Origin of the sequence: Bacteroides sp. AM54-2NS (assembly GCF_003602935.1) — a bacterium.
GTDB classification, from domain to species: domain Bacteria; phylum Bacteroidota; class Bacteroidia; order Bacteroidales; family Bacteroidaceae; genus Bacteroides; species Bacteroides xylanisolvens.
Genome location: NZ_QTMZ01000043.1, coordinates 1 through 50,258 on the forward strand (window position 1 = coordinate 1; position 50,258 = coordinate 50,258).

A 50,258-nucleotide genomic window follows, 5' to 3' on the forward strand; every position below is an offset into this window, starting at 1 on the left:
CCTCCTGATAGTTTACTTTTTCTTTTGCCATAATCATTCTTGTTAAAGGTTACGGCGCAAAGATATGGCGGCTAACAACTTATGTCAAGGCGGAAAATAGAATGGTTACCAATATGTCTGAAAATCTTTGTTCTCTGTTTCTTACTACTTGTTTTAATGGTTGTACATTGCAAAACTAAGAAACATTTTTTAGAATTGAAAGAATCTTATCAGAAAATATGACCGGACTGCTTTAATATTTACTAATGAATACTCATTTCAATACACCTGTGATGATATTTATTCATATAGTTGATGCATTTTTTGAATAGTTGCTCCAATTTGAATTCTGAACCATTGAGGCTTCAAGACTTCTACAAAATCTCCATGTGATAAGATGGCTTGGCAGAAATCATAAGTAGGGCGCAATCTATAATTAAAAATGGAATAGTTGCTGTGTGTTTCACTTTCTTTTTGAGAATGGTGCAACGGGAGAGAACGGAAGTATTTGCATTGATTTCCATATACTTTTATGCTGATTTTTTCTACGTCATATTCTTCATCAACAATAACCCCGAAGCTATTATCGAAGTAGACTTTAGGGTTAAAAGTTTGAGGATACTCGAACGGTAAGTCTGTTTGTTCCATTTCGAGTATCCGATCAAGAGAGTAGATCAATACTTTGTCATAATACGGACTTCTTGCTGCCACATACCAACGTTGTTTGAAGGTCTTTATACAATAAGGTTCAATTTGAAATGTACATGATTTATCCTGCCAATGGCCTTGGTATGTTATTTCCAACGTTATATGATTATCAATAGCTTCAATGATTGGTATCAGATACTGTTCTCCTGAAGGATATTCTTCCAGTAGTATTTTATCTCTTAATTTATGGTTTTCGTTAAGGACTGTATTGACTGCAAATATATTTAACAGCCATTTTCTGAGTCCTTCTTTTTTAAGTTCTTCGGTGTTTTCTATATAATAATTGCATCCGTTGTGTCTATCGCATTCTATGTTAATGTCGAATAGTTCTTCAATGGCTTTCCGGTGATTGTGAAAAGTTCTATTTGGGATTTTCTCTCCGTTACTCATTTCACACCGCAGCCATTTACGGTTAATTTCATCTAATGTTATTGTTCCAGCCCGATAGATTGTATCTACTAACCAGAGATATTTATTAAAAAGATCTTTTGCCATAAAGAAATTAGTCTATCCGTTTTATATTAACGTTGCAAAGATCAGAATACTATGTGCCAAAACAAGGCACAATCTATATTTATTTCTTTTTCCACTCCTGATAGGAAATCAGCAGCCCCACTACTTCCGAGTAGTTCTGCCGTCCGCTTTCTATCTTATTCCCTTTCAGATAAAGATCGTATATCCAATCCTGCACAGCACCGACCACAGGGCTATACTTGGCAGCCCAATACGCCTGGTTATTCTTAGCCAATTCGATAATTTCCGGTCGGATGCGTTTAAACAGTCGGGTGTATTCTTCTTCCGGTAGTAATCTTTGCGCATTTCCCAATACATGTCCCAATATAGAAAAATATCCGGAAAAACGGATTCCCATCGCTTCTGAACGGGTGCAAACCTGATAAGCATAGAAATTAGCTTCCGCTTCGCTGGTGATACCTAATAAATGGGCTAGTTCGTGAGCATAAGTGGCCGGATAATTAACGGGAAGCAAATCTCCGTTGAGTGTAAACTCGCAGAAGAAAGGCCCCATGCTACCCGTTACCCCTACCATCGAAATGAAGGGAGTGAATAACATTGTTTTTACTCTCGGATGCTCGTGTGGAGGGCGATGTACGCCCAGACTATCACTTAACTGATGATAGATTCGCACAGTTTCCTCTCGTATCAAATCTTGATTGATACTATTGACAGGAGTATACGAGCGGTTCAGTTGAGTAATATAATCATCTACGAATTCTTGGAAAATCTCGGGAGTATAGGCGGTATACGGGATTTCTGTTCGTTGATAGAAATTTTTCTGCGAGTAGTTCAGGCCCCATGCCAGATAGAACCATACATAAATCCATAATAAGTATTCCCCGTCGCGCAATAAGATTTTCTTCCAAGGCAACTGCTTGCGGAGACGGGCATAAAAGGGATAAACAATCACGCCTGTGATGCTAAGGAAAATAAATAAATCCCCTATGGCAAAAGGAAATAAACCGGAAAAAAACGACAGGACGTAGGAGATAAGGGGATAGATTGTTTGAGAATAGATCGTTGCCAGAGCAGGAATCCATTGCGTTAGCCACACCAGGATTAATAATGCTCCTAAGGCTAAATATCTTACATTTGGCTTATTTTTCATCATTTGTATAAAATCAGTCAACAAAAATATGCATTTAATAAACGTTGCGCGAAAAAATACCTCTATATTTGCAAAAAATCTGTTAACAGTGACTTTGTGTACCTGCGTAATCAGAGAAAGTTATTCAACATAAACCGGATAAGATGGCTACATCAGAAGAAATAGAAAAGTATTGCAGGAATTGCGTGTCACGTGATTTTGTGAACGGAAAAGGACTCGTTTGTAAACGTACCGGAGAACTTCCCGCTTTTGAAGAAGAATGTGACAGTTTTGAGCAAGATAAGGAACTGGAAAGATTAGCGCCTCCCAAGCCGGAAGACTTTCCGGTATCCATGACAGAAGAGGAAATGCTTGCCGAAGAGAACCTGCCCAAAGGAGTATTGTGTGCAGTTGTCGCATGCATCGTTGGTGCGGTGGCATGGGGGCTGATCTCCGTTTCTACAGGTCGTCAGATTGGGTTTATGCCCATTGCTATCGGATTCATGGTAGGTTTTGCGATGCGGCAGGGCAAGGGAATACGTCCCATTTTTGGAATTATCGGTGCGGCATTATCTCTGGTTAGTTGCATCTTAGGTGATTTCTTGTCTATTATCGGATATATCTCCCAAGATTATGAAATGGGTTATTTTCAAGTCCTGGCAGGTGTAGACTATGGAGAGATATTCTCTATTCTGTTGAAAAATGTAATGTCGATGACTGCCCTGTTCTACGGATTCGCTCTTTATGAGGGATATAAATTCTCTTTCCGTGCACAGAAACACCCCGAGGGTGGTAAGATTTGAATTTAAATTATTAATTTTGCACCCGTTATTTTTAGAATATACATTATCATATACATAAAACAATATGGAATTAGCAAGTAAGTACAATCCCGCTGACGTGGAGGGAAAGTGGTACCAGTATTGGCTGGACCACAAATTATTCAGTTCAAAACCCGATGGCCGTGAACCTTACACCATCGTCATCCCGCCCCCGAACGTCACCGGTGTGTTACACATGGGACACATGCTTAATAATACCATCCAGGATATTTTAGTTCGTCGTGCCCGTATGGAAGGCAAGAATGCTTGCTGGGTGCCGGGAACTGACCACGCTTCTATTGCTACCGAAGCTAAAGTTGTAAACAAACTCGCTTCTCAAGGTATCAAGAAAACCGATCTATCTCGTGACGAATTCTTGAAACATGCCTGGGAATGGACAGACGAGCACGGTGGTATTATCCTGAAACAACTCCGTAAACTCGGCGCATCCTGCGATTGGGATCGTACTGCTTTCACTATGGATGAGAAACGTAGCGAAAGTGTAATCAAGGTATTTGTCGATCTGTTCGATAAAGGATTGATCTACCGGGGCGTCCGCATGGTAAACTGGGACCCGAAAGCCTTGACTGCCCTTTCTGACGAGGAAGTAATCTACAAGGAAGAACACGGAAAACTGTATTACCTTCGCTATAAAGTAGAAGGTGATCCGGAAGGTCGCTACGCGGTTGTTGCAACAACCCGTCCTGAAACAATTATGGGTGATACGGCTATGTGTATCAATCCGAACGACCCGAAGAACGAATGGCTGAAAGGAAAGAAAGTGATCGTTCCGCTGGTAAACCGTGTCATTCCTGTGATTGAGGATGATTATGTAGACATCGAATTCGGTACGGGTTGTCTGAAAGTAACCCCGGCCCATGATGTAAACGACTATATGCTGGGTGAAAAATACAACTTGCCTAGTATCGATATTTTCAATGACAACGGTACATTGAGCGAAGCTGCCGGTATGTATATCGGTATGGACCGTTCGATGTTCGTAAACAAATAGAGAAAGACCTCGAAGCTGCCGGATTGCTCGAAAAAATAGAAGCCTATACTAATAAGGTAGGATATTCGGAACGTACCAACGTTGTGATCGAACCGAAATTGTCTATGCAATGGTTCCTCAAGATGCAACATTTTGCAGATATGGCATTGCCTCCGGTAATGAACGACGATCTGAAATTCTACCCTGCCAAATACAAGAATACCTACCGTCACTGGATGGAAAACATCAAAGACTGGTGTATCAGCCGTCAGTTGTGGTGGGGACATCGTATTCCTGCATACTTCCTGCCGGAAGGTGGTTATGTAGTAGCCGCTACTCCCGAGGAAGCTCTGGCAAAAGCAAAAGAAAAGACGGGTAATGCCGCCCTGACAATGGAAGACCTTCGTCAGGATGAAGATTGCCTGGACACTTGGTTCTCTTCCTGGTTGTGGCCTATCTCTTTGTTCGACGGAATCAACAACCCGGGCAACGAAGAAATCAAATACTACTATCCGACAAGCGACCTTGTGACAGGACCGGACATTATCTTCTTCTGGGTAGCCCGTATGATTATGGCAGGCTACGAATACGAGGGACAGATGCCGTTTAAGAACGTATACTTCACAGGAATTGTTCGTGATAAACAGGGACGTAAGATGTCTAAATCGCTCGGTAACTCTCCCGATCCATTGGAACTGATTGAAAAATATGGTGCCGACGGTGTACGTATGGGTATGATGCTTTCAGCTCCTGCCGGAAACGACATTCTTTTCGACGACGCCCTTTGTGAACAGGGACGTAACTTCTGCAACAAGATATGGAATGCTTTCCGTCTGATTAAAGGATGGACTAATGGCAAAGGTTCCATTCCGGTTCCACCCGAGGCTCATCTGGCTGTTCAATGGTTCGACCAGAGACTGGATGCAGCTGCGGTTGAAGTTGCCGATTTGTTCTCTAAATATCGTTTGAGCGAAGCATTGATGTTGGTTTACAAACTGTTCTGGGATGAGTTCTCTTCCTGGTTGCTGGAAATTGTGAAACCTGCTTATGGACAGCCCATTAATGGCTTTATTTATAGTATGGTGCTTAGTTCTTTCGAACGTCTGCTTGAGTTGCTGCATCCTTTCATGCCGTTTATCACAGAAGAACTGTGGCAACAACTGCGTGAGCGCGAACCGGGTGCAAGTTTGATGGTTACTCTCATGAAGGAGCCTCTTGAGGTAAACGAGAAATTCCTGCAAGAATTTGAATTGGCTAAGGAAATTATCAGCAATGTTCGCAGTATTCGTTTGCAGAAGAATATTGCTTTGAAGGAACAACTCGAATTGCAGGTTGTGGATAGTCATCCGGTAGAAAAAATGAATCCGGTGATTATCAAGATGTGTAACCTTTCTGCTATTAATGTAGTATTCAAAAAAGCAGAAGGTGCTGCTTCTTTCATGGTTGGAACGACAGAATTTGCCGTACCATTGATTGACATGATTGATATAGATGCGGAAATCACTCGTCTATTGGCCGAACTTAAACATAAGGAAAGCTTCCTGCAAGGCATCGTGAAGAAATTGAGCAACGAGAAATTCGTGAACAATGCTCCGGCAGCCGTCATAGAACTTGAACGCAAGAAACAGGCGGATGCGGAAAGTATCATTCGTTCTTTGAAAGAAAGCCTTACTATCTTGTTGAAGAAATAACTCTTTGATACCTGGTTTTATATAATATAAGGCATCTCAATTAATTTTGAGATGCCTTTTTTTTGCGAAATAGAAATAAATACTACCTTTGCCGTAGCTATTATAGAACATCACAAATGAAACAAGTACTCCGAACCATCTCATTCTTAGGCTTATTCCTTTTTATAGAAGGATTCTTATTATCTGTGTCAGCCCGAACTGAAACAACAAATAAAGAAGTACTGGTTTTAAACTCTATTAATTTTAATCTGCCTTGGGCTAAAAACTTTTATTGGTGCATACACGATGCTCTTCAGAAGCAGGGGATATCTGCCAAAGCGGAATCTCTTTCCGTACCAGCTTTGGTGAATAAGATGGAAGCAGATGCCGTAGTCACCCATTTGCGTGAGAAATACCCGGTAGCTCCCGCTGCCATTGTCCTGATTGGAGATCCGGGATGGATTGTCTGCCGTGAACTGTTTGATGACGTATGGAAAGACGTTCCGGTAATAGTGACAAATGCCCGCGACCGCCTGCCTGCTTCTCTCGACGTTTTGCTGTCTCATGCTCCACTAACAGAAACCAATAGTGTCCCCGGTGAAGAATGGAGAAGAGGCTATAATCTGACACTTTTAAAGCAGCATTATTATGTGAAGGAAACAGTGGAACTGATTTATAAACTAATACCGGATATGCAACGTCTGGCATTTATTTCAGACGACAGATATATTAGTGAAGAAACCCGTAGAGATGTAAAGGAAGCCGTCGAAGAGAATTTTCCGGATTTACGTTTGGATCTGCTTTCTACCACTCAATTATCGACAGAAATGTTGCTGGATACCCTGCATAGTTATAAACCTAATACAGGGATTATTTACTATTCCTGGTTTGAGTCTCATAATGAAAATGATAACAACTACCTTTTCGACCACATACAGGAAATTATAACCAATTTTACTCCCTCACCTCTGTTTTTGCTATCTCCCGAAAATTTATCGAACAATACTTTCGCAGGAGGATATTATGTATCGACGGAGTCTTTTTGCGATTCTTTGCTGGAAATCCTGAATCGCATATTGAATGGAGAACAAGCCCGCAATATCCCGGGTGGAGTGGGAGGGGAAGGAAATTCCTATCTTTGTTATCCTGTATTAAAGTCTTATAATATTCCGTCAAGTCGTTATCCCGACGATGCAGTATATATTGATAAACCTCAAACTTTTTTTCAGCAACACTATGTTAAGATTATTGCTAGTTCTGTTTTTCTATTACTTTTGATAGCTGCTATTGTCTATTATATTCGTATTCTTCGGAAAGCGTATAGCCGTTTGAGTGAAGCGGTGGAGAAAGCGGAGCAGGCTAATCAATTGAAATCTGCCTTTTTGGCGAACATGAGCCATGAAATACGTACTCCTTTGAACGCAATCGTGGGCTTTTCAAATATGCTTCCCCATACAGAAGATCCTGTCGAAATGCGCGAGTACGCAGATATCATCGAAACAAATACCGACTTATTGCTCCAATTAATTAATGATATTCTGGATTTGTCGAAGATTGAAGCCGGAACATTTGATTTCTATCCTTCCTCGATCGATGTTAATCAGACAATGGAGGAAATCGAACAAAGTATGCGGTTACGTTTGAAAAACAGTGATGTTACCCTTGCATTTACCGAACGCTTGCCGGGTTGTCTTTTTTATATTGATAAGAATCGACTGATACAATTGCTTGCCAACTTTGTCAATAACGCTATCAAATTTACTCAAACAGGCACTATCTGTATGGGGTATCGTATGACAGACACCGATACTATTTATTTTTATGTATCAGATACCGGCTGTGGTATGTCAAACGAACAGTGTGAACATGTTTTCGAACGATTCGTAAAATATAACCCATTCATTCAAGGTACCGGCTTAGGACTTTCCATCTGTCGTACGATTGTTGAGCGTCTCGGGGGGAAATAGGAGTAGATTCAGAAGAAGGGAAAGGATCTACTTTCTGGTTTACGCTTCCTTATAGAAAGAGATGAAGTTAGTTAATAGATAAGTTACTGTCTCCTTATTGCAAACTTCCTTTTCCTTGCTGCCAAAGTTGTTTTTGTCTAAGAGAAATCTATAAACGGAAGCTTTGTTTTTATAAATGAAACTTGCATTTATAAAAATGAAGGTTGCATTTATATAATTGGAACTTTCGTTTATAGTTTGTTCCAGGTCAAAGGGAACTTTAGTCTTAGAGGAACGTAAGTTTATCTTTAATACAACGCAAGTTATCTATTAATACTTTAGCTGACAGGTAATAGCCAAATGAAATAATATTGGTGGTTACTTATATGTTTCGTCTCTCTAGGGAAATAAGAGAGGTAGTAGTAACGGGAGGTAATCTTTCAAATCCACGCGCAGTTGCTTTAACGCTTGTTGAATACGGTAATCTATTGTTTTGGGCGATACCCCCAGTGTTTCTGCAATCTCCTTGTAACTCATATCCCGGAATCGGTGCATCACAAAAGCTTCCCGATAACTTTCGGGCAATGCCGCGACAGCATCTTCAATCCGTTTTGCAAGTTCTTCAATCTGATAATAGTCCGTATCTTGCAGCATTTCCTGCATTTCTTCATAAAAGCGGGTATCCGCCCGTTGGGTGGCATCGATATGTGCAAGCTTGTTCAAAGCCCTGCGATACACCATCTTAAAAAGATAAGAATTAAGAGAAGACTCGATAACCAGTGTTTCCCGATTTTCCCAAATCCATAAAAGAGAATCCTCTACAATCTCTTCTGCATCTTCCAACTCGACAAACCGGTGACCATACGCGCACAGCATCGGATAATATCTCCGAAACAGTGTATCGAACGCTTTTTGATCTCCGCGTTGAACGGCTGATAATAGAAAATCATTGTCTGATTGATAAGTTCCTTTCATGTATTAGCTCCATAATTTAACTGCAAATATAGCTTTTTTAGATAGAAACAGAGATTTTTTGAAAAAAAATGGTTTTTAGTTTAGGAGTCTTCCTATTTTCCCTTGTCTTATAGTAAAAGGCAATAAAAATAGATATGGATAAAACAGATAGAAATACGATAGAAGAACTGCTTCCCCGTTATTGTGGAGGGGTGGCAACGGAAGAAGAACGTCTGCAAGTTGAGATGTGGATGAGTGAATCGGACGAAAATCGACGGATGGCAAAACAGATACATGCTCTTTATCTTGCCACGGATACAGTTAATGTTATGAAGAAAGTCGATACGGAGAAAGCATTGTTGAAGGTGAAAAGTAGAATGTCGGGTAACAGACACAAGGGAACGATGTGGTGGCAATGGGCACAACGTGCGGCAGCAATTTTGTTCATTCCACTTCTCGTTACATTGATGCTCCAGTATTGGGGAGGAAACGAACAGGAATTGGCACAAATCATGGAAGTGAAAACAAATCCTGGGATGATGACCTCATTGACCCTGCCCGATGGTACGCTTGTTTACCTGAATTCGGAATCAACACTAAGTTATCCTTCACGTTTCGATAATGATACAAGAAATGTGACTTTACAGGGAGAAGCTTATTTTGAAGTGGCTAAGAATCCGGAAAAGAAATTTATAGTCTCCACTTCCCATCAATCACAAATAGAAGTACTGGGAACTCATTTTAATGTAGAGGCTTACGAGAAAGAAGATCGGATTTCAGCGACATTGGTAGAAGGAAAGATCGGTTTTATTTATAAATCAAATGATGTCTCGAAAAAAGTGATGATGGATCCGGGACAGAAATTGGTCTATGATTCAAAAGATAATAAGGTTCAGCTTTATGCCACTTCCGGAGAATCGGAGATTGCCTGGAAAGAAGGTAAGATTATATTCAGAAATACTCCTTTGGAAGAAGGCCTGCGAATGTTGGAAAAACGGTATAATGTGGAATTCATTATTAAAAACGATCGTTTGAAAGGAGATTCATTTACGGGAACATTTACCAACCAACGCCTGGAACGTATCCTTGAATACTTCCAGCTTTCTTCTCAAATCCGCTGGCGGTATCTTGATTCGGCGGATATGAAGGATGAAAAGAGCAAAATAGAAATATACTGATTGATTAACCTTAAAACAAAAAATGCAATGAAAGACAGAGCCCCTTAATTAAAAAACATACGGGATGATATTGGCGTATCTTCCCGTATGGAAATCGGTAAATCTTTTTGATGCTTGTTTGGCGACAAGCTTAGATAAACTTTTTATTAACTTTAAGTCATCACAAATTTATGCAAAATTATTTTAGCATCCAATTTTTATGGGTGGTAAAGTCGCTTTGGCGAGTTTCTAACAAAATCCCATTATCTATGAGACTTTTGATTTTATTCTTGGTATGCTCTATCGGGCTATGTTATGCGTCCGATAGTTATGCACAAAAAACTTTAATCAGTATTGATGTACACAATCAGCGGGTGGAGGATATTTTAAAAGAGATTGAAGAGCAGTCTGATTTTGATTTCTTTTTCAATAACAAACATGTGGATTTGAATCGCCGCGTATCTATATCAGTTGATAGAAGTAATATATTTAGTGTGCTTAAGGAAGTTTTTGCTGGCACTAATGTGCGATATTCAGTGCTAGACAAGAAGATTATACTGTCTGTTGAGGTACAGTCACCGCAACAGGAAAAGAAAATGATTGTATCTGGTATCATATCGGATGTACAGGGAGAGCCGGTAATAGGTGCCAGTATTCAGGAAAAAGGAGTGGTCGGGAAAGGTACAGTTTCCGATTTGGATGGAAAATTTAAGTTGACGGTTGCCTCCGATGCCATATTGGTGATTTCATATATTGGCTTTCAGTCTCTTGAAGTAAAGGTGGGAAACCGTACAAACTTGTCAGTGGTATTGAAAGAAGATCATCAGTTGCTGGATGAGGTAGTCGTTATCGGTTATGGAACGATGGAGAAACGTGCAGTGACCAGTTCCATCACTTCCATATCATCCAAAGATTTAGTGACTGGAATGGGAGGCTCCACTATTGCGACAGCTTTAAAGGGTAAAATCTCCGGTATGAATGTTTCCGAGACTTCCAGTCCGAATGCTTCTGCCAGTTTCCAGCTGCGTGGAGTAGCGTCCATCAATGCTTCCTCTTCTCCTTTGATTGTGATAGACGGAATTCCCGGAGGTGATTTACGTTCTATCAGTCAGGAAGATATTCAGTCTATTGATGTATTGAAAGATGCCTCTGCAGGTGCTATTTACGGAACAAGAGCAGCCGGTGGTGTCATCTTAGTGACTACCAAGAAAGCAAAAGAAGGTCCCATAACCTTATCATATACGGGCGAACTCTCTACCGAGCAAGTTTCCAGGAGACCGCAGGTCCTTGATCGTGATGCTTTCGTTAGGTTCGGAGTAGGAACAGATTTAGGGGCATCCACCGACTGGTACGGTGAACTTTTGAATGAAGGAGCACTCTCCCAACGCCATGTTGTCAACCTCTCGGGCGGCGGCCATACAGCTAAAATATATGCTACTATTATGGCACAGGATCAAAAAGGTATCGCAATTGGTGACAACCGTAAAGACTATTCGGGGCGCATCAATGCAAATTTTAACCTTCTCGATGATTTGCTGGAAATAGGCTTGCACACAGAATACCGGGAAGCACACCGGGATCAGCGGAGCAGTAGTTCCTATTTCGACATGGCATTGAAGATGAATCCGACGGAACATGTATATGACAGCACTAGTGAAACAGGATATAATGTATTGGTTGGTGGTAGTGAATATTACAATCCTTTAGCAGAAGTAATGTTGAAACAGGCAGATAATGTTGATAAATGGCTGAAGGCGGATGCAACGGTAAAGCTCAATTTGCCTGCCGGATTCTCGGCACAAGCCACTCTTGGCTGGGAAGATCGCCAGTATCAGCAGACACATTATACGTCCGCATTACACAGAACCTCTTTAAATGGAAGTTATAAAGGAAGAGGATTTCATGCATATAGCAAAACAGTCAATGTCTCTTTTGAACCTACCATCAATTTTATGCGTGTTTTTGCAGACGACCATACGGTTAGTGCGGTAGCCGGATATAGTTATTGGGAAAATAACTCTGAAAACTTTAATATGACTAACTACGATTTTCCTGTGGATGGAGTAGGGGCTTGGGATATGGGGACAGGTAGCTGGCTTTCCGACGGAAAGGCGGCAATGTCTTCCCACAAATATCCCCGTGAACGTCTTATCTCATTCTTTGGTCGGGCGAATTATAGCTATAAAGACCGCTATATGCTTACAGGAAGTGTTCGCCACGAGGGCTCGTCAAAATTCGGAAAGAATCATCGTTGGGGAACATTTTGGGCAGTATCAGGCGGATGGCGTATATCCAATGAGGCATTTCTGCGTGACGTCAGTTTTCTCGATGACCTTAAAGTACGCGTTGGTTACGGTGTAACGGGAAATAACAATTTCTCTGCAGGAGCATCCACTGCCATGTATTCTTCCAATTCAATGTGGCCGTATAACGGTACATGGATCACCTCTTATGGACCGGCCCGTAACGTCAATTATGACTTGCACTGGGAAAAGAAAGCAGAGCTTAACATCGGCTTGGATTATGCATTTCTGAATAACCGTCTTTTTGGTAAGTTTGATATCTATAAGAGAAGAGTTTCCGGAATGTTATATAATATCAACGTTCCCAATCCTCCCGCTGTTTATGAAACAACCACCATGAATTACGGTAATCTTGAGAATACCGGATGGGAGTTCGAGATAGGAGGAGTACCTGTCAAAACCAGAAACTTTAATTGGACAACTACTATGCGCCTATCACACTCCTCCTCCAAAATTACCTCTTTGTGGGGCAATAATACCTATCAGGATCGTGTAGGATTTCCGTCACCGGGTACAAACGGATCAGCCGGTAGAATTGAGGCCGGAACAAAAATCGGCAGCTATTACATCTGGAAATATGCTGGTATCACGGACAATGGCAGGTGGCTTCTGTATGATAAGAATGACAATGTAATCCTTAGCGATAAAAAAACGTATGACGACAAACGATATATCGGCAATGCCATTCCTGTATTGATGGTATCATGGGATCATACCTTCACTTACAAAAATCTCTCTTTAGGCATCAACCTGCGTAGCTGGATCGATTTCGATGTGTTCAATACCATAAATATGTACTATGGACTTTCTGAAGTGGCAGGCCAGAATGTTCTTCGCAACGCATACATTGATAACCGGCACATCAAAGAAGTAAAGCAACTTTGCGATTACTGGCTTGAGGATGGTACATTCTTGAAGATTGATGCCATTAGCCTGGGGTATTCTCTTAACATGAAAAAATGGCAAAAGTATATAGATAAGATTGATCTTTACCTGACCGTCCGTAACGTTGCCTGTTTCACAAAATATTCAGGATTGAATCCGGAAGTGAATGTGAACGGTTTGGATCCCGGTTATGAATGGTTTAATAATATTTACCCTGAAACTCGTAGATATACCTTTGGTATGAAAATCCAATTCTAATAGTAAAGTACCTATAAACTAATATAATGATATGAGACGAAATATTCTAATTATAATCTCTTTCCTCACCCTTCTGGTGGCCTCCGGTTGTACTAATCTGGATGAGAAGTGGTATTCCGAAGTAACTCCGGATACTTATTTCACATCTAAGGAAACTGTCTACTCTTTTCTGGTACGCTCTTTCACGCACTGGCGTTGGTTTCACGGATTCGACCGTGCCATTCTTCAGGAATGTACAACAGACGAGATGTGTGTCACACAAAAAGGAATACATTACAATGATGTCCGATACGCCCAGCTGCAACACCATGACTGGACACCACTTCACCCCAACAACGAAGAAACATGGCGTGGAGTAGGTATGGGAGTAGCCATGGCTTTAGCCTGTAAAGAAGACTTAGCTGGTGTAGACTATGTTTCATTAGGTATGACGGAAGAACTGAAGGCAGATCATCAGATGCAGCTCCAGACATTAGTGGCCTATTTCTATTTGAGAGGACTTGATTTCTATGGCGGTATGCTATTTACCGACGCTCTACCACAGAGGAATCTCCACGTTCCACAGCACGGGAAACCTTTAATTATGTGGAAGAACTCCTGCTTGCCGCCATCCCCAAACTAGAGAAAAAAACAGCAGATATGCTGGAAGAAGGTTACTTACGCCAGGGAACCGCGGCTGCTCTACTTGCTCAATTATATTTTAATGCAGAAGTCTATACAGGGGAAAGTCGCTTTGCTGAATGTGCGCAGATTTGTCAGGATTTACTAGACGGTAAATACGGCTATTACGAGTTGGAAGAAGACTGGTTCGGTCCTTTCACCTTCGAAAATAACAAGTCGAAAGAAGTGATGTGGTCCGTTCAGTCGCAATATGCAAAAGGAACTCTGTTTCAGTGGCAGTTCGAACGTTATAATCATTATAATGCGAAGAACTATTTCGATCTTAGCGGCTATTCCTCTACGAACGGTATGCATCTCCAACCATCTCTGAAACCCAATGGTGATCCTTATACGGACAAACTCGGACGTCCTTTTGCCAAGTTTCATGCGAAAGACCTTCGTAAGAAATTGTATGTATATAAAGGAAATGGCAAATACGAAGGAATGTTTCTTTACGGAAAATTACAACGTATATCAAGAAGTGGAACAGAGGTGAAATGTACGGGACTGTATGAATACCCGGGTGAGGTTCTTGAATTTGTTGACCAGGTAGCACAATTTAAGAAAGTGAAAGACGGAGAATATTCTTCCGTAAATGAACTTCCTTCCAATATAAGTACCGGAGAAGAGAATTCGGGAATACGTTTGTGCAAACTGCCGGTGCCGGACAATACAGACAAGACACTTGCTTTTAATCCTGACTATCCGGTTCTTCGTTTTGCAGAAATCTATTATATGCTTGCCGAATGTAAATACAGAAGCGGATATAAGAAAGAAGCAGCCAATCTTTTCAACGAAGTGCGTAAACGTAACTTTGAGAATGAAGTAGACCCTGATCCGGTGACTGAAACGAATATTGACAAGTATCGGATTCTCGATGAGTGGATGGTCGAATTTCTTGGCGAGCAGCGTCGTCGTACCGATCTTCGTCGTTGGGGCTTATATACAACAGGCACCTGGTGGGATCACAAAGCTACTAATGACGATCATTATGAACTCTTTCCTATTCCGGAAAAGTCAATTTCCGTCAGCAACGTCTTGAGACAGAATCCGGGATATGGAGGCGGCAATGAAATGACGAAAGAGGAAGCCGGTATATACAGTGTTAAACAAATTGATTAATAGAACATTAAAGAATAAAACAATGAATAGTAAGATATTATTTCTAGGAGCCGTTATGATGCTGCCTACATTCGCTAGTTGCCAACAGGAAAAGCCTTTTCCGGATGATGCTGTAGATAAAGTGTATGAATACCTTCCGGAGTGGCAGGCTGGTTATTTGGACATTCATCAGATTAGCACGGGAAGAGGGAATGCAGCCTATCTTATTTTCCCGGACGGGACTACCATGTTGCTGGATGCAGGAGATTTGGGAGTACACACCGGTACCCAGGAGATTATGAAAGCAGTTCCTAATGACTCTAACGGCCTGCTGAATGGATTGCCCAATATATAAAACATTTCTCATTGCCGTTGAAAAATAACGGTGCTATTGATTATGCCTTGCTTACTCACTTCGATACAGACCATATCGGACAGAATGGAAAACTGGCAATCGAAAAAGTAGGGCTGGACTACAAACTTACCGGAATAACTCATGTGGGTAATCTTCTGGATATTTCCACATTGATAGATCGTGGCTACCCTACATACGATTATCCGACAGCGGCTAAAGTTACGGGTGCCCATATCTCAAACTATAAATTATATGTTGCCGCTCGTGACCGGGAAGGTAAAAAGAATGAAGGGTTTGTGACAGGAAGTAACACACAAATCAAACTATTAAAAGCTCCGGGTTCCTATCCTACGTTCGAAGTACGTAATATTGTGGGTAACGGTAAAATTTGGACAGGCAGCGGAACGACTTCCAAAGAGCTTGTGCCATCTACCGCTTCTTCGAGCGAACAGTTGAACGAGAACCGTTGCAGTTGCGGAATACGTATCACATACGGTAATTTCGATTACTTCTCGGGCGGAGATATCCTTGGAGTGGAAAAAGCGCCGGAATGGTTTGACATAGAAACACCTGTTGCTACATTGCTGGGCGAAACAGATGTGGTAGTGGCCAATCATCATGCATACTCTGACGCTATGTGTGATACCTACATTTCCCAAGTGAAAGCGCAAGCCTACGTGATTCCCGTGTGGGATTACTATCATCCTCAACCGGCTCCGCTAAGCCGGATGCTGTCTCAAAGCCTTTATGCCGGTGAACGGTCGGTTTTTGCTGCCGGTATGGTAGACAGTAACAGGAGCAGGCTGGGTGAAGACGGTTTGAAGATAAAACCCGCCGGACATGTTGTTACACGTGTTTATCCGGGAGGAGAGAAGTTTCAGATCTTTGTGTTGAATGATCGAAATGAAGCTTATGAGATACTATATAAAACAGGTGAAATTAAATCTAATAATTGATGAATATGAAAATTAAAGATTCAATAGCCTGGGCAGCTTTTGGGGCTGTGATGGCAATTATCATGTTTCCGTCATGCTCTGACGAAAATGAAGCCGGCATATTGGAAATAACAAATAATGAGATTATTCTTCAGGCTGAAGGTGCTCCGGTTCAGGTTGAAGTGAAATCCAATACCGAGTGGCGCATAGACTTTGCAGAATCAACCTGGTTTTCTACAGATATACGTGGAGCCCAGTCATCAAGAACTTATTTCACGGTGACTTATGATGAAAATATCAGTGATTCCGAACGTTTCTGTGATATTCGTGTGTTTACAAAAGATGGGAAGACTTCGGATGTAATCAAGATAAAACAACTATCCCGTTATCCATTTATAGTTCCTGCCAGTGATAATATGGAACTCTTTACCAAAGGAGGCGAATATAATATGGATATTTCGACCAATGTGCCTGAAACGGATATTGTGATTACGCCGACGGTGGAATGGGTGAAAGAGTATCGGATAAGTGACGGAAAACTTTATTTCAATACGGAAACAAATTCTCAATCACCCCGCACAGGAAGTATCGTATTGAGTTATGACGATCAATACCAACGTAAAGCCACGACTACAATCAACCTGTCGCAAGCATATTCTGAATATGCGAATGCAGAACTTGTCAGCTATCCAACCGTTTATGGTTATCCTGTCGGTGGAATTACTAACAATGTATATATTGAAGGAACGATCGTTGCCACTGGTACATCGAAAAACTTCCCGAACAATCGTTATGTCATTCAGAATGAGACTGGGGAGACAGTGGTATTTGAATCAGAGTCTCTGATTACATTTGCGCAATTTGCCAAAGTCTCATTGTGTTTGAAAGATGGAACGATAAAGGAAGAATCAGAGGCAGCTTTACCTACAGACTGATTAGCGGTATCACTGCCGCCCATGTAATCAGTTCGGAACTTTCCACCTTCACGATTCCTGAAAAAACAATCGCAGAACTAACGGATAATATGGTATTCAGCCTTGTGACTTTAAAAGATGTCGAGATTGCCTCTCCGGTAGGCGCATTTACTAATTTCAAGACTACCGATCCGGGAGCTGCCGACCGTAAGGCGAATAAAAATTATTGGGTGGAGAAATTCCCGGCATACTACAGATACTATCCAACCTGCATCAGAGATAAAAACGGCTCTAATACATATATGCTTACTTCGCTCGATGCTCCTTATGCGCATGAGACACTTCCTAAAGGTTCAGGAACCATCACCGGAATCGTAGCGAAAGTCAAGCTTACCAATTTTGACATCTCCGAAAGCCGGTTGTGTATTCTTCCGCTTCATAGAGAGGACATCAATATCGGTGATATGAACGAGATCACTTCGGTGCTCGTGGAGTGGGATTGTAATGTGCCCGATTGGAAAGAAATAGGTGCTTCTACATTTACGGAGTATCATCCTACAGGTGGAGAAGCATCGCAGTCAAATGCTATTCTTAATAAAGACGGTAATAAGCATTTCCAGCAAACCTATGCAGATTACATATTAGGTTTCCAGGATGATTTCCGGGGAGATATGAATCTTAATACCACAAATGGATATTATGGTCGTATGCAAGGTGGAGCCTTCAATAGTAGGCCATGGTCTACAAGTTCATATTTCTATGTAGATAAAATATCGACAGTGGGGATTTCTACCTCACTTTCTCTTCAGGTTGAAATGAATTCAAGTTGGGGAGGTGGGCCTGTGGCCGTGGTTGAATATGCTTATTCGATGAGTGGTGAATGGGTAAAAGTAGATAATTCTGAATTCACAATCTTGGGACAGTTTGACAGAACGGCTGCAGGAGGGCAGACAGAGAAAAATATTCCGGGTTATAAGGTCTATGATTTTAAACTGCCGGATGCCTTATTGAACCGCGATAATATCTGTATCAGATTGCGACCAGTTCGACTCCCGTCCGGCGTATCAAGCTTCATGCCGCTTCGACTTGCTAATATCTCGATCAAATATAATAAATAATCAATAGGGAAGTATCTATAAAAATAATCGGAAGCAACAGGAAATACCCTGCTTGCTTCCGATTCTCTTTATATAATGATTTCGGATATTTATATTAATCCTGAACGAACTCTATCCTAAAAATGCTGTATATTATTTTTCCAACAACTCTTTTAAGAACTCGTCCAATTCCTTATCCAACCCTTTCAGCAATTCATCGTTCACCAGGATCGTATCATCGTCCACCAATAACAATTCCGCTATGGTTTCTTTCTCTTCGTCCACCAGAACGAAAGAGTAAGGCTTCAGGATAGTCACCTTGTCGAAGTCTCCGGCATCTTTCATTCTGCAAAGAATGTTGCGTAGAGAAGGTTCCACACTTTCAAGGAAATCATCCCCTTCATACGTAGCCCATTCTTCGACCATGATGTTCGCCAGTTCTTCATCATCATCATTGTAAATATTAAGTTGTCCCGATGTCTGGTCCGGTTGGAGATGGATGTCGGTTACAACTGTTTGTTCACAGTTACATGTATATTTAGCGACTGCCTTTTGGATAGCCGATTCGATAATGGATAGTGATTGTTGGCTTAGTTTCATGGGTTCCTTCTTTTTATAAGTTCAAAGGTATAAAAAAAATAAGATTTGATACACAATTTCCTTAAAAATCATCATTAAATCGGCTCATTTGTAATTTTAACTTAGGTAATTGAGCGTTTCTCTCCTTCAATTCGGCTAAATACAAGGACGTAAGATAATAATTCGGCACATCGTCAATGCTGGCCTGAACACTATCTGTGATATTCTTTTTATCAATTTTCTTGGCTAGTTGCTGTGCTTTTTCCGCCCATTCTTCCGCTTTAGCCAGACTATCTTTCATTTCATAATAAACAGCTATGTTGAGAGCTGCCCGCATCTTCTTCTTTTGGTTCTTGGTACCTTCGAAAGCCTGGTTCCAAAGTTCGTATGCATCGTCCCATGAATTTTCGCGTACATAGATGGCAGCATCACGCATGGGAACCGAACCTCCGGTATACAGATACCGTGTTCCTTTTTTCCACATAGGGACGAGATATTTCACCGGAACTGTCCCTGCAAATACCGCCGCTTCCTCCAGCATTTGTTTGTCGCGAATCATACGAGTGGCAGCTTCTACGGCAGTACCTCCAAACTCTTCCCAAAAGATGCTATCATTAGGATGGAGCGTAGTCATCGGGCGGCTACGTTCGGGAAGATACACTTTCACCGTGGGATATACTTTTACGTCTACTGCTCCTTGAAAACAGTTGAACTCATTCAGAAAACGGACAGATTTAGTTGCTTTGAGTTGCAGATTTTCCAGTGCAATGATAAAATCCACTCCCAAACTAGAGGCTAACTGACGGACTTCCTCCTGGCTCAATGTACTTTCGCGGGCTAGTTTATCATTTGCCCGCAAAGCAGAGTCACAGATGACTACTTCTTCAAAATAATTCTGATGTGCGATTTCTTCAGCCAGTGATTCGGTGGCAATCTTGGGATCTCCATTGGCGTATGCGTTGCACGATTTACCAGTGGTGTACCTTCTTTGATCTTTTCAGTCGTTGTTATTAGTTTGTTATCCGGGATATTGCTGGTGTTATTCACGATAGCTACTTTCCGGAGTTGCGGAGGAAAGCTCAAGTCGGCAGGTTGCAGATAATCAATGGAAATCTGTTCCAAACTCTGACAGCTGCCCAGTGTCAGCAGGAAGATAGTGACGAAAGCCAGTGAATAAGATTTTGCCATAGTTTTGTTCTATTTAGTAATTTGAACAAAAGTACAATTTTGGAGGAATAAAAGAAAGTCTCAAACAGTTTTTAACCGTTTGAGACTTTCTTTTGTGTATTGAAACTTGAGATTATACCTTAATGTTAAAAATTAAATAAGGCTTTTGAGCGAAGCTGATTCAAAAATGAGCGCAAAGAAATAGAAACTCCTACTTACCCAACTTTTAACTCTCAACTCTCAACTCTCCCTTCTCAACTTCTTAAAGGTTTTTACCGTGACAGTTCTTATACTTCTTGCCGCTTCCGCATGGGCAAGGATCGTTACGTCCTACAGTCTTTTCTGCACGGATGGGTTCACGTTTCTGCTGTTCACGAGTATCCTGGCTGGCAGCAGCCTGTTGGTTCGGATCACTCAAGTCCTGCTTGTTTTCGCGATACTTGCTCATATCCTGACGTTGTTCAGGAGCAGCCTGACGCACTTCCACACGACGGGCAGCCTGTTCGTCCGGAGCTTCCTGTACAGGAATTTGTCCACGCATCAAGATAGATATAGTCTGGTTGTTGATCTTGTTCACCATGGCGTCGAACAAAGTCACAGATTCCAGTTTATAAATCAACAGCGGGTCTTTCTGTTCGTAGCTTGCGTTCTGTACGGAATGTTTCAGTTCGTCCAGTTCGCGGAGGTTTTCTTTCCATGCTTCGTCGATAACGTGGAGCAGGATTGATTTCTCGAACGATTTCACCACTTCTTTAGATTCCGATTCGTAAGCCGCTTTCAGGTTACAAGAGATATTATACATTCGTTTACCGTCTGTAATAGGAATCAGGATGTTTTCGTACATGTGTCCCTGATTTTCATATACCTGTTTGATAACCGGATTAGCGATCTGTGCCAGACGTTCAGTTTTGCGTTTGAAGTTATCCATCGCAATGTTGAAAGTCTTTTCGGCCAACTTTTCTTTCTTCTCGTTACGGAATTCTTCTTCAGTGAACGGAGTTTCCATCGCCAATGTCTGAAGCAGTTCCATTTGGCAGCCTTCATAATCATTGTTTTCGATAGCATTGGCACAACGGTCCCAAATCATGTTCACGATGTCCATACCGATACGTTCACCCATCAAAGCGTGGCGGCGTTTGGTGTAAACCACTGTACGCTGCTTGTTCATCACGTCGTCATATTCCAACAGACGTTTACGAATACCGAAGTTGTTTTCTTCCACCTTCTTCTGGGCACGTTCGATAGAGTTGGAAATCATCTTGTGCTCGATCATTTCGCCTTCCTGGAAACCAAGTTTGTCCATTACGCTGGCGATACGGTCGGAGGAGAACAGACGCATCAAATCATCTTCCAGTGACACAAAGAATATAGAAGAACCCGGGTCACCCTGACGTCCTGCACGACCACGCAACTGGCGGTCTACACGACGGGATTCGTGACGTTCCGTACCGATGATGGCCAAACCGCCCGCAGCTTTCACTTCCGGACTTAACTTGATGTCGGTACCACGACCAGCCATATTGGTAGCAATGGTTACTGTTCCGCTCAAACCGGCAGTAGCAACGATGTCCGCTTCTTTCTGGTGCAGTTTGGCGTTCAATACCTTGTGCTCAATCTTACGCATGGTAAGCATTTTGCTCAACATTTCGGAGATTTCTACCGAGGTAGTACCCACCAATACCGGACGTCCTGCCTGAACCAATTTTTCGATTTCCTCGATAACAGCTTTATACTTTTCGCGTTTCGTCTTGTAAACGCGGTCGTTCATATCCTTTCTTGCAATCGGACGGTTGGTCGGGATCACGACTACGTCCAATTTGTAGATATCCCAAAGTTCGCCTGCTTCCGTTTCAGCAGTACCGGTCATACCGGACAGTTTGTGATACATACGGAAGTAGTTCTGCAAAGTAATCGTTGCAAAGGTCTGCGTAGCAGCTTCCACTTTCACACGTTCCTTGGCTTCGATAGCCTGGTGCAATCCGTCAGAGTAGCGGCGACCTTCCATGATACGGCCTGTCTGTTCGTCTACAATCTTCACCTGTCCGTCGATCACTACATATTCATCATCTTTCTCGAACATGGTGTAAGCCTTCAACAACTGGTTGATGGTGTGTACACGTTCCGATTTGATGGCATAGTTTGTCAGAAGTTCATCTTTCTTTTCAAGCAGTTGCTCGTTAGTCAGATGTTGGTTTTCCAGTTCCGAAAGTTGTCCGGCGATGTCCGGAAGAACGAACAATGTCGGGTCTTCAGAGTTACCGGTAATCAGGTCTACACCCTTGTCTGTCAGGTCTACACTATTCAGTTTCTCGTCGATTACGAAATACAGCGGATCAGTAACTTCATGCATACGCTTGTTGTTCTGTTCCATGTAGATTTCTTCCGTCTTGAGCATACCTGCCTTGATACCCTGTTCACTAAGGAACTTAATCAAAGCCTTGTTTTTCGGCAATGCCTTGTGGCTGCGGTATAAAGCGAGGAATCCTTCTTCCACCTCTTTCTTATCGTTGGATGCGATCAGTTTCTTAGCTTCGGAGAGATATTTGGTAGCCAATACTTTCTGTGCTTCTACCAGACGTTCTACTAACGGACGGAGTTGCTCGAACAATTGGTCGTCGCCTTTCGGTACAGGACCGGAGATAATCAACGGAGTACGGGCGTCGTCAATCAATACCGAGTCGACCTCATCGACGATGGCATAGTTGTGCTGACGTTGTACAAGGTCTTTCGGGCTGATAGCCATGTTGTCACGCAGGTAGTCGAAACCAAATTCGTTGTTCGTACCGAACGTGATGTCTGCCAGGTATGCCTGACGGCGTGCGTCGGAGTTCGGTTGATGGCGGTCGATACAATCCACGCTCAATCCGTGGAACATATAAAGAGGTCCCATCCATTCGGAGTCACGTTTGGCGAGGTAATCATTCACGGTAACCACGTGCACACCGTTTCCGGTTAGTGCGTTGAGGAATACCGGGAGGGTAGCCACCAATGTTTTACCTTCACCGGTTGCCATTTCCGCAATCTTACCTTTGTGCAGAACGACACCACCAAAAAGCTGTACGTCGTAGTGAACCATGTTCCATACCGTATCGTTTCCACCGGCTATCCAGTGATTCTGATAGATGGCCTTGTCGCCTTCGATGCGTACAAAGTCTTTCGTTGCAGCCAGTTGGCGGTCAAAATCCGTAGCGGTAACAACAATTTCTTCATTTTCTGTGAAACGTTTGGCAGTGGCTTTCACGATAGAAAAAGCAACGGGCAGTACTTCGTCCAGTGCTTTTTCATATTTCTCCAGAATTTCTTTTTCTGTCTTATCGATTTGTGCGAAGACTTCTTCGCGGTCTTCCAGTTCCAGTGTCTCGATGCTTGCCTTCAACTCTTCCACTTTCGCACGTTCGGCGGTAGCGATTCATGGATATATTTTTTGAGTTCTTCCGTTTTGGCACGGAGGGCGTCGTTGTCCAGTTTCTCAACCTCCGGGTAGGCAGCTTTGATCTTTTCCACCCAGGGCTTGATTTCTTTCATGTCTCGTGTGGATTTGTTTCCGAAAATCGAGCTTAAAAATTCATTAAATCCCATGTTATATTATTTAGTTTATTATTTATCTTTTTCTGCACCACAGATTTCACGGATTTACACAGATTTTTTCATATAGAACACGGATCTTTCTTTTTAATCTGTGTGAATCTGTGGGATTTGTGGCGAATAATCTCCGCAAAGTTACATTAAAATGCTGATTTATTTATGTTTTGCTCCCTGTTTTTGTGAGTAAATTTTTACCGTAGGTCGGTAATAGGAGCAGAAGTACAGGCATTGGGAGCCCGGATGCGCATGAAATGTGCCAGTGTGGGCGCAATATGTTCAATGGTTACAGGTGTCTGGATAATGGCCGGTTTTACGGAATGTCCCATGAAAATCAGCGGTGAAGGGATATAAGAATGACGTACCACTTTGTTTTCGCCGCCGTTCTCGTTGACGATGGTCCATCCGGGAAGGACGTCGATTACGAGGTCGCCCGAACGTTTGCGGTGGTAGCCGTTGCGTATTTTATGAATTTCCGGCGTCCATGAACCCAGCAACAGCCGGTTGGCTGAATAGGCTTCGTTCACTCCGCTGAACTGCATCAGGAATTCTGCTGACTTTTGTTGGATCTCTGCCAGATTCAGTTCCTTCTTTTCCAGCAATTTATGATTCAGATAAATCTGCTGGTTGTGGTGAGCTTCCACATACTTTCCTTCGCCATACGTAGCCATCAGGTACATATTCAATAGGGCGGCACAACGGTTGAGATAAAACTCTCCGCCGGGAATCTTGTACAATCCCGAGTCAGCCGATTCGCTGTCCGTATATCCGGTGGAAGTGACGAAAATAAGCACGTTTTGTAGTCCTACTTTCTTGTCGAGCGCTTCGAGCAGGTTTTCGATGCTGCGGTCGAGACGCACGTAGGTGTCTTGTATTTCCATGGCACATTCCTGTACGGATTTATGTGCGTAGTTTCCTGCATAATAAGTGAGTGCCAATAAGTCAGTAATGTCATCCATGCCGATGGAGCTTTTGTTCAATGCTTCTTCGGCAAGTGCGTTCACTTCGTCATTCACAAAAGGGCTGGCGATGAAGCGTCTGTACTTATTGTTACGGTCGTCATCAAATTTATATTTGAAGAGTATATCCCGCCAATCTGGCAGAAAAGTGTACATGCCACGGGGGAATACCGGTTCCCATGTCATACCCGCAATACGGAAATCAATCGCCTGCCGGTCATTGTATTGGCTTGCCCACCACGGAAATTCTCCATAATAGGTCGTTCCGCTCCATTTTCCGGTGTTGGGATTGAGCCAGAAAGCACCGTTTCCGGCATGTCCGGCTGCGAAAAGCGCGGCATCGCAATCGGGGGCGATGGCATATACGAGTCCTTTGCCTTGAGTAGCTATTTTAAGCTCGTCGGCAATGGTGGAAGTCAGTAATTTGGTGGGTGCGGCCGTTTGGTCGGTGTAATATCCCATGAATTCGGTATCGTCCGTACTGTTGACGGGGCGAAGGGTAGAGGCGTCCATCCATCGTTGGGAGATGATTCCGTTCATGGAAGGCGTCGTGCCGCTGTAAATAGCTGCGATGGCAGAAGCACGGTCTACGCCGCAGAAAGTATATTCGGCGTTATGGAACACTCTTCCCTCTTTCCAAAGACGTTTGAAGCCTTTCTCGCCGTAGAGTGACGAAAACGCTTCCAGATAGTCCGTACGCAGTTGGTCGATAGTCAGCCCTACCACTAATTTAGGGGCGGAAGGCAGTGACTGGGCTTGTAGCCCGGTGAAAGTCAGTACGGTGATGAGGGAAGTTAGTAGTCCTTTCATTATTTCTTTTTAGATGTCACAATCAGATTGCTTGCTGAACGTATCAGCAAAACGAGTGCCAAAGGTACAACAGCAAAGTCAAATCTTTGCGGAATTACAGGAAAAAGCACTATAAAAAGTGTTAAAACGACCAGATTCAAGGTCAAGTACCAGCATTTCTTCCCTTTTCGGACACAATATACGATGTAGGGAAGGAAAAGAAGTTGCCCCGGATGGAAAACCAATAACAGGAAATTGGAGCTGACTGCCGGGTGTTGGGAGAAGAGGGCGAGGAAGGCGAGGACGCATCCCACGATACCTGCCATGCCAAAAAGAACAAGGTCGATCCCCCATAATCCGGTTCTCCGGCGGATGCCATAGATCGTGGCGGCGGCTGTCAGTATAAATAAAAGCAACGAGCATTGGAGAGGAGTGGGCATCCAGCCGCTTTCATCCGGTTCGGGAGTGACGTCGATTATCAGTTCGTTGGTTTTGACAAGCGGACGGGAATAGGTATCTGTGGAAATCTGTGCGCCGTCGAAAGCATCCATCAGATAGAAGGGGGCAAACATCATTTGCCGTTGTGTGATGGGCTGGTCGGCTTCGCTTCCGATGCAGAGGTCGATGCCGAAACGCGCCCACGGATGTCCTTTGCAATATTGATGTACGATGTCGCGGAAAGTGCGCGAACCATCCTGCGGTTCCGTCGGATAAACCACCTTTCCTGCAATGCTTTCTTCTATCTTGTCCCGGGGACGGGTGGCGCAATTGTCGTAAAAGAAATTATAGCGGTACACCCGGTTTTCCGGGCGATAATTTTCTTGTAATAACTGGATTAGTTCTGTTTTCTCTTCATCAGTCAGGTTCAGTGTCTGCTGCCACACGCTGCGTCCGTAGAATGCGTATTCAGCCGCAAAATGCTCATAATCCGTTACTCCCAGTTGGTAATCGGTTTCTCCGAGCGAGAAGCGGAAGATGAAGTTAGGAGTGTTGAAACTGAATAATCCGTAATTGAACACAGCGTCAATCCCTTGTGACGGATTTTCATAGCGGATGGCAGTGTGTCCGAACAGGGAATATATTTCTTCTCCGGGAGCGCAAGTCAACAAGCTCAAGCGGATGGAGTCGTTGCTGTTGGCAGGTGCTTGTCCGGCGGACGGAAGCAGCAGGAAGAAGGAGAGGATTGTATATAAGAAAAACCGTTTCATTAGCAGGCTCGTTTTATTTTGGTGGCAAATATAGGAAGAATTGTTGGATTCGGGAAAACGGTGGTTCTGTTTTATCGGAATAGAGTCTCTATTTCATACAAACAGAGGCTCTATATGGCTTAAACAGAGGCTCTGTTTCCCTCAAATAGAGCCTCTATTTGGGGACTAAAAAATCGAACAGCCAAACGAACACCCCCTGAAGGTGGCTCAACTGCTTGTCTGTCATGCGTTTGCAACGCTCGGAAAAAAGTAGGCGAACCACCAACCGAACATATATAAATACTAAAATATAATAATCTATATAATATAGTTCGCTCAACACACTTTTTCTGTGTTTTGTGAATGAAAAAATGAAGATGATTCAGGAAATTTGCCTTTAGATGAGATAAAACGGAGCCTCTGTTTGGATGAAATAATGTTTCTGTTGGAACGGAAAATTGATTACAAAATAGCGCAACGCTTTGTGGAACGCTGTTTTTCTCTTGTAATCTATTGCTTATTAGCTGTTTATGATGTAATGAAAAAGGACTGCCGAACGCAAAGTGGAACACATAATAAACAATAAAAGATAATTGATCTATTTAAAAATAGATAGTTCGATATTTTTGTTTTTGGGGGATTTCTAAAATGAAAAAAGAAGATAATTCCTCTTCTATGCTTCAACTTTTCTTTTTTTACTTTACCTTTGCGCCCGCTAAAGAACCAAAAGATTTGAATTTAATAATCGACATAGGAAATACAAAGGCAAAGATTGCTTTCTTCGACGGCGGAGAAATGGTGGATGTAGTAGCTGAATCCAATCAGTCTCTAGGTTGCTTGAAAGCTCTTTGTTCTCAATATCCGGTTGAACAGGGAATCGTGGCTACTGTCATTGATCTAAACGAAAAGGTTTTAGCTGATTTGGCCGCTTTGCCGTTTCCTTTGCTCTGGCTCAATCATCAGACTCCGCTTCCGGTTGTCAACCTGTACGAAACTCCCGAAACATTGGGATATGATCGTATGGCTGCCGTAGTGGGTGCTAATGAGCAGTTTCCTCATCGGGATATATTGGTGATTGATGCGGGAACTTGCATTACTTACGAGTTTATCGACTCAAAAGGCCAGTATCATGGCGGTAATATTTCTCCCGGTATGCAGATGCGTTTCAAGGCACTGCATCAGTTTACGGGACGTTTGCCTCTGGTAGACACCAACGGGCGCAAACTCCCGATGGGACGGGACACCGAAACGGCTATACGCGCCGGAGTGATGAAAGGGATGGAATACGAAATTTCAGGTTATATTGAGTCTATGAAGCATAAATATCCTGAACTTTTGGTTTTTTTAACGGGCGGAGATGATTTTTCTTTTGATAGCAGCGTAAAAAGTATCATCTTTGCAGATAGATTTTTAGTGTTGAAAGGATTAAATAGAATTTTAAACTATAATAATGGTAGGATTTAAACACACACTTTGTGCGCTTTTGCTCACGATGGTTACCGGAATGGCAATCGCTCAAAATAATACAAACTCTCCTTATACACGATATGGCTATGGCGACTTGTCCGATCAGAGTTTCGGGAATAGCAAGGCGATGGGGGGAATTGCTTTTGGACTTCGGGATGGAGCACAGATCAATCCGCTGAATCCTGCTTCGTATACAGCCATTGACTCGTTGACGTTTATTTTTGAAGGAGGCGTTAGTCTGCAAAATATGAATATTAGTGGCGGTGGTGTGAAACTGAACGCTAAAAACTCTAGCTTCGACTATCTGGCTATGCAATTTCGTTTGCATCCGAGGGTAGCGATGAGTATCGGTCTGTTGCCGTTCTCCAATGTGGGATATTCTGTATCGGAAAGCAATGAGGCTACAGAAACTTCACCGTATAGCACGAAAAGCCTTACTGGTGAGGGAGGTTTACATCAACTGTATGTTGGTGCGGGTGTAAAAGTCTTGAAAAACCTGTCTGTTGGTGTGAATGCTTCTTATTTTTGGGGAGACATAACCCGCTCGTTGACGCAGCTTTATCCGAATACCGCTTCTGCTTATTCTTACATTAGGCAGAATGCTGTGTCAGTGTCGGATTATAAACTGGATTTTGGATTGCAATATACGCAAGAATTTAACAAAAAACATTCAGCCACTATCGGAGCAGTATATCTCCGAAGCATAAACTGAATAATGATTATACAGTAACGACGCAAGCTAGCTCAACTGTCAGTCAGGATTGGGATGCTACGCTTGAATTGCCTAATACTTTTGGCGTCGGCTTTACATATAACTATGACAAACGTTTGACTGTCGGTCTGGATTATAGTTTGCAGCAGTGGTCAAAAGCTAAGTTTGGCGTAAATACATCAGATGATGCTGTACGTGAAGATTTTGATGAAACATACACGTATTGCGACCGTCATAAAATATCAGTGGGTGCGGAATATATTCCCAATTTGATTGGACGTTCCTATTTATCCCACATCAAATATCGTTTGGGAGCTTATTATACGACTCCGTATTATAAGATTGGCGGTAAAGACGCAGCCCGCGAATATGGCGTAACTGCCGGTTTCGGTCTACCTGTGCCTCGTTCCCGTTCCATCCTTAGCATCAGCGGACAGTTTGTTCGTGTAAGTGGACAGGAATCGACCTTTGTAAACGAAAATATCTTCCGCGTTAGCATCGGATTGACGTTCAACGAACGTTGGTTCTTCAAGCGCAGAGTAGAGTAATTGAGATGAATGTAAGAAGAGAAAGAATAGACGACTATAATAATAACAACTAAAATTTAGATACAATGAAAATTAAAACGCTTGTGGCTATGTTGTTCCTTTCGGCAGGGGCAACCACTGTGGTAGCACAGGATGCGACTAACTGTAACTCGAACAGTAGTATCTCGCATGAAGCTGTGCGTGCAGGTAACTTTAAAGATGCGTATACTCCTTGGAAAGCTGTGTTGGAAAACTGCCCGACGCTTCGTTTCTATACATTTACTGACGGATATAAAATTCTGAAAGGCTTGATGGGACAAATCAAGGATAGGAATAATCCGGAATATCAGAAATATTTTGATGAACTGATGAATACGCATGATTTGCGTATCAAATACACAGATGAGTTCTTGGCTAAAGGTACAAAAGTGTCTTCTGCTGATGAAGCTCTGGGTATCAAAGCAGTAGATTACATCGCTTTCGCTCCGAAAATTGATGTTAATCAGGCTTATCAATGGTTGAGCCAGTCGGTAAATGCAGTAAAAGCTGAATCTGCTGCCGCTACTATCTTCTATTTCCTGCAAATGTCTTTGGATAAACTGAAAACAGATCCTAACCATAAGGAACAATTCATTCAGGATTATCTGGCTGCTTCTGAATATGCTGATGCTGCTATTGCTGCTGAAACGAACGAAGCAAAGAAGAAAAACTTGCAAGGTATCAAAGATAATCTGGTTGCTTTGTTTGTAAACAGCGGAACAGCTGATTGCGAATCACTGCAAAACATCTATGGACCGAAAGTAGAAGCTAACCAAACAGACCTGGCTTACTTGAAGAAAGTAATCGACATCATGAAAATGATGAGATGTACGGAAAGCGAAGCTTATCAACAGGCTGCTTTCTATGTGTACAAGATAGAACCTAGTGCAGATGCCGCTACCGGATGTGCTTACCAAGCATTTAAGAAAGGTGACATCGACGGTGCTGTCAAATTCTTCGACGAAGCCATTGGATTGGAAACTGACAACGTGAAGAAAGCTGAAAAAGCATACGCTGCCGCAGCGGTATTGGCTTCTGCTAAAAAACTGTCTCAAGCAAGAGCATATTGTCAGAAAGCTATCGGGTTCAACGAAAACTATGGTGCTCCATATATCCTGATTGCCAATCTGTATGCAATGAGTCCTAACTGGAGCGACGAGTCAGCTTTGAACAAGTGTACTTACTTTGCAGTAATCGACAAACTTCAACGTGCAAAACAAGTAGATCCGAGCGTAGCTGAAGAAGCTAACAGCTTGATCGGTAGATATTCTGGTCATACTCCACAAGCTAAAGACCTGTTTATGTTAGGTTACAAGCAAGGCGACCGCATCACTATCGGCGGTTGGATAGGAGAGACTACAACGATTAGATAACCGTATGTTGCGAAAACGAAGAAACCGTTTGTTGCATAAAAGCATGAGCATAACAATCACCTTCGGGGTGGTTGTTATGCTTCTTTTATTATCTTCCTGTGGCGGAAAACAGAAAGCTATGGGAGAGGCTATCACAGAACGTGATTCTCTTCCGGTGATGACCACATTGGGAGTTACTACCCTTATTTCCGATTCCGGAGTGACACGTTATAGGGTGAACACGGAAGAGTGGATGATGTACGACCGTAAAAAGCCTTCGTATTGGGCGTTTGAAAAAGGTGTGTATATGGAGCAGTTCGACTCTATCTTTAATGTAGAAGCCAGTATTAAGGCAGATACTGCCTATTATTATGACAAAGAAAGACTTTGGAAGCTGATAGGGAATGTGGATATACAGAACCGCAAAGGAGAGCGTTTTAATACCGAACTGCTCTACTGGAATGAGGCCACTCAAAAAGTGTATTCCGACAAGTTTATACGTATTCAGCAACCGGACAGAATTATCACAGGACACGGCTTCGACTCGAACCAGCAAATGACTATATATACCATTCGTAATATTGAAGGTATTTTCTATGTGGACGAGGAAGCGAGTAGCGGTCCGCCCCAACCGGAAACAAAAGCACTGCCGGATTCAGTGAATAAAGATGCTGCGAAATAGGCGAAGTCATATCATTGTACCGTACCTCGTAAATCGTCTGATCGTAAATCAAAACTTATGAATATTTATATCTCTCTAATTATCACCATGGTCTTTTCCGCTTTCTTTTCAGGAGTGGAGATTGCCTTTGTGTCGGTAGACAAACTGCGTTTTGAGATGGAACGCAAGGGGGGAATTACGTCCCGCATCCTTTCTATCTTCTTCAAGAACCCGAATGAATTTATCTCTACCATGCTGGTGGGGAATAATATCGCACTGGTTATCTATGGTATTCTGATGGCACAGATTATCGGCGACAATCTGCTGGCGGGATTCATTGACAATCATTTCCTGATGGTGTTGGCGCAGACCGTTATTTCTACCCTGATTATTCTGGTGACCGGAGAGTTTTTGCCGAAAACAATCTTCAAAATCAATCCCAATCTGGTTTTGAATGTTTTTGCCATTCCGCTTATTGTTTGTTATGTGGTTCTCTATCCCATCTCCAAATTAGCCTCCGGCTTGTCTTGTATCTTCCTTCGCCTCTTTGGAATGAAGGTTAATAAGGATGCGTCCGACAGAGCTTTTGGAAAAGTCGACCTCGATTACTTCGTACAAAGCAGCATTGATAATGCCGAAAATGAAGAAGAGTTGGACACGGAAGTGAAAATCTTCCAGAACGCCCTCGACTTCTCGAACATAAAAATCCGCGACTGCATCGTTCCCCGTACCGAAGTGGTGGCTGTTGATTTGACTACTTCGCTGGACGAGCTGAAAAGCCGCTTCATAGAATCCGGAATCTCCAAGATAATCGTGTATGACGGGAATATCGACAACGTAGTCGGTTATATCCATTCGTCGGAAATGTTCCGTGCCCCGAAAAACTGGCATGAGAATGTGAAACAAGTGCCGATTGTGCCCGAAACCATGTCCGCTCATAAACTGATGAAACTCTTCATGCAGCAAAAGAAAACGATTGCCGTAGTGGTGGATGAATTTGGCGGTACGTCCGGCATCGTGTCTCTGGAAGACCTCGTTGAAGAAATCTTTGGAGATATAGAAGACGAACACGATAACACTTCCTATATCAGCAAGCAAATCGACGAACGCGAGTATGTGTTGTCCGCCCGCCTGGAGATAGAAAAAGTCAATGAGACGTACGGACTCGACTTGCCCGAGTCGGATGATTATCTGACAGTAGGAGGGTTGATCCTGAACCAATATCAGAGCTTCCCGAAGTTGCATGAAGTGTCCGGGTAGGACGTTATCAATTCAAGATAATTAAGGTCACAGCGACAAAAATAGAACTCGTGCGATTAAAAGTCTTGGAATAATGACGATAATCAAGAAATTTTTAGCCAATAAATAGATGCATATTAGCATTTTTTGTATCTTCGTGCGCTAAAACGACAAAAGAAAGAAATAATAATAAACATAAATCGTATTAATCAAAATGGCAACGTTACAAAACATTAGGTCGAAAGGACCTCTATTGGTGATTGTTATCGGCTTGGCGCTGTTTGCTTTCATTGCGGGTGACGCATGGAAAGTGATGCAGCCGCATCAGGCACATGACGTAGGTGAGGTGAACGGAGACGCTCTTTCCGCTCAAGAGTATCAGAATTTGGTAGAAGAATATACCGAAGTGGTGAAACTCATGCGTGGGGTGACCGCCTTGAATGACGAACAAACCAATCAGGTGCGCGATGAAGTATGGCGTTCCTACGTAAACAATAAACTGATCGAAAAAGAAGCAAAAGCACTGGGACTGACTGTTTCTGCTGCTGAAATCCAGGACATCCTGAAAGCAGGCGTTCATCCTTTGTTGAGACAAACTCCTTTCCAGAATCCGCAAACAGGAAACTTCGACAAGGATATGTTGAACAAGTTCCTCGTGGAATATGCCAAGATGAGCGAATCACAAATGCCGGCACAGTATGCTGAACAATACAATAACATGTATAAATACTGGTCTTTCATTCAGAAAACTCTGATCGAGAGCCGTCTGGCAGAAAAGTATCAGGCATTGGTGTCTAAAGCTCTTCTTTCCAATCCGGTGGAAGCACAGGACGCTTTCGACGCAAGAGTGAACCAGTACAACGTGTTGATGGCTGGTATTCCTTACTCTTCTGTAGTGGACTCTACAATCGTAGTGAAAGAATCGGAACTGAAAGACTTGTATAACAAGAAGAAAGAACAATTCAAGCAATATCAGGAAACTCGTGACATCAAGTACATTGATGTACAAGTGACTGCAAGTGCTGAAGACAGAGCTGCTATCCAGAAAGAAGTGGACGAAGCTACTGAACAGTTGGCTACTACTACGGAAGATTATACTTCTTTCATCCGTTCGACTGGCTCGGAAGCTCCTTATGTAGACTTGTTCTATAACAAAACAGCTTTTCCGTCAGATGTAGTTGCCCGTTTGGACTCTGCTTCGGTAGGTACTATTTATGGTCCTTACTATAACGGTGCCGACAATACAATCAACTCTTTCAAAATTGTAGCTAAAGCTGCTGCTGCCGACTCTGTCGAATTCCGTCAGATTCAGGTATACGCAGAAGATGCTGTGAAGACAAAGACATTGGCTGATAGTATCTACAACGCGATCAAAGGTGGTGCTAACTTTGCTGATCTGGCAAAGAAATATGGTCAGACTGGTGATGCAAACTGGCTAACTTCTGCACAGTACGAAGGTGCACAGATAGACGGTGATAACCTGAAATTCATCTCTGCTATCAACAATGCAGGTGTGAACGAACTGGTGAACTTGCCGATGGGACAAGCAAACGTAATTCTTCAGGTAACGAACAAGAAATCTGTAAAAGACAAATATAAAGTAGCTGTTATCAAACGTGAAGTAGAGTTCAGCAAAGAAACTTATAACCGTGCTTATAATGATTTCAGCCAGTTTATCGCAGCTAATCCTAGTGTAGAAAAGATGGTAGCTAACGCTGAAGAAGCCGGCTACAGACTGCTCGACAGAATGGATTTGAGCAGCTCTGAACACAATATCGGTGGTGTAAGAGGTACAAAAGAAGCGTTGAGATGGACATTTGATAAAGCAAAACCGGGTGATGTTTCCGGCTTGTACGAATGTGGCGAAAGCGATCACATGATGGTAGTAGGTCTGGTAGGCATTAAGCCGGAGGGATATCGTCCGTTGAAAGCAGTACAGGATCAGTTGAGAGCTGAAATCGTAAAAGATAAGAAAGCTGAAAAGATTATGGCTGACATGAAAGCTGCCAATGCAACTTCATTCAACCAGTACAAAGAGATGACTAATGCAGTCAGCGACTCTTTGAAGATGGTTACTTTTGCAGCTCCTGCATACGTATCAGCATTGCGCAGCAGCGAACCGCTGGTAGGTGCTTATGCTTCTGCAGCTGAAGTAAATCAGTTGAGCGCTCCTATCAAAGGTAATGCCGGAGTATTTGTATTGCAGGTATACGGCAAGGACAAACTGAACGAAACATTCGACGCAAAAGCAGAAGAAGCTACGCTGACTAACATGCACGCACGTTTTGCCAGCCGTCTGATGAATGATTTGTATCTGAAAGCAAACGTAAAAGATACACGCTTCTTGTTCTTCTAAACAAGTAGCAAGTAATAGATATTAGGCACGGATTACACGGATTTACGCGGTTTAAACTTATGAGGGAACCGCGAAACCCGTGTAATCCGTGCCTTTTTTGTGCTCGTTTTTTTTGTTTATGGTCTTTGTTATCTGATTAAATTTCCATATCTTGCCAATCTTTATCAATTGGCTTTGCGAAATACTTCATTAACTAATACGAATCTATATTATGACTAAACAACTAGCCCAGTATTCAGTTCCCGCTGAAAATTCACGTGTTATCCGTGTTTTCCTTTCGTCAACGTTCAGAGACATGGAGATGGAACGTTCTGCATTAGTCAAACTCTTTAAGGGTTTGCAAGTGAAGGCTGCCAGCCGTGGTGCCACCATTTCATTGGTTGATTTGCGTTGGGGAATCACAGAAGAAGATGCGAAAAGCGGCAAGGTTGTTGAAATATGCCTGAAAGAGATCGTTAACTCCCGGCCTTTCTTCATTGGTATGGTAGGCGACCGCTATGGATGGTGTCCCAGTTATGAAGATTTATCTCAAACTCTCAATGACAGCTTGGAATATCGTTGGATAGAAGATGACTTGAATCACCATTTGAGTGTGACGGAAATTGAAATGCAGTTTGGTGTACTGCGCAATCCCAATCCGTTACATGCCTATTTTTATATAAAACAGTCGGCAGATGATGAACTGTCTTGCCCTGAAGAGGAGGCTCTTAAACTGAAACGTCTGAAAGAGAGTATTTTGCAGCAGGATCGTTATCCTGTGCAGGAGTATGATTCGCCCGAGCAATTGTGTGACTTTGTAGGGCGTGCTTTCACAAGATTGATTGAACGGGAGTTTCCTGAAATACTGACTGTTGAAGATAATCAGGAGTTGCAAGAACAACTGGCACGCAATGAACTCTTATTCAATTATCACTCAATATCTGAAGCAGATCAGGCATTTGCTGACTTTTTGGCGGCGGATGAGCAACGGTGTCTGGTAGTGACGGGCGATTGTGGTCTTGGCAAGAGTGCTTTATTGGCTCATTGGAGCGATTTAGTGAATAATGATATGCCGATAATTCCCATCTATCATCGCTTGGATAGTACTACATTGTCTTCTTATCCGGCAACGTTGGTGAGAATGTTAGCCTCAAAGTGCCAGAATGCATTCAAACATCAATCTTTAGGTGAAGAAAAGTTGTTTGCGGCTGAAGTTTCTAAAGAGCCGGACTCGTCTCAAAGTTCCGCCAAATCAATCATGGATATTGTGCAAAATTCGATTGCACTTGGGAATAATATATTGGGTGCTTTTTCGGGAAACACGCTTCGAAATCTCAAGGAGATTGAAGAAGATTTGAATTCTATTCAGAAGTTTGCTCAATTGTGGAGTGTATTAGGCGCATCAAGGTATCCTGTCATTCTGTTGATTGATGACATTAGTTATTTAAATCCGACTGAAGTATCATTGTTCTCTTTATTCGCATCTATCCCTTCAAACGTGAAGGTTGTGTTGAGCTTTTCTGCATCATCTACTGCCTATCTGCCTTTTATTCAGAATGGGTACGTTCATTTCCAGTTGAATGGTTTTTCACAAGTGGATGCTAAGGAGTTCTCAAAACAATATTTGTCTGCTTACTCCAAGACCTTGTCTGCACAGCAGGAAGATATTCTTGGTTCGTGGGTGCTGGCTAAACAACCGCGCTGTTTAAGTGTATTGCTCAATGAGCTGGTTTCGTTCGGTCAGTACGATGCTCTCTATGAATATATGAGTGGATATTGCCGGCTCAATGAGGTTGAGCAATTTTATGACAGTGTGCTTCGGCGTTTGTCGGCTGATTATGGTTTCGAAGAGATTGGAAGAACGCTTCTGATGCTTTCACTTACTTTAGAAGGATTTACCGAAGATGAAGTAAAGAGCATGGCAGGCATAAATCAGATGCTTTGGTCACAGTTGAAAGTGGAAATGAGTAGCTGGCTCACCAACAAAGGAGGGCGATATTGTATTTGTGACACACAAATGGTAGAGGCGATTAAACGATGCTTCGCTCAAGGCGATATGTGCATCGATAAGTGTCTTCATAAAATAATAACCTCTCTTCTGGACAATGAAGATATCCTTTCGCACCAACTGACTTTTGCTGATTATAGCTATCGTATGAAACAGTTCTGCTACCATGATTCTTATCGCTATAAAGTGGAAATTACTTATCAAGGTTATAAGATGCAGGAGCGGAATTTCTTGAGAAAGTGGATTTGTGATGTAGAACTCTTCGAAATTCTGTATCGTACGAATTATTCTTTGTTGGAAGATTGCTGGAAGGCACTTATGAGCGACGACTCTTCTTTTATGCCTGATGTCTATGCCGAATCGGACTTTGGTCAGGTTGATTCTTTTTTGATTCCTGTCATTGCTAATGATATAGCTACTTTCTTAAGTCGTTCTTTTCACCTGACAAAGGTAGCAAATGTTGTGAGTGAGAAATGTATGGAAGGAGCTGCCATACCGCCAATTGCCAGATCAGTGCTGAAAATGAACGAGGGATGTCGCTATGCCCGTGACGAAGAATATGAAATGGCATGTGATTGTTTTCTGAAAGCATTGATGATGCAGGAAAATATAGTACCGATTCCGGTACCCCAGATTACTGATACATGTAGGAATTTGGGGATGGCATGTTATTATAATGGGCAATATAATGAAGCGGTGACTTATCTAAATAGAGCGCTTGGCTATCATGCGGCTTCTACTGACGAGAATAATATGGCAGAAATCATTGAACTTTACGAACTGCTGGCTTATTGCGATTATTATAAGAAAAACGAAGAGAGTGCGGCCGAACAATTCCGGAAAGTAGCTAAAATGCACGAATCTTTGAATGGTAGATTGTCAAGTGGAGTGGCTAAATGCATGCGTATGCAAGGTAGATGTCTTTATTGTGTTAAGCAATACGATGAAGCGTGGAATCTGATGAATCGGGCATTGGATATTTCTATGCAGATAGATAATAGAAAGCAGATAGTCGCTTGTCATAAACAGTTGTATTATCTATGCATAGAATTCAAACGCATAATGAATGAGCGTAACGATGAGCAGGCCGCTACTTTATTCTTCCATGAGTCTCTTCTGCATGAAGTGTTTTTCAGCGAAAAGCCTCGTTTGGCAGAATTGACTATCCGTTACGAGGCATTAAGATGTGATATTATGCAGCAATATTACATGAATAAAGATTATGATAATGTGATTCGTATAGCAACCTCCCTGGATATTCATGATGATGGTGACCCCGATTCTTCCTGTCTGGTATATTACTACAAAGCACTGGCTTATACGAAAAAGAAGGATTATCCAATGGCGAAAGCGGCTTTCTTCAAAGAGTTTGAACTGCGAAAGAAGCATCAGGGATGGGAGAATGAAGATACGATTGTGGCTTGTCAAAACTTAGGGGTTTTACACAAATATTGTTATGAACGGAAAGATGCGCTGGCTTGTTTCCGTGAGGCGTATGGTCACGAAGTGAAACGGAATGGCGAGGACTCTGAATTGGCGCGAACGCTACTTCAATATATCAGCTTTGTTAAATAATAACTTGGGTATACTTCCTTTTTTGTAACTTTTACATTCCTGCTATACGGAAATCGACTTTATTTCCTTACATTTGCAGATATAAACTATCAACAGAAAGAAGAATGTCTAAATATCCCCTTTTAGGAATGACTCTTGTAGAGCTTCAATCATTGACAAAAAGACTGGGTATGCCCGGCTTTGCTGCCAAGCAGATTGCATCCTGGCTTTACGAAAAGAAGGTAGCCTCGATTGATGATATGACTAATTTGTCATTGAAACACCGGGAGTTGCTCAAGCAGAACTATGAGGTGGGAGCGGAAGCTCCGGTAGATGAAATGCGTTCTGTAGATGGTACGGTGAAGTATCTTTATAAAGTGGGTGAGAACCATTTTGTAGAGTCGGTTTATATACCGGATGATGACCGGGCAACGTTGTGCGTGTCGTCACAAGTGGGCTGCAAAATGAACTGTAAGTTCTGTATGACCGGCAAACAGGGGTATACGGCTAACCTGACCGCCAGCCAGATCATGAACCAGATTCATTCGCTGCCGGAACGGGACAAACTGACTAATGTCGTAATGATGGGAATGGGCGAGCCGCTCGATAACCTGGATGAGGTATTGAAAGCATTGGAACTACTGACCGCTACCTACGGTTACGCATGGAGTCCGAAGCGTATCACGCTTTCTACTGTCGGGCTACGGAAAGGATTGCAGCGTTTTATCGAAGAAAATGACTGCCACCTTGCCATCAGCCTTCACTCTCCGCTGACCGTTCAGCGTGCTGAATTAATGCCGGCGGAAAAGGCGTTTTCAATCACCGAAATGGTGGAACTGTTAAAAAACTATGATTTTAGTAAACAACGTCGACTTTCGTTTGAATATATTGTTTTTAAAGGGCTCAATGATTCGCAGGTTTATGCCAAAGAGTTGCTGAAACTTCTTCGCGGGCTGGATTGCAGGGTGAATCTGATTCGTTTTCATGCCATACCGGGGGTAGACCTCGAGGGGGCGGACATGGATACGATGACCCGTTTTCGTGATTATCTGACATCACACGGACTTTTCACCACTATCCGTTCATCTAGGGGCGAAGATATTTTTGCCGCTTGCGGTATGCTGTCGACAGCGAAACAGGAGAAAAATAATGAAAGTTAATATATAAAACCGAACATCATGAAAAAGTACTCTTTTATTTTATGCATCGCTTTGGTAGCCTTTGTCGTTGCATCTTGTGGTCTGAAAGGAAATCACACCTCTAGTGGTCGTGCTTACGAGCTTTTGGTTGTAGTAGATCACGGTGTTTGGGATCGTGCTGCCGGAAGGGCTTTACATGATGCGCTCGATGCTGATATGCCCGGTTTGCCGCAGTCGGAACCTTCTTTCCGGATTATGTATACTTCGCCGAAAGATTATGATTCTACGCTGAAGTTGATACGTAACATTATTATTGTAGATATACAGGATATATATACGAAAGCCTCGTTCAAATATGCGAAGGACGTGTATGCCAATCCGCAGATGATATTGACTATCCAGGCTCCGAACGAAGAAGAGTTCGAGAAGTTTGTGGAAGAGAACAAAAAGACGATTGTCGACTTCTTTACCCGTGCGGAAATGAACCGTCAGATTACGTTCCTGGAAGGGAAACACAGTAACTTCATTTCGCAGAAAGTGGACAGTTTGTTCGGATGCGACATCTGGGTGGATGCCGAACTGGCTAATTCAAAGACCGGGGATGATTTCTTCTGGCTTCTACCAACACAGGTACTGCCGACCGTAACTTTGTGATGTACTCTTATCCGTACACTGACAAGGATACGTTTACCAAAGAATATTTTGTGCACAAACGTGACTCTGTGATGAAAGCCAATATCCCCGGATTCAAGGAAGGAGTTTATATGTCGACCGATAGTTTACTGACCGATGTCCGTCCGATCAATGTACAGAACAGCTACACAATGGAAGCACGTGGTCTGTGGCGTATGAAGGGCGACTTTATGGGTGGTCCGTATGTATCTCATACTCGTCTGGACGAGAAGAACCAACGAATTATTACTGCAGAAATATTTGTTTATTCACCTGATAAAATGAAACGCAACCTAGTACGCCAGATGGAAGCATCTCTGTATACACTGAAACTTCCGAATGAAGTTCAGCAGAAGCAGATTCCATTGGGAGAAGCATCTAAGGAAGCGGAACAAACTAATAAATAAAAACATGGAAGATAACAAGATAAGGATAGGTATCACCCAAGGAGATATTAACGGGGTGGGCTATGAGGTGATTCTTAAGACATTTTCCGACCCTACGATGTTGGAACTATGTACTCCGATCATTTATGGCTCACCGAAAGTAGCGGCTTATCATCGCAAAGCACTGGATATACAGGCCAATTTCAGCATTGTCAACTCTGCTACCGAAGCGGGGTACAACCGTTTGAGCGTGGTGAACTGTACGGATGATGAGGTGAAAGTGGAATTTTCCAAACCCGACCCCGAAGCCGGTAAGCTGCGCTGGGGGCTTTGGAACGTGCCATCGAAGAATATCGCGAAGGGTTGATAGACGTTATCGTAACAGCTCCGATCAACAAACATACGATTCAGTCGGAAGAGTTCTCCTTCCCCGGACATACGGAATATATCGAAGAACGTCTGGGCAATGGTGATAAGTCATTGATGATTTTGATGAAGAATGACTTCCGGGTGGCTTTGGTGACGACACATATCCCTGTTAGAGAGATTGCGACTACGATTACCAAAGAATTGATTCAGGAGAAACTGATGATATTCCATCGTTGTCTGAAACAGGATTTCGGTATCGGCGCTCCGCGTATTGCGGTGCTCTCTCTCAATCCTCATGCCGGAGACGGTGGTTTGTTGGGAATGGAAGAGCAGGAAGTGATTATCCCTGCCATGAAAGAAATGGAAGAGAAAGGAATCCTTTGCTACGGTCCTTATGCGGCCGACGGCTTTATGGGTTCGGGCAATTATACTCATTTTGACGGTATCCTGGCGATGTATCACGATCAAGGGCTGGCTCCGTTCAAGGCCTTGGCTATGGAAGACGGGGTGAACTATACGGCAGGACTGCCGGTAGTACGTACTTCTCCGGCTCATGGAACGGCATACGATATTGCAGGCAAGGGAGTGGCTTGTGAAGATTCTTTCCGTCAGGCAATCTATGTTGCCATCGACGTGTTCCGTAATCGTCAGCGGGAAAAAGTGGCTCGTGCCAATCCGTTGCGTAAACAGTATTACGAGAAACGTGACGATAGTGATAAACTGAAGCTGGATACAGTAGACGAAGATTAAAAACGAGTGATGACGAAAGCAGAGATACAACAAGTGAAACAGCGTTTCGGTATTATTGGAAATACTGAAGCATTGTCGCGCGCCATAGATGTTGCCATTCAGGTAGCTCCTACCGATTTGTCTGTGCTGATTACCGGAGAAAGTGGAGTCGGAAAAGAAAGTTTTCCGCAGATTATTCATCAATATAGCCGGAGGAAGCACGGACAGTATATTGCTGTCAACTGTGGCGCTATTCCGGAAGGTACGATTGATTCCGAACTGTTCGGACATGAGAAAGGTGCGTTTACCGGTGCGATTGGCGAACGGAAAGGGTACTTTGGCGAAGCTGACGGTGGTACTATTTTTCTTGATGAAGTAGGGGAGTTGCCGATGTCTACCCAGGCACGTTTGCTCCGTGTACTGGAGAGTGGCGAGTTTATGAAAGTAGGTTCGTCCAAAGTACAAAAAACGGATGTGCGTGTGGTGGCGGCTACCAACGTCAATCTTACACAAGCGATTGCAGAAGGACGTTTCCGTGAAGATTTATATTACCGGTTGAATACGGTGCCTATCCAGATACCGCCTTTGCGTGAACGTGGTGACGATGTACTTTTGTTGTTTCGTAAGTTTTCCGCAGACTTTGCAGAGAAATACCGGATGCCCGCTATTCAGTTGACGGAGGATGCGAAGAAAGAGTTGTTGGCTTACCCGTGGCCCGGAAACGTGCGTCAGTTGAAGAACATCACCGAGCAAATATCTATCATTGAAACCAATAGGGAGATCTCTGCTGCTATCTTGCAGAATTATCTTCCTGCACAAAATACGCAACGTCTTCCCGCGTTGATGGGAACGCGTGAGAGTAAAGGCTTTGAGAGCGAACGGGAGATTCTTTATTCTGTTCTGTTCGATATGCGCCAGGAAGTGGCGGAGCTGAAGAAGATGGTGCACAACCTGATGGCGGAACGTGCCGGACAGGTGGGGCAGGTAGGACAAATGGGAACGGTGGTTACTACTCCGGTAGTGACGGCGCATCAACCTTCGGTACCTGCTATCATTCACACCATGCAGCCTACGGTTTGCAAGGATGATGATGACATACAAGACACGGAAGAATATGTAGAAGAATCCCCTTTGTCACTGGACGAAGTGGAGAAAGAAATGATACGCAAAGCACTTGAGAGGCATCATGGAAAGCGGAAGAGTGCGGCCAAGGACTTGAATATTTCCGAGCGTACACTTTATAGAAAAATAAAAGAATATGAATTGGATTAAGAAAATAATACGCCCTTTGTTACTGTTCGGCTTGCCGTTGGTAGTCATTGCGTGCACTGTTTCCTATAAGTTTAACGGATCGTCTATCAATTATGATAAGGTAAAGACCATTTCGATAGCCGACTTCCCGATCAAGTCGGAGTATGTATATGCTCCGTTGGCAACCAAATTCAATGAGGACCTGAAAGATATCTTCATCCGGCAGACCCGTCTGCAACTGCTCAAGCCGAATCAGAATGCGGACTTGCAGATTGACGGAGAAATCACAGGATACAATCAGTACAACCAGGCAGTATCTGCCGACGGTTATTCTTCGGAGACGAAGTTGACTATTACCGTCAATGTACGTTTTGTCAACAACACCAATCATGCCGAAGACTTTGAACAACAGTTTTCTGCGTTCCGTACCTACGACTCTAGCCAGTTGCTGACTGCCGTACAGGACGGATTGATTGCTGAAATGTCTAAAGAGATCACCGACCAAATTTTTAATGCAACTGTAGCAAACTGGTAATATAAATGACTTCTGTTAACTTTCAACAATGGATTCAGCATCCCGAGACGCTGAATAGGGATACTTTGTACGAACTGCGCAATCTTCTTGCGAGGTATCCGTATTTTCAGTCACTTCGTCTGCTGTATCTGAAGAATCTGTATATTCTCCATGATATTAGTTTCGGTGGAGAACTGCGGAAAGCAGTTCTTTACATTGCAGACAGACGGCAGTTGTTCCGGTTGATTGAAGGTGACCGCTATGATGTGCAGGCACGAAAAAAGGGAGTACCTCTCACGGAGGTGCTGAAAGACGAACCGTCCGTAGACCGCACATTAGCATTGATCGACGCTTTCTTGTCCACAGTACCCGAAGAGGTGACTGCCCGCACCAGCTTCGACTATTCGATGGATTACACCTCTTATCTTTTGGAGGAGACTCCGGCCACGGAACAGCTGGCCGAAGAAACGCCCAAACTCAAAGGCTACGAACTGATTGACGACTTTATAGAAAAGAGCGAGAGCGACTCTCCCCTCTGCAAGAAACCTTTAAGAGAAGAAATGCCATCTTCGCCAACCTCTTCGGACGAACTTACCGAAGAAGAAACGATGAAGGAAGAAGAGGAAGATGACAGCTGTTTTACGGAAACTTTGGCAAAAATCTATGTTAAACAGCAACGATATTCAAAAGCTCTTGAAATAATTAAAAAATTAAGCTTGAAATATCCAAAAAAAAATGCTTACTTTGCAGACCAAATCAGATTTTTGGAGAAATTGATTATTAACGCTAATTCAAAATAACTAAAAATGTACTTATTATTCGTTATCTTAATGGTTATTGCAGCCTTGTTGATGTGTTTCATCGTGCTGATTCAGAACTCAAAAGGAGGCGGACTTGCTTCTGGTTTCTCTTCATCTAACGCCATCATGGGCGTGCGCAAGACTACAGATTTTCTGGAAAAAGCAACATGGGGCTTAGCTATCTTCATGGTGGTAATGAGCATTGCTACTGCTTATGTAGTTCCTCGCTCTGCTGTTGCTAAAGACGCAGTGTTGGAACAGGCACAGAAAGAACAACAGACTAACCCGTATAACTTACCCGCAGGTACGGCTGCGCCGCAAACTGAAGCTCCTGCTACCAATGCACCTGCTACAGAAACTCCGGCACCGGCTACTGAAACTCCTGCTCCTGCAGCAGAGTAATTCACTCCGTTGTCAGGTAAGACTTTGGGGTAAAACCATTAATGGGAAGGTGCAGACGGATGCTGCATTTCTTTGATATTTAAGTGCGGATTACGCAGATTACACGGATTTTCAATCTTCCGCGTGGTCAGTGTAATCCGCACTTAACTTTTTCTTGTAAAAACAATCTCTTTTTGATAGAAACAAACGAGATTTAACTACCTTTGTTGGTCGTATGAAGATTATTAACTACTATTTTTAAATATAACAATGACAGAACATTTGAAACAGAAATTGAATGACTCCGCCGTACTCCGATGGAGTGTTCTAGCATTAGTCGCATTTACTATGCTATGCGGCTATTTCCTCACCGACGTAATGTCTCCTCTAAAACCCATGCTTGAGAAAGAACTACTATGGGACAGTCTTGATTATGGTTTCTTCACAAGCGCTTACGGGTGGTTTAATGTATTCCTATTGATGCTGATTTTCGGTGGTATCATTTTGGATAAGATGGGAGTTCGTTTCACCGGAATGGGAGCTTGCTTATTGATGGTGTTTGGTTGTGGATTGAAATACTATGCGATTTCTACTACTTTTCCGGAAGGTGCCATGCTCTTCGGATTCAAAACACAGGTAACCCTGGCTGCATTGGGGTATGCTATCTTCGGTGTAGGTGTGGAAATTGCCGGTATCACAGTTTCCAAGATTATCGTGAAATGGTTCAAGGGTAAGGAAATGGCGTTGGCTATGGGACTTGAAATGGCTACGGCACGTATCGGAACAACTCTGGCAATGGTGCTTACGGTTCCTTTGGCCGACTTTTTCGGATCTATGGATGAGAGTGGCACATTCCATACCAATATTCCTGCTCCGATTCTGTTTTGTCTGATTATGTTGTGCGTGGGTACGATTGCTTTCTTCCTTTATACTTTCTATGATAAGAAGTTGGATGCTTCTTTGGATGCAGAGGGATTGGAACCGGAAGAGCCGTTCCGTATGAAAGATATTGTGTATATCATTACCAATAAAGGATTCTGGCTGATTGCATTACTATGTGTATTGTTCTACTCGGCTGTATTCCCCTTTATCAAGTATGCTGCCGACTTGATGGTGCAGAAGTATAATGTAGATCCGAAGTTGGCGGGAACGATTCCCGGATTGTTGCCGATTGGTGCGATTATTCTGACTCCGTTGTTCGGCTCGCTTTATGACCGTATTGGTAAGGGAGCCACATTGATGATAATCGGATCAGTGATGCTTATTTTTGTGCATACGATGTTTGCTCTGCCTATACTGAATATATGGTGGTTTGCTACTATCATCATGATTATATTGGGGTTTGCCTTCTCGTTGGTGCCTTCAGCTATGTGGCCGTCTGTTCCGAAGATTATTCCGGAAAAACAGTTGGGTACTGCATACGCATTGATTTTCTGGGTACAGAACTGGGGATTGATGGGTGTTCCTTTGTTGATCGGATGGGTGTTGAATACTTATTGCAAAGGTCCGGTAGTAGACGGTGCACAGACTTATGACTACACGTTGCCGATGGCTATTTTTGCTCTCTTTGGTGTGCTTGCTCTGATTGTGGCTTTGATGTTAAAGGCAGAGAACAAGAAGAAGGGATACGGTCTGGAAGAGGCGAATATCCAAAAGTAACTAGGAAATTCAATACCTAAAGTGACAAAGGAATTTTGTATCAAGGTGTAAACAGAAGAGTATCAGTATGAATACTCTGAAATAAAAAATAAGAAGTATGGCTGCCAAAGAGAAAATCAACCTGTTAGAGGTCATTCCCTGTCGCAGTGAACATATTACAGCAGAAAGGGAAGGGGAGACAATTGTGCTCTCCTTTCCCCGTTTTAAATATCCGTGGATGCAACGCTTCCTTGTGCCGAAAGGAATGTCGAAAGAACTTCATGTGAAATTGGAAGAACACGGTACGGCTGTATGGGAACTGATAGATGGAAAACGCAATGTTCGTGAGATTATAGAAAAACTCGCAGACCACTTTCAAAATGAAGAGGGCTACGAGTCGCGTGTATCGGCTTATCTTTCTCAAATGCAGAAAGATGGATTTATAAAACTGGTGATACCAGTCGTATAAATAGGAACTTATTATTATTTATTTGATAAATACAGCCCAAAGTATGACGGCAATTGCTATCAGGACCCCCATGATAATAAGCGTTCCCCAAACAAAATAATTGCTGTCTTTCTCTTTCTTTTTCTCCGAGTCGTGGATGATACGTTCCATTTCTTCGGGGGTGGTGTTGGGTAGTGGATAAGGTTCGTTTGCACGGTTTAGATGCTTCAACTTATCGTTAGCACGTTCACGACGTAGGCGGAGCTCCCGTCCCTCTTTTATTCGGCGTATCATGTCGAATGCATGTCCTTCACCAACCATATTCTTTGTTTTTTAGAAGTTCACTTCCTCGTTTTTCTATTTCCCTTCTTCTCTGTCCACTTTGAGCAATCCTCCCGTATTCGGATCAAAATAAACTTTGATGGTAGAATTCTTGTTGAACAAAACCGGAGCCAGATATTCTATCACACCGAATTGGGTAATAGGAAGCTCACCTTCGTAAAGTTTCTTTTTACCGTCGGTCAGTGTAACCATAGCTTGTCCGGGTACGTTGTAGGCGATTCCATCCAAATCTTTCTTCTTCTTACCGTCTTCCTGTGGTATCTTGACCGATTTCAGGTCTTTCAGACTGATATAAAACGGAGTTCCTGCCAAATCATTGTTGGCAACTACACCTAACTTCTTCGAGAAGCGGAAGGCAACTTCATTGTTGAATTCCTTGTCAGGGGTAAGGCGGACAGTGAATGTTCTCTCTTCTTTGTTGCAGGTGCCGGAGAACATTTGTGTCATGGCTTCTTCCTGTGCATTCAGATTGTCGAGCATAATCTTAAGCTGTGCCCCATCTGAAGGCATATTATCAGCTTGTCCGCGCAATAAGGCATTTTTGCTTTCGCGGATGTTATAGATTTCTTTAGCCACCAGCTCGGCCATCTTGGCGGTAGAACTAGCCATCAGAATCTCTTCGGTCAGGAATTCGCGAGGATTCGCTTTCTTTTGGAGGACTGCGGGGGCGGGAGCAGCTTTTTTGCCTGCACTGCTATTGCTGTAAGGAACATTGATCGTTTTCACAATGCCATCCTCTGTCAGTTCCATGAGCGGTGCTACTGTCTTATCCTTCAATTTTACGAAATACGTAGTTTCGCTGTTGGGCACACCTACGGATTTCACTTTTACGCTAGCCAGTTCCCAGTACTCTTCAGGGTCGGCGGAGACGTTGGTCAGTCGTAGGTAACGATCAGCATATTTGCTGAATTCTCCCGGAGTATAGTTGACTTTGTTGGCTTTTATTTCAAGTTCTATTTGGGTTTTGGGAAGACTGTAAACCACTCCATAGTCTTTTCCTCGGGTAACCCCTGTCAGTACTTCGGTTTGTGCATAGGCGGACGTTGTCATAAGTAGTCCTGCTGCTATAATCAACTTTTTCATATTCGGTTCTTTTTAACTGGTTTTGAAAACAAAGTTAATGAAGTTATTGAAAAAAGGGTAAGTTCTTAACTTTTATTCGCTTACAAGTCGCCATGCTGTCGGCAGACAGGTGATAATATCGCTTGCGATCATTCCGATCATTCCTTGCTTCTTTTGAGCGACATCGCCCGCCAATCCGTGAATGTAAGTGCCGATTTTAGCGGCTTCCTCGGTGAGGTAACCTTGGGCAAGCAGTGCCAGGATTACTCCGGTCAGTACGTCACCGCTACCTCCGGTTGCCATTCCCGGATTTCCGGTTGGGTTGAAGAAGCATTTACCTTCTGGGGTGATGATGGCGGAGTAGGCTCCTTTTAAAATAATGTGAACATGGGCGGCACGAGCCAATTCGCAAGCTTCATCAGACGTTCGTAAGAGTCCTGGCATTTGCCGGTCAGACGTTCCAGTTCTTTCGGATGCGGGGTGAGGATGGAACCCTTCGGCAGGTGGGTAAGTGCATGACGGTGGTTGGCGAGGATATTAAGTGCGTCGGCATCCACCACAACAGGAGTCTGGCAGTGTTCCAGTTGTTCCAACAAGGCAGCTTCCGTTTCCTCGTTTCGTCCCAGTCCCGGACCGATGCCGACTGCTTGATAGTCGTCCGTGTCGGTAGGTACGGCAAAACAGGTTTCGTTGATGTCGGTTTCTACGATTGCTTCGGGTATGGAGGTTTGCAAGATGTCGTTGTTGCACATTGGCGCATGGACAGTCAGCAACCCTACTCCCGAACGGAGGCAGGCGCGGGCAGCGAGAACAGAGGCTCCTGCCATTCCTTTTGAACCGGCAATCAATAGTGCATGGCCGAAGTTTCCCTTGTGGGCAAACTGTTTGCGTGGCTTGATGAGTGAACGGATTTGCTCTATTTCCAACATTTCGTAGTTAGTCTCCATTTCTTCAATACCGTCTTCGCTCAATTGGATATCCAGCACTTCCCATTCTCCGACAAATTCCGTGTTCTCTGCGAAAAGAAAGGCGAGCTTCGGCAGTTGAAGACTGAAAGTTACGTCGGCACGGATAATATTAGCTTTTACGTTGAATGTGTTTTCTTCTCCCATCAGTCCGGAAGGAATGTCGATGGCTACTACCATGGCAGGGGAGGAATTGATGTATTTCACTACGGCAGCGAATCCGCCGCTCAACGGTTTGTTCAGGCCTGAACCGAATAATCCGTCGATTACCAGATGGTCGGGCGTCAGGGCGGGAGGTACGAATTGGGTACTGATCTCGTGGAATTTTACTTCTTCCATCATTTCTACCAGTTCTTTATTGGTCTGGCAGTCGGGTGAAAGTTCTCCTTTCGTGTTGAAGAGAAATACCTCGATTTTATATCCTTTTTCAGCCATCATGCGGCTACGGCGAGAGCGTCTCCGCCATTATTCCCCGGTCCGGCAAAGATAGTGACCGGCGTTTCCGTATTCCATCTGTCTGTGATGGCTTTTGTTAATACGGTTGCTGCACGTTCCATCAGATCGATTGATGCAATAGGTTCGTTCTCAATGGTATAAGCGTCCAATTTCTTGATACTGCTGCTTGGAAATATTTTCATTGCGATGTTCTTTTAGTTTTCGGATTACAAATGTACATGATTCTTCTGACTTTTCCCGTTTGTTGTGGGAAGAAAACCATAATTGCAACTTTTAATTCATCATTAGTTCTATCTTTTGGTCAGAGAAATATCTGTTTTTGAACTATTAAGTGTTAGAATAACTCCGCCAAAAAATAATTCAATGCAGCACCATTATGAACTTACTTTTATTTCTCCTGAAAAAGATTTCTGGTTCTTCGTCAAATTTGGTGGTACTTCTTCTATTGTGAATAAATAATCTTCGCTCTCAGTAGTTTAATTCCTGCCCTATTGTACATCTGTCTTTTTACCGCTTTAATTTTATTCACTGTCCCCTCCAGTAATCCGTTACTGAAGGGGATATCAATAGCTGCCTGTACTGCCTCCCAGTCTTTTTCAATACCATATGCAA

Annotated in this window: 29 protein-coding genes and 9 pseudogenes; 27 read left to right on the forward strand and 11 right to left on the reverse strand. The window is 43.0% G+C overall.

Going from position 1 to position 50,258, the window contains the following annotated elements; all coding sequences use genetic code 11:
* Positions 1-279 precede the first annotated feature (279 nt).
* Both DXA05_RS20440 and DXA05_RS20445 read right to left on the reverse strand, forming a co-directional pair.
* A complete protein-coding gene (locus DXA05_RS20440) occupies positions 280-1,182 on the reverse strand; it encodes a WYL domain-containing protein (protein WP_117808970.1) in 903 nt (300 codons plus the stop codon).
* A gap of 79 nt (positions 1,183-1,261) precedes the next feature.
* Positions 1,262-2,314 (reverse strand): DUF3810 domain-containing protein, encoded by a 1,053-nt coding sequence (locus tag DXA05_RS20445; protein WP_117808969.1) that lies wholly within the window; start codon positions 2,312-2,314, stop codon positions 1,262-1,264.
* 140 nt (positions 2,315-2,454) lie between these two features.
* Here DXA05_RS20445 and DXA05_RS20450 point away from each other — a divergent pair, with 140 nt between their 5' ends.
* From DXA05_RS20450 to DXA05_RS20460, 3 genes and pseudogenes are all read left to right on the forward strand, one after another.
* Complete coding sequence (locus DXA05_RS20450) at positions 2,455-3,093, forward strand: hypothetical protein (RefSeq protein WP_074909407.1); 639 nt, start codon at positions 2,455-2,457, stop codon at positions 3,091-3,093.
* Between the two features lie 64 nt (positions 3,094-3,157).
* Positions 3,158-5,793: pseudogene (locus tag DXA05_RS20455) on the forward strand (valine--tRNA ligase).
* Between the two features lie 116 nt (positions 5,794-5,909).
* A pseudogene (locus tag DXA05_RS20460) lies at positions 5,910-7,804 on the forward strand (ATP-binding protein).
* Between the two features lie 313 nt (positions 7,805-8,117).
* Here DXA05_RS20460 and DXA05_RS20470 read toward each other — a convergent pair.
* A complete protein-coding gene (locus DXA05_RS20470; protein ID WP_004315857.1) occupies positions 8,118-8,693 on the reverse strand; it encodes an RNA polymerase sigma-70 factor in 576 nt (191 codons plus the stop codon).
* 134 nt (positions 8,694-8,827) lie between these two features.
* Here DXA05_RS20470 and DXA05_RS20475 point away from each other — a divergent pair, with 134 nt between their 5' ends.
* The 8 genes from DXA05_RS20475 to DXA05_RS27975 all read left to right on the forward strand — a co-directional run bounded on the left by DXA05_RS20475 (position 8,828) and on the right by DXA05_RS27975 (position 18,358).
* Positions 8,828-9,850, forward strand: a complete 1,023-nt coding sequence (locus DXA05_RS20475; protein ID WP_128859570.1) for a FecR domain-containing protein — start codon at positions 8,828-8,830, stop codon at positions 9,848-9,850.
* Positions 9,851-10,098: 248 nt separating this feature from the next.
* The gene (locus tag DXA05_RS20480) at positions 10,099-13,275 is read left to right on the forward strand and encodes a SusC/RagA family TonB-linked outer membrane protein (RefSeq protein ID WP_128859571.1); all 3,177 of its coding nucleotides are present in this window, start codon (positions 10,099-10,101) and stop codon (positions 13,273-13,275) included.
* Positions 13,276-13,306: 31 nt separating this feature from the next.
* Complete coding sequence (locus tag DXA05_RS27960; protein WP_284515638.1) at positions 13,307-13,897, forward strand: hypothetical protein; 591 nt, start codon at positions 13,307-13,309, stop codon at positions 13,895-13,897.
* Entirely contained in the window at positions 13,861-15,057 is a 1,197-nt protein-coding gene (locus DXA05_RS20485; protein ID WP_284515639.1) for a RagB/SusD family nutrient uptake outer membrane protein, read from the forward strand. Before DXA05_RS27960 ends, DXA05_RS20485 begins: the two co-directional genes overlap by 37 nt.
* 22 nt (positions 15,058-15,079) lie before the next feature.
* Positions 15,080-15,391, forward strand: coding sequence for a hypothetical protein (locus tag DXA05_RS27965; protein ID WP_284515640.1), 312 nt, complete (start codon positions 15,080-15,082; stop codon positions 15,389-15,391).
* Between the two features lie 11 nt (positions 15,392-15,402).
* Positions 15,403-16,347: a hypothetical protein gene (locus DXA05_RS20490; RefSeq protein WP_284515641.1), complete on the forward strand. Its 945-nt coding sequence runs from the start codon at positions 15,403-15,405 to the stop codon at positions 16,345-16,347.
* A gap of 5 nt (positions 16,348-16,352) precedes the next feature.
* Positions 16,353-17,261: a hypothetical protein gene (locus DXA05_RS27970; protein WP_284515642.1), complete on the forward strand. Its 909-nt coding sequence runs from the start codon at positions 16,353-16,355 to the stop codon at positions 17,259-17,261.
* The gene (locus tag DXA05_RS27975; RefSeq protein WP_284515643.1) at positions 17,204-18,358 is read left to right on the forward strand and encodes a DUF5689 domain-containing protein; all 1,155 of its coding nucleotides are present in this window, start codon (positions 17,204-17,206) and stop codon (positions 18,356-18,358) included. Before DXA05_RS27970 ends, DXA05_RS27975 begins: the two co-directional genes overlap by 58 nt.
* Before the next feature lie 132 nt (positions 18,359-18,490).
* Here DXA05_RS27975 and DXA05_RS20500 read toward each other — a convergent pair whose 3' ends face one another.
* From DXA05_RS20500 to DXA05_RS20520, 5 genes and pseudogenes are all read right to left on the reverse strand, one after another.
* Positions 18,491-18,937, reverse strand: a complete 447-nt coding sequence (locus DXA05_RS20500) for a hypothetical protein (protein WP_008020975.1) — start codon at positions 18,935-18,937, stop codon at positions 18,491-18,493.
* A 61-nt stretch (positions 18,938-18,998) separates the two neighbouring features.
* Positions 18,999-20,104, reverse strand: a pseudogene (locus tag DXA05_RS20505) (DUF6340 family protein).
* Positions 20,105-20,345: 241 nt separating this feature from the next.
* A pseudogene (gene secA, locus DXA05_RS20510) lies at positions 20,346-23,662 on the reverse strand (preprotein translocase subunit SecA).
* Positions 23,663-23,859: 197 nt separating this feature from the next.
* On the reverse strand, positions 23,860-25,434 hold the full coding sequence (locus tag DXA05_RS20515) for an alkaline phosphatase family protein (RefSeq protein WP_087318634.1): 1,575 nt from the start codon (positions 25,432-25,434) through the stop codon (positions 23,860-23,862).
* Positions 25,434-26,621 (reverse strand): DUF4105 domain-containing protein, encoded by a 1,188-nt coding sequence (locus tag DXA05_RS20520; protein WP_128859572.1) that lies wholly within the window; start codon positions 26,619-26,621, stop codon positions 25,434-25,436. Before DXA05_RS20520 ends, DXA05_RS20515 begins: the two co-directional genes overlap by 1 nt.
* Positions 26,622-27,275: 654 nt before the next feature.
* Between DXA05_RS20520 and DXA05_RS20525 the strand changes: the two genes are divergently transcribed.
* From DXA05_RS20525 to DXA05_RS20600, 16 genes and pseudogenes are all read left to right on the forward strand, one after another.
* A complete protein-coding gene (locus tag DXA05_RS20525) occupies positions 27,276-28,064 on the forward strand; it encodes a type III pantothenate kinase (protein ID WP_008020984.1) in 789 nt (262 codons plus the stop codon).
* Positions 28,051-29,327 (forward strand): annotated as a pseudogene (locus DXA05_RS20530) (outer membrane protein transport protein). The gene DXA05_RS20525 and the pseudogene DXA05_RS20530 overlap by 14 nt, the downstream one beginning before the upstream one ends.
* 65 nt (positions 29,328-29,392) lie before the next feature.
* A complete protein-coding gene (locus DXA05_RS20535; RefSeq protein ID WP_008017009.1) occupies positions 29,393-30,718 on the forward strand; it encodes a hypothetical protein in 1,326 nt (441 codons plus the stop codon).
* 43 nt (positions 30,719-30,761) lie between these two features.
* Positions 30,762-31,379: an LPS export ABC transporter periplasmic protein LptC gene (lptC, locus tag DXA05_RS20540; protein ID WP_008771162.1), complete on the forward strand. Its 618-nt coding sequence runs from the start codon at positions 30,762-30,764 to the stop codon at positions 31,377-31,379.
* 57 nt (positions 31,380-31,436) lie between these two features.
* A pseudogene (locus tag DXA05_RS20545) lies at positions 31,437-32,692 on the forward strand (hemolysin family protein).
* 119 nt (positions 32,693-32,811) lie between these two features.
* Positions 32,812-34,953 carry a peptidylprolyl isomerase gene (locus DXA05_RS20550; RefSeq protein WP_074909441.1) on the forward strand — a complete coding sequence of 714 codons (2,142 nt, stop codon included), beginning with the start codon at positions 32,812-32,814 and terminating at the stop codon, positions 34,951-34,953.
* Positions 34,954-35,164: 211 nt separating this feature from the next.
* The gene (locus DXA05_RS20555) at positions 35,165-38,515 is read left to right on the forward strand and encodes a DUF4062 domain-containing protein (RefSeq protein ID WP_128859573.1); all 3,351 of its coding nucleotides are present in this window, start codon (positions 35,165-35,167) and stop codon (positions 38,513-38,515) included.
* Between the two features lie 104 nt (positions 38,516-38,619).
* Positions 38,620-39,654 (forward strand): 23S rRNA (adenine(2503)-C(2))-methyltransferase RlmN, encoded by a 1,035-nt coding sequence (gene rlmN, locus DXA05_RS20560; RefSeq protein ID WP_008017001.1) that lies wholly within the window; start codon positions 38,620-38,622, stop codon positions 39,652-39,654.
* An 18-nt stretch (positions 39,655-39,672) separates the two neighbouring features.
* Positions 39,673-40,712: pseudogene (locus DXA05_RS20565) on the forward strand (DUF4837 family protein).
* Between the two features lie 4 nt (positions 40,713-40,716).
* Positions 40,717-41,810: pseudogene (gene pdxA, locus DXA05_RS20570) on the forward strand (4-hydroxythreonine-4-phosphate dehydrogenase PdxA).
* Positions 41,811-41,819: 9 nt separating this feature from the next.
* Entirely contained in the window at positions 41,820-43,061 is a 1,242-nt protein-coding gene (locus DXA05_RS20575) for a sigma-54 dependent transcriptional regulator (protein WP_004309800.1), read from the forward strand.
* Entirely contained in the window at positions 43,048-43,575 is a 528-nt protein-coding gene (locus DXA05_RS20580; RefSeq protein ID WP_004309799.1) for an LptE family protein, read from the forward strand. Before DXA05_RS20575 ends, DXA05_RS20580 begins: the two co-directional genes overlap by 14 nt.
* 5 nt (positions 43,576-43,580) lie before the next feature.
* Complete coding sequence (locus DXA05_RS20585) at positions 43,581-44,354, forward strand: tetratricopeptide repeat protein (protein ID WP_128859574.1); 774 nt, start codon at positions 43,581-43,583, stop codon at positions 44,352-44,354.
* Positions 44,355-44,360: 6 nt separating this feature from the next.
* Positions 44,361-44,756: a preprotein translocase subunit SecG gene (secG, locus tag DXA05_RS20590; RefSeq protein WP_004301890.1), complete on the forward strand. Its 396-nt coding sequence runs from the start codon at positions 44,361-44,363 to the stop codon at positions 44,754-44,756.
* Positions 44,757-45,005: 249 nt separating this feature from the next.
* Positions 45,006-46,394, forward strand: a complete 1,389-nt coding sequence (locus tag DXA05_RS20595) for an MFS transporter (RefSeq protein ID WP_128859575.1) — start codon at positions 45,006-45,008, stop codon at positions 46,392-46,394.
* Between the two features lie 97 nt (positions 46,395-46,491).
* Entirely contained in the window at positions 46,492-46,842 is a 351-nt protein-coding gene (locus DXA05_RS20600) for a PqqD family protein (RefSeq protein WP_004315827.1), read from the forward strand.
* An 18-nt stretch (positions 46,843-46,860) separates the two neighbouring features.
* Here the strand turns inward: DXA05_RS20600 and DXA05_RS20605 are convergent, their stop codons facing one another.
* From DXA05_RS20605 to DXA05_RS20615, 3 genes and pseudogenes are all read right to left on the reverse strand, one after another.
* Positions 46,861-47,142: a hypothetical protein gene (locus DXA05_RS20605; RefSeq protein ID WP_128859576.1), complete on the reverse strand. Its 282-nt coding sequence runs from the start codon at positions 47,140-47,142 to the stop codon at positions 46,861-46,863.
* Between the two features lie 36 nt (positions 47,143-47,178).
* Complete coding sequence (locus tag DXA05_RS20610) at positions 47,179-48,246, reverse strand: DUF4831 family protein (protein ID WP_128859577.1); 1,068 nt, start codon at positions 48,244-48,246, stop codon at positions 47,179-47,181.
* 72 nt (positions 48,247-48,318) lie between these two features.
* Positions 48,319-49,828, reverse strand: a pseudogene (locus DXA05_RS20615) (NAD(P)H-hydrate dehydratase).
* Between the last annotated feature and the right edge of the window lie 430 nt (positions 49,829-50,258).

Coding starts and splice junctions, on each gene's coding strand:
- DXA05_RS20440 (WP_117808970.1), bottom strand. CDS start 1,182: ATGGCAAAAGATCTTTTTAATAAATATCTCTGGTTAGTAGATACAATC.
- DXA05_RS20445 (WP_117808969.1), bottom strand. CDS start 2,314: ATGATGAAAAATAAGCCAAATGTAAGATATTTAGCCTTAGGAGCATTA.
- DXA05_RS20450 (WP_074909407.1), top strand. CDS start 2,455: ATGGCTACATCAGAAGAAATAGAAAAGTATTGCAGGAATTGCGTGTCA.
- DXA05_RS20470 (WP_004315857.1), bottom strand. CDS start 8,693: ATGAAAGGAACTTATCAATCAGACAATGATTTTCTATTATCAGCCGTT.
- DXA05_RS20475 (WP_128859570.1), top strand. CDS start 8,828: ATGGATAAAACAGATAGAAATACGATAGAAGAACTGCTTCCCCGTTAT.
- DXA05_RS20480 (WP_128859571.1), top strand. CDS start 10,099: ATGAGACTTTTGATTTTATTCTTGGTATGCTCTATCGGGCTATGTTAT.
- DXA05_RS27960 (WP_284515638.1), top strand. CDS start 13,307: ATGAGACGAAATATTCTAATTATAATCTCTTTCCTCACCCTTCTGGTG.
- DXA05_RS27965 (WP_284515640.1), top strand. CDS start 15,080: ATGAATAGTAAGATATTATTTCTAGGAGCCGTTATGATGCTGCCTACA.
- DXA05_RS27970 (WP_284515642.1), top strand. CDS start 16,353: ATGAAAATTAAAGATTCAATAGCCTGGGCAGCTTTTGGGGCTGTGATG.
- DXA05_RS20500 (WP_008020975.1), bottom strand. CDS start 18,937: ATGAAACTAAGCCAACAATCACTATCCATTATCGAATCGGCTATCCAA.
- DXA05_RS20515 (WP_087318634.1), bottom strand. CDS start 25,434: ATGAAAGGACTACTAACTTCCCTCATCACCGTACTGACTTTCACCGGG.
- DXA05_RS20520 (WP_128859572.1), bottom strand. CDS start 26,621: ATGAAACGGTTTTTCTTATATACAATCCTCTCCTTCTTCCTGCTGCTT.
- DXA05_RS20525 (WP_008020984.1), top strand. CDS start 27,276: ATGCTTCAACTTTTCTTTTTTTACTTTACCTTTGCGCCCGCTAAAGAA.
- DXA05_RS20535 (WP_008017009.1), top strand. CDS start 29,393: ATGAAAATTAAAACGCTTGTGGCTATGTTGTTCCTTTCGGCAGGGGCA.
- lptC (WP_008771162.1), top strand. CDS start 30,762: ATGAGCATAACAATCACCTTCGGGGTGGTTGTTATGCTTCTTTTATTA.
- DXA05_RS20550 (WP_074909441.1), top strand. CDS start 32,812: ATGGCAACGTTACAAAACATTAGGTCGAAAGGACCTCTATTGGTGATT.
- DXA05_RS20555 (WP_128859573.1), top strand. CDS start 35,165: ATGACTAAACAACTAGCCCAGTATTCAGTTCCCGCTGAAAATTCACGT.
- rlmN (WP_008017001.1), top strand. CDS start 38,620: ATGTCTAAATATCCCCTTTTAGGAATGACTCTTGTAGAGCTTCAATCA.
- DXA05_RS20575 (WP_004309800.1), top strand. CDS start 41,820: ATGACGAAAGCAGAGATACAACAAGTGAAACAGCGTTTCGGTATTATT.
- DXA05_RS20580 (WP_004309799.1), top strand. CDS start 43,048: ATGAATTGGATTAAGAAAATAATACGCCCTTTGTTACTGTTCGGCTTG.
- DXA05_RS20585 (WP_128859574.1), top strand. CDS start 43,581: ATGACTTCTGTTAACTTTCAACAATGGATTCAGCATCCCGAGACGCTG.
- secG (WP_004301890.1), top strand. CDS start 44,361: ATGTACTTATTATTCGTTATCTTAATGGTTATTGCAGCCTTGTTGATG.
- DXA05_RS20595 (WP_128859575.1), top strand. CDS start 45,006: ATGACAGAACATTTGAAACAGAAATTGAATGACTCCGCCGTACTCCGA.
- DXA05_RS20600 (WP_004315827.1), top strand. CDS start 46,492: ATGGCTGCCAAAGAGAAAATCAACCTGTTAGAGGTCATTCCCTGTCGC.
- DXA05_RS20605 (WP_128859576.1), bottom strand. CDS start 47,142: ATGGTTGGTGAAGGACATGCATTCGACATGATACGCCGAATAAAAGAG.
- DXA05_RS20610 (WP_128859577.1), bottom strand. CDS start 48,246: ATGAAAAAGTTGATTATAGCAGCAGGACTACTTATGACAACGTCCGCC.